Genomic DNA, 57,671 nt, shown 5'->3' on the forward strand with positions numbered 1-57,671 from the left:
GTCGATTGACCGCCGGCCGACCATTTATCTCCCTGTGAAGACTTTGCGGAACCGCCTTCGGGCCGTTCCGCTTTTTTTGCGGCGTCAGCGCATGCCATGGGGGCCAGTCAGCGTGTGGTGGCGTCGCTGACGTTTTGTGCGCCAGTGCGCTGTGCCAGCACCCAATCAGGATGCTGCCCCGTCAGCAGCAGAAACATCGCAAACACCGGCCCTTGCATGTTGCGCTCGTCGCTCATGCTCTCCAGCGCCTGCCAGGTTCGCGACTGCACACCGCCCCGGCTGCCGGTCTGCAGTGGGTAGCCCATGAGCTCGGCTGCCTGGGCCTGGCTCAGCCCGGCAGCAACGCGTGCGGCCTTGAGCTGCTCGCCTGTGGGTACAGGCATGGAAAGCGGGGTGGGAGAGACAGGTGGGTAGGACATGAAATGCTATTGAAAGGTGAGCTATCAACGCTTGATGGATAAGCGCCAGAGGCAAATTCTGCTTGAATTTTTAGCGCTTCTTACCCCCAGCGGGCCGGGCCCATTGTCCAGCGCGTTGGGTGTCAGCGGAGGTTCTGCTGGTGCAACGGGCCGAACGCGCGCACAAAGCAGGGGATGGCGCCGGGCCCGACGACACCTTGCCGCGCTCTCCCTTGTCCAACCTGGTGACCTGCAAGACATTGCGGAACTGCGCGAGTGCGAGGGCTGGGGAAGTTGACAGTGGAGGGCGCTCGCCATCCCTCGGCCCCAGAGCCGACGATGAATATCAAAGCGAAGGGCCGTGACGACGTTTTCTCTGCAGAAAAATCACAAGCGCCACGATCAGCAGTTGCAATGCGATCACAAGCACAGGCCCGCCGACTGGGATCGGCACCGCAGGCTGTGCAGCCGACGCAACCAACAGGGTCTGGACGGCATCGGCCAACGGTGCGCCTCCATCCGTTTGCAGGTCGCCCACGGCCAGGCGCAACGGGAAGCTCCCAGCGTCGGCCACCACGTCGACCGCGACGATGCAGCCTCCGGGAGCGACGGTCGTTCCTGCCGGCAGACCGACGGTGCTGCCGCCTGCGATAGCGCTCACGCTGACGCCTGGCTGGCCATTCGCGTTGGTGCAAGTCGTCACAGCGTTGACCGGCGTTGCCAGGCGGACGCCCGCCGGCAGTGCCATGGCCAGCGACGCGATGCGCAGCACACCTGCGTTGGCGTTGCCCACGGTGAGGGTGAGCCGGCTTGGGCCGGCACCGCTCACGATGGACGACGGATTCAGGCTGAGGGAGGTGGTCGGACCCTGCGTTGGCGCCGAGCTGAGCAAAGCGAAGGCGTCACTGGCCGGCGGGCCGCCGTTGGTCACAACATCGGCCACGGCCAGTCGCGTTGGGTAGCTTCCTGCGGGTGCTGAAACGTCAATCGACACGTCACAGCCCCCGGGAGGAATGCGCGTACCGGCAAGCAGGCCCACGTTGTTGCCACCGGCTGTGGCCTGGGGGGCGGCTTGGCCGGTGCCGGCGTTGTTGGTGCAGGTCGAGGAGGCATTCGGCGTGGCGGCTGCGACGAGCCCGGCGGGCAAGGTGAGGAGCATGGCCGACACCGTGAGACGGTAGGCGTTGGGGTTGCCCAGTACGAGGGTCAGCCGACTGCTGCCGCCAACGGCGGGCAACTGGGTCGGGTTGAACGACAGGGCCGTGGTGGGGGGGAGCGGCGTCGGCCCGACAATCAAGGCTGCATCACCGACGGCCAAGCCCGCACTGGTCAACACGTCGGCTGCACGTAGCACCAGTTCGTAGCTCCCGGGTGATATGGCCAGGTCCACGTCGATGGTGCAGCCGCCCACGGGGATACGGCTGTCGGCAGGCAGCGACAGGCTGTTGCCACCCGCCGACGCAGTCAGCGCGGCGGGCGCACCTCCTGCAGCATCCGTGCAGGTCGTGGAGGCGTTGGCGGGGTTGGCCACCACCACTCCCGCAGGCAGATTCATCAGCGCAGTCTGCAACGCGAGGCTGGAGGCATTCGTGTTGCCCAGTGTGACGGTAAGCCGTGTGGTGCCACCGCCTCCTCCGGGCAAGTCCGGCGTGACAGACAGCGACAGCGTAGGCCGGTCGGGTGGCGCGGCGTCGCACGAGCCGCCAGCCTGCGCCGCCGCATAGTGCGCCTGCGCTAACAACGTCTGCTGCGCAGGGTACTCGACCATGAGATTGACGTCCGAACCCAGCATGATGCAAGCACCGGTGCCACCAAAGGACATGGTGCGCGGCAGCAGCACCTCTTCGTTGGCGGCTCCGATCTGGCTGGCCGTCGTTCCCTGCCCATAGATAACATAGCCTATGGGAGCGCCGGAGAAGTAGGTGAAAAACGCCGCGGTGATCTGAGGCAAGCTGGCAAAAGACCCGCGGAAATTGCTCTCGGGATTCAGGTTGACTTGAGAAATGCCTGCGCCACTTCCAGGCGTCAATGCAAACAGGCCGCCCGAAGCCTCGTTCGTGATGTCGATCGAGGCTTGCAGGGCTTCCACGCCACAACAGGCGTCGGCCAAAATCCAGAAGGCGGGCGAGAGCCGCTTGCGTATGGCCTCACGAATCACGGGCCAGTGGATGGGACGCACGGCAGGAAAGCCGCCGCCCCCGAACACCGTTCCGATCACGACCATGTCGTAGCCGGTCAATTCCGCTTCCGTGATGGGTGTCCCCCCTTCGAGCGTGCTGGTGTCGATGTCCACCACATCGCCCGGCGCCGAGAAGGCCGTTGGAATCGAACTGGTGCACAGCTGCTCGAAGCTGGAATTGGCTTGGTCAGCCACCAGGCACTTGATGCGTGCGGCATGTGCGTCAGTGGGGGCTGCGCTGACGAACAGAAACAGCAGGGCCGTCAGGAATAGGTACGTTGTGTTGCGCATTGAGCAGTGAGCCGTGCCTGGAATCTCACCCGACTCCACCCGCACAGACTGTGCGAGCAATGGTACTGCCATGCGCTTTTGATGCACCAATCCAACAATTCCGCCCACTTAGCCGTGTTCCCTGTCCAAGTCATGCGCTTATGCGTCCCCTGCTCAGGAGAAAAATCCAGGTAGAGCGTGGGCACATAGTTCGGCGGAGGGGATCGGAATTGCGCGTTGATGCCTCACCCTCAATTCATACTGACTCTCATAAGCTGCTACGCCTGGTTTGTCGCCACCTCGTGCGCCAGGGCCTGCGCAAAGTACGACTCCGGCTGAATGTTGGTGTAGTTGGGAATGTCCGCCGACAGCTCGGCCATGGTCTGCTTGGCGGCGATCTGCGCCTGCTTCAGGTCGCTGAAGAACGCATTGGTCAGCGCCACCACCTGGCCGGGGCGGGGCTCGCCCGGGTAGAGCACGCGGTCGCTTTCCAGCCGCGCCAGGCCCAGCGGCTGCAGCGCAGCGCGGGCGATGCGCATGTGCTCTGTGTGGTAGTAGTCGTGGTTGAAATGTGCGCCTTCGCGCCAACGGTAGAGGGCGGTGACCTTGATCATGGTGGGCTCCTGAAAGAGGGTGCCGGGCCACCATGGCCCGGGCGTGGCGCAACGGTAAGCGGCATGGGGGCCGGGCCACAGCCGCCTGGGCGACAGCGTGTCACGCAGGCGCAAACCCTGGCCGCTGGCTCAGTCCTCGTCCGTCTCGCCCAGAAACCCGCCGCTTTGGTGACCCCACAGCCGCGCGTACACACCGCCCTGGGCAAGCAGTTGTGCGTGCGTGCCTTCTTCCACGATGCGACCTGCGTCCATCACGATGAGGCGGTCCATGGCAGCGATGGTGGAGAGGCGGTGGGCAATGGCAATCACCGTCTTTCCCTGCATCAGGCCGTCCAGGCTTTGCTGGATGGCGGCTTCCACCTCCGAATCCAGCGCGCTGGTCGCTTCGTCCAGCAGCAGGATGGGCGCGTCTTTCAGCATCACCCGCGCAATGGCCACGCGCTGGCGCTGGCCGCCCGAGAGCTTCACGCCGCGCTCACCCACGTGCGCGTCGTAGCCGGTGCGGCCCTGCAAGTCGGTGAGGGTGGCGATGAAATCTGACGCCTCGGCCCGTTCTGCGGCCTTGTGCATGTCGGCATCGCTGGCGTCGGGGCGGCCATACAGGATGTTGTCGCGCATGGAGCGGTGCAGCAGCGAGGTGTCTTGCGTGACCATGCCGATGGCGCGGCGAAGGCTGTCTTGCGTGACGTTGGCAATGTCCTGTCCGTCGATGAAGATGCGGCCTGACTTCACGTCATGAAAGCGCAGCAGCAGGTTGACCAGCGTGGACTTGCCCGCGCCGGAGCGACCGATGAGGCCGATCTTTTCGCCGGGACGGATCGTGAGATTGAGGCGGTCAATGACCGGGCGGGCATCGGGCCCGCTGCCGTAGGCAAATGTCATGTCCTCAAAGCGCACTTCGCCCTGGGTCACGACCAGGGGTTTGGCATCGGGCGCGTCCACCACGGCGCGGGGTTTGGTCAGCGTGTTGATGCCGTCCTGGATGGTGCCCACGCTCTCGAACAACGTGGTCATCTCCCACATCACCCAGTGGGCGTGGCCGGATACACGCAGCGTCATGGCGGTGACGGCGGCCACGGCACCGGCACCCACCTCACCCGCCGACCACAGCCACAGGGCGGTGCCGCAGGCGCCCAGAATCATCGCGACCACGAGGAGCTGGTTGACGATCTCGAACATGCTCACCAGCCGCATCTGCGCGTAGCCGGTGAGCTTGAACGCGTCCATGGCGGCGCGCGCAAACTCCGACTCGCGCCGTGTGTGCGAGAACAGCTTGACGGTGGCGATGTTGGTGTACGCATCGGTGATGCGCCCGGTCATCACCGAGCGCGCATCGGCCTGCTGCTTGCCTACCTGTCCCAGGCGCGGCACAAAGTACCAGCAGGCCAGGCCGTAGGCGACCATCCACGCCGCAAAGGGCACCAGCAGGCGCGCATCGAATCCGGCCAGCAGCACCAGAATGGTCACCAGGTAGATGCCCATGCCGATGACTACGTCGGTGGTGGTGAAGATCATGTCGCGCACGGCCAGCGCGGTCTGCATGATCTTGGTGGTGATGCGGCCCGCAAACTCGTCGGCATAGAAGGCCATGCTCTGGCCCAGCATCAGGCGGTGAAAGTTCCAGCGCAGCCGCAGCGGAAAATTGATGGCCAGCACCTGATGCTTGATGCTGGTCTGCCAGGCCACCAGCGCCACGGACGCCAGCAGCAGCACGGTGATGCCGATCAGCGCCGTCCGACGCTCGGCCCACAGACTGCCGGGGGATGTGGTGGAGATCCAGTCCACCACGTGGCCCAGCACGGCAAACAGCAGGGCTTCATAGATGGCAATGGCGGCAGACAAGCCTGCCATGGCAGCCACGTAGCCGCGAAGGCCTCGGGTGCAGTCCCAGACAAAGGCCATGAAGGCCATTGGGGGCAGGTGGGGGTCGGCGGGAGGATACGGGGGCAGGCGGCTTTCGAAATACTTGAACACTTAGCGGAACTCCTCTACCCAGCGATGGTAGAGGAGGCCTGCCGCCCGGGGGCGCGGCCACGGGCTTGCCCGCAACTGAAGTAGGGCGGTGGATTCAGCGGATGGCTGAGATCAGTCTTTTGGAGTTCACACCAGCAGAGTGATAGCGACGATGGCCACGCCCAGCCCCAGGTTCACGCTCACCAGGGTGCGGATGCTGGCCAGCGCCTTTGCGCCCGCAGACCAGTCGGACGCGGCCACTGCGCGCTGCAGGCGCTTGAACAGTGCAAACCGGATGTGGCCGAACAACGCCATCATCACGAGGCCGAGAGCGGCCATGATGGTCCAGTCCAGCGGCATGGCGAAGCTACCGCCCGCCTGCACGGTCTGCTTGGCCACACGGCCCACCATCCAGAGTCCGCTGCCCAGCACCACCACCACGGCCACACTCACGGCCGCAAAAAAACGCTGCAGCACGTCGTGCATGAGCCGCACGCGCAGCGGTGGTTCCAGTTGCTGCGCCGCCGGGCGCAGGAAGAAATGGGCAAACACCATGCCGCCAATCCACACGATGATGGACAGGACATGGGCCAGTTGGAGGGCGTTGTAGAGCATGGGGCAGGGGGGTAAAGGGGTAAGCGAAAAAACAAACGGTTGGGGCACGCGCCGTGCGATTGTGCGGGGTTGCGCCGCCGCTGCGCGCTTGCCCCTGTGGCACAGCGGCCTACTTGGAGCGGCCTGGCGTTTTTGCCGCGTGTTGCCGCGCTCTATCCGCGCGTTGTCGTACAGGCGTACTGCCTGCAAAACAGCGGCTGGCCAGAACCCTTTCGCTCGGTTTTCAGCCGCTCTCACCGTGACGCGGAAGCGCGCTCAGCCCGGCCCTGGCGCGGTTGAAAGCACCGCAGCGGCCACCCGCACCTGGCTGCCGCCCCTTTTTTTGGCCGCGTACATGGCTTCGTCGGCATGGCCCAGCAGGTGGTGTTCTTCATTGCCATGCTCTGGGTAGATGGCGACGCCGATGCTGGGCCGCACGGGAAGGGCGATGCCTTCCAGGTCGAACGGCGGCCCGAAGGCGGCCAGGATCTTGTCGGCCGCGGCGGCTGCGTGCTCGCGGGCGTGGCCGCCTTCGAGCAGCACGACAAATTCGTCGCCCCCCAGCCGTGCCACGGTGTCCGAAGCGCGCACGCACTCCAGCAGGCGCTGCGCCACACGCTGCAGCAGCAGGTCGCCCATGGCATGGCCGAGGGTGTCGTTCACGTCCTTGAAGCGGTCCAGGTCGATGAACAGCAGCGACAGCAGCGTCTGGTCGCGGCGTGCGCGGGCCAGCGCGGTCTTGAGCCGGTCCAGAAACAGCTGCCGGTTAGGCAGGTGAGTGAGGTGGTCGTACTGCGCCATGTGCTGCAGCCGCTCGTGCATCTGCTGGCGTTCGATGGCTGCGGCCACCTGGGTGGACACGTATTGCAGCAGTTCGCGGTCCTTGGCGGTGTAGCGGGCCTGTTCGGTATAGGCCTGCAGTACCAGCGCTCCCATGGGCCCGGTGGCGGATTGCAGCGGCACACCCAGCCAGCAGCGTGGCGCTGGGGGGCTTGCTGCGGCTGGCCCCTCACCGGCCACGCCGCGGCACGCAGGTGGGATGTGCAGCACGGCATGGGCGTGGCGCAAGACCTGTGCACACAGTTCATCGTCGTCCAGCGCCCGCACCCCGGGAGCGCTGTGGTGTTCATTCACGTGGTAGGGGTAGCTCAACGTGCCCGCAACCGGGTCGTACAGCACCACGGCAAAGTTGGTGGCGTCCAGCAGGGTGCCAATGATCTTGTGGATGCGCTCGAACAGCGTGTGCAGGGTCCTGGCCGTGTGGGCGGCCTCCGAGATGGCATAGGTGGCCGCCTGCAGCGATTCCGTGAACTTGCGTTCGGTGATGTCGTGCGCCACCGCTAAGCGCACGTTGCGTTCGGGCACCCAGCGCGCCGTCCAGCGCACGTGGGCCACACTGCCATCCTTTCGGATATAGCGGTTTTCAAACTGCAGTTGCAGTTCTCCGTCCATAACCCTTTGCGCCTGCTGGGCCGTGGCGGCAAGATCTTCGGGGTGCACCAGGTCCAGCATGCGCCGGCCCACCACCTCCTGCGGCGTGTAGCCAAAGATGCGCTCGAATGCCGGGCTCACAAACACGATCGTGCTGTCGGGCTCCACGATGCACACCGCGTCCAGCAGGAGATCCACCACATTGAGGGATGAAAAACTGTGCATTGGGGGCGCTACTGTCAGTGTGTGAAAAGCATGGATACGGAGAGGAAGGACGATTCCATTGTGCGCCCACAGGCCCCCGCGTGACTCGAAAGTCACAAAAAATGCTCATCATTTCATAGCTGTTGGCGCTGGGCAGTGTTGCGCTGGAGGCACTTTTTTCACAAATATTGCGCGGTAACCAGATGTTGGGGCCACAGACGGTGGATTGACGCTATCCTGCGTTTTCTTTCCGGGCCGGGTTGCCGGCTGTCCCACGCAAAGGCGCCATTTCTGTCTCCCCAAGCTGTTCCATCGCTGGCCGGCCTGTCGCACACAGGTCGTTACAGACATTCGCTGTCTGGCATGGCCGTGGCCTTGCTGGGTTTGCTGCTGAGCTGGGGCATCGCGCGGCAGCAGGCCGAGTCGGTGGCACAGGTCGAGCACGCACGCTTTGTACAAGAGGCGCGGGCGTTTGCGGACACCCTGGCCCAGCGCATCGCCGCCCATACCGAAGTGGTGCTGGGCCTGCGGGGGTTGTTCACGGCCAACCCGCAGCTGTCGCGCCTGGACTTCGAGCGCGCCGCCAGCGAGATCGAGGTGGGCCAGCGCTATCCGGGCGTGCGCAACCTGTCCTTCACCCGATGGGTGCCAGGACCGGACAAGGCGGCATACGAGGCCCGCGTACGGGCCGACACCTCGTTGTCGCCCGAGGGGTTTCCCACCTTTGCCATCCACCCGCCGGGCGAGCGGCCTGAATACTTTGTGGCTGAGTACCTCTGGCCCATGCACGGCAATGAGGGTGTGCTGGGCCTGGACATCAGCGCCCAGCCCACCAACCTGGCGGCCATGCAGTACAGCCGCGACAGCGGGCAAACGGTGGTGTCCGCCCCGTTCGACCTGCTGCAGGAAGAATCGCACCGCGCAGGCGTGGTGATCCGCGTGCCGGTGTTCGATCCCACGGCCGGCACGGCGGAGCAGCGGTTTGTGGGCGCAGTCGCATCCACCCTCCGCGTGTATGACTTGGTGCAGGGGCTGGCGGGCCTGGGGTACCTCAACGGCATCACCGTGTCCATGACCGACCACGGGCCGGTGCGTCCGGGAACGGGCGACACCGCCGTGCGGTCCCTATTGGAGCCTACCGGGACCGCGTTGCCGGACGCCGAGCCCTACGTGCGCGACCTGGAGGTGCACGACCGGCGCTGGCGGCTGACATTCCATCCCACGCGCTCGTTCCTGTCACCCTCCGAGGCGCGCCTGCCGCTGATGGCCGGGATGGTGGGCGCCCTGATCTCACTGCTCTTGGGCACCACGGTGGGCCTGTTGGTGCGCCAGCGCACGCTGGCCCTGGCCCGTGCCCAGCGGTCAGACGACGCCCGGCGCGAGAGCGAAGAGCGCTTCGGCGCGCTGTTCAACCAGGCCACCATGGGCGTGGCGCAGCTGGACGCGCACACCGGCCGCTTTCTGCGCGTCAACCAGCGATATGCCGACATCGTGGGCTACACGCCTGAAGAGATGCTGGGCCTGGCCGCACAGACGATCACCCACCCGGCCGACCTGGCGAACGAGGCACCTCAGCTACAGGCGCTGCGGCGCGGAGACACACCCGAGTACCGCCTGGAAAAACGCTACCTGCACAAGGACGGGTACCCGGTCTGGGTGGACGTGACCGTCTCGCAGATGTGGGCGGCCGGCAATGCACCCGACCACCACATGGCCGTGGTGCAGGACATCACCTCGCGCAAGCGCATGGAAGAAAACCTGCGCGCCAACGAGCAGCGCCTGCGCAGCATCCTGGAGCGCCTGCCCATGGGCCTGTGCGTGGTGCAGGACGACGGCACGATCAGCTTCCGCAACGAGCGCTACGTGCAGATCTGCGGCTACACACAAGAGGCCGTGCCGGACGCAAACACCTGGTGGGAGCGCGCCTACCCAGACGCCATCGAGCGCACGGCTATCCGCCAGCGGCTTGCCGTGGCCAAGAGCCAGGGCGTGATCCCGGCGGATGAGTACACCATTCTTTGCGCCGACGGCAAGCGCAAGCCGGTGGAGATATCCGGAATCGTGATCGAAGGCGGGCGCCTCATCACCATGCAGGACCTGAGCCAGCGCAAGGCGGCCGAGGAAGAGATCAACTCGCTGGCCTACTACGACCCGCTGACCCGACTGCCCAACCGGCGCCTGCTGCTGGACCGCCTGCAGCAGGCCTTGGCCACCAGTGCCCGGCACCAGCGCAGCGGCGCGCTGATGATGCTGGACCTGGACAACTTCAAGACCCTCAACGAAACCCGCGGCCACGACCGCGGCGACACCCTGCTGCAGCACGTGTCGCACCGCCTTCGCAGCTGCGTTCACGAAGACGACACCGTGGCCCGCCTGGGCGGCGATGAGTTTGTGGTGGTGCTGGAGGACCTGGGCGACAGCCCTGAGGACGCCGCTGCGCGCAGCGAGGAAGTCGGCCAGCGCATCCTGGCCGTGCTGCGCGAGCCCTACGAGCTGGACGGCGGCGAGCACCACAGCTCCATCAGCATGGGCATCACCATCTTCAGCGACATGCGCGAGACGGTGGACGAGCTGCTCAAGCGCGCCGACCTGGCTCTGTACCAGGCCAAGGACGCAGGGCGCGACACGCTGCGCTTTTACGACCCCCGCATGCAGGCCGCCGTCACCGCGCGGGCCGAATTGGAGCTGGACATGCGCGTGGGCCTGGCCCAGGGCCAGTTCGAGCTGTACTACCAACCACAGATCGACCACGGCCGCATCACGGGGGCCGAAGCGCTGCTGCGCTGGCGCCACCCGGTCAATGGCTTCATCTCGCCCGCGCACTTCATCCCGCTGGCCGAGGACACCGGCCTCATCCTGCCACTGGGCGAATGGGTGCTGCAGGCCGCGTGCCAGCGCCTGGCCACCTGGGCGCGCCAGCCCGACCTGGCCGGGCTGAGCTTGGCCGTCAACGTCAGCCCGCGCCAGTTTCACCAGACCGGGTTTGTGGCGCAGGTGCTGGCCGCGCTGGCCAGTTCGGGCGCCGATGGACGCCAGCTCAAGCTGGAGATGACCGAAAGCCTGCTGCTGCAGGACGTGGAAGACACCGTCGACAAGATGGGCCAGCTCAAGGCCTATGGCGTGGGCTTTTCGCTGGACGACTTTGGCACGGGGTATTCGTCACTGTCCTACCTCAAGCGCCTGCCGCTTGACCAGCTCAAGATCGACCAGAGCTTTGTGCGCGACGTACTGACAGACCCCAACGACGCCGCAATTGCCCGCACCGTGGTGGCCCTGGGTACCAGTCTGGGCCTGCGCGTGATCGCCGAGGGCGTGGAAACCGAGGCGCAGCGAGATTTTCTGGCCCGCCACCAGTGCCACGCCTGGCAGGGTTACCTGCTGAGCCCGCCCGTGCCCGTCACCGACTTTGAGGCACTGGTGCGCCGCAACCACGCCGCAGCGCCCGGGGTCTGAGCAGGCCGGTGGCAAGGTGTAGCAAAAATGATAGCTGTCAGCGCTCTCTGGATAAGCGCTAGAGCCCATTTTTAGCCAAAATCTGCCGCCTGTGTCCCGCACCGTCCTGCGCAAGCCGCCCCTTGCCGGGCGGGGGTAGGCCACACGGTATCATTCCGCCCTTGCGCGGGGCCGGCGCCCGTCCGGCGCTGCCAGTCCGCTGACAATCCTCTAGCCACACCCCTCATCCGTGCGCCTTACCTCGATCAAGCTCTCCGGCTTCAAGTCGTTCGCTGAACCCACCAACTTCATGCTGCCCGGGCAACTGGTCGGCGTGGTGGGGCCGAATGGCTGCGGCAAGTCCAACATCATGGATGCGGTGCGCTGGGTGCTGGGCGAGAGCAAGGCCAGCGAGCTGCGCGGCGAGAGCATGCAGGACGTGATCTTCAGCGGCACCACCACCCGCAAGCAGGCCAGCCGCGCCAGTGTGGAGCTGGTGTTCGACAACTCCGACCACCGCGCGGGCGGCCAGTGGGGCCAGTTTGGCGAAATCGCGGTGCGCCGCGTGCTTACCCGCGATGGCACCAGCAGCTACTTTCTGAACAACCAGCCCGTGCGGCGCAGGGACGTGCAGGACGTGTTCCTGGGCACGGGCCTCGGGCCCCGCGCCTACGCCATCATCGGCCAGGGCACCATCAGCCGCATCATTGAAAGCCGCCCCGAGGAACTGCGCCTGTTCCTCGAAGAGGCCGCCGGTGTCTCCAAGTACAAGGAGCGCCGCCGCGAGACAGAAAACCGCCTGTCGGACACGCGCGAAAACCTCACGCGGGTCGAAGACATCCTGCGCGAGTTGAACGCCAACCTCGAAAAGCTCGAAAAGCAGGCCGAGGTGGCTGCCAAGTACAACACCCTGCATGCAGACGCGACGCTCAAGCAGCACCAGCTGTGGTTTTTGAAGCGGGCCGAGGCGGAAGAGCAGCAGAACAAGGTGCGCCTCGATGGCCTGCAGGCCGTGAACGACCTCGAATCGCGCATGGCCGATCTGCGCGCCGTGGAGTCGGACCTCGAAACCATCCGCCAGGCCCACTATGCTGCGGGCGACCAGGTCAATCAGGCCCAGGGCAAGCTCTATGAAGCGACAGCCGAAGTGGGCAAGCTCGAAGCCGAGATCCGCTACGTGGTCGAAGGCCGCCAGCGCGTGGAGCAACGCCTGGTGCAGCTGGCCGAGCAGATCGCGCAGTGGCAAGCCCGCAAGGAAGATGCCGATGTGGAGCTGGAAAACCTGGCCGGCGCCGGCGTGGACGCCGAAGAGCGCGCCGAACTGCTCGCCGCGCAGGTCGAAGAGCAGGCCATGCAGCTGCCCGACCTGGAAGAAGCCTTGCGCCAGGCCCAGGCCCGCACGGCCGAGCAGCGCAGCAGCGTCGTGCAGGTGCAACAGCAGATTGGCGTGCTGGCCGCCGAGCAACGCAGCTTTGACGAGCAAAGCCGCCAGCTCGACGCCCGCTTTGAACGCCTGCGCACTGACCGCAACGCGCTGGCCGCGCCCGACGAAGCCCGCCTGAACAACCTGCGCGAGCAGCTCGAAGAAGCGCAGGAGATTGCCGAAACCACCGAGGCACGGTTGTACGAGCTGCAGGAGTCCGTGCCCCAGCTGGACGAAGACCGCCGCGCCCGCCAGCAGGCAGTGAACGCCGAAAGTGCGCGCCAGGCCGAGCTGTCGGCCCGCATGGAGGCCCTGAAGGCCCTGCAGGAAAAGGTCAAGACCGACGGTAAGCTGCGTCCCTGGCTTGCCAAACACGGCCTCGATGGCCTGCAAGGTCTGTGGAGCCGCATCCACATCGAAAAGGGCTGGGAAAACGCGCTCGAAGCCGCTCTGCGCGAGCGTCTGGCCGCGCTGGAAGTCGGGCGCCTGGACATGGTGCGCGGTTTTCTGGGCTCCGGCGGCAACGATGCACCGCCTGCGCGGCTGGCCTTCTACAGCGCCCCGGCTGCGGGCCACCCCGAAACATCGTCGCCCCACGCCCGCCTGTCGGACCTGCTGCGCCTGAACGACGCGGGCCTGCGGGCGGTGTTGGTGGACTGGTTGCAAGGCTGCTACACCGCGCCCACGCTGGACGACGCACTGGCCCGCCGCAGCGCGCTGCAGCCTGGCGAGGTGGTGTTTGTGCCCACGGGCCATGCCGTCAGCGCCCACAGCGTGAGCTTTTATGCGCAGGACTCCGAGCAGTCCGGCATGTTGGCCCGCGCGCAAGAGATCGAACACCTTGAAAAGGAACTGCGCGCGCAGGCACTGATCGCCGAAGAATCACGCACCGCCCTGGTCCGTGCAGAAGCGGCCTATGCCGACGCCTCGCAACGCCTGGTCTCCGCACGCCGTGAAGCCACCGAAACCCAGAGCCGTGCCCATGAGCTGCAGGTCGAGACCTTGCGCCTCACGCAGTTGGCCGAACAAACCCGCGCGCGCAGCCAGCAGATCGATGGCGACCTGGCCGAGGTGGAGGCCCAGCTGGCCGACCTGCAGGAGCGCCGCGTGGCCGCCGAGGCACGCTTTGAAGAGCTGGACATGCAACTGGCCGACAGCCAGGAGCGCGAGGCCCAGCTGGGCGACAAAGTCATCGAGGCGGAGCGCAAGCTGGCCGCCTGTCGCGAGCAGCAGCGCACGCTGGAGCGCCAGGCGCAGGAGGCCACGTTCTCGCAGCGCAGCCTGGAAGCGCGCCGCGCCGAACTCAACCGCTCCATCGAAACCGCCACGCAGCAGGCCAAGGCCCTGGCCGACGAAGAGCAGCGTGCGCGCGATGAACTCGCCCGCCTGTCCGACGCCGCCGCCCAGGGCGGCCTGCAAGCCGCGCTCGAATTGAAGATGGAACGCGAAAAGGCCCTGGGCGCCCAGCGCAGCGAATACGACGACCTGACCACCAAGCTGCGCGCGAGTGACGAACGCCGCATGCAGCTGGAGCGTGCCCTGGACCCGCTGCGCCAGCGCATCACCGAATTCCAGCTCAAGGAGCAGGCCGCGCGCCTGGGCCTGGAGCAGTACACGACCTTGCTGGCCGACGCCCAGGCCGACCTGGAGGCCGTGGCACAGTCCATCACCGAAGGCAATGTGCGCATGGGCGGCCTGCAAGGCGAAATCGACCGCCTGCACCGCGAGATCGCCGCCTTGGGCGCGGTCAACTTGGCCGCGCTGGATGAACTGAAGCTGGCCAGCGAACGCAAGGTGTTCCTCGATGCGCAGACTGCCGACCTCACCGAGGCCATGAACACGCTGGAAGACGCGATCCGCAAGATCGACGGCGAAACGCGCCAGCTGCTCTCGGGCACCTTCGACACCGTGAACGCGCACTTTGGCCGCATGTTCCCCGAGCTGTTCGGCGGCGGCCAGGCCAAGCTCATCATCACCGGCGACGAAATCCTGGACTCTGGCGTGCAGGTGATGGCGCAGCCGCCCGGCAAGAAGAACCAGACCATCCACCTGTTGTCAGGCGGCGAAAAGGCGCTCACGGCCATCGCGCTGGTGTTCGCCATCTTCCAGCTCAACCCCGCGCCGTTCTGCCTGCTGGACGAGGTGGACGCGCCGCTGGACGACGCCAACACCGAACGCTACGCCAAGCTTGTGTCCAGCATGAGCAAGGGCACCCAGTTTTTGTTCATCAGCCACAACAAGATCGCGATGGAAATGGCCGAGCAACTGATCGGCGTAACCATGCAGGAGCAGGGCGTGTCGCGCATCGTGGCCGTCGATATGGAATCGGCCCTCTCGATGGTGGACGCTTGAACCCATTCATTCCAACATGAGCACATTGCAACTGAGTCTGGCCATCATCGGTGGCCTGGTGCTGGCCCTGATCGTGGCCTACAACACCTGGACCTCGCGCCGCAACGCGCCCAAGCGCGCCTTGCCGCCGGAGCACGAGCCCGTGGCCGACGGCGCCCAGCGGCGCGAACCCGGTTTTGACGCCGGTGCCGCAGCCCTTGCGCCGGGCGAATTCCAGGGATTGGACCGGGGCCCCGAGCCCTCGGCGCATGCCGTGGACGCTAGCGATGCGCTGCAGCTGCCGGTGCCCGCGTCGTCGCTGGAGCGCCGCCCTGGACTGGACCCGCTCATCGACGTGATTGCGCCGCTGCAGGCCGAGCAGTTGGTGTCCGGCGACGCCGCCCTGGCCGCCTTGCCGCCCACACGCCGCGCTGGCAGCAAGCCCTTTGCCATCGAAGGCCTGAACGAGGCCACCCAGCAGTGGGAAACCCCGGCCCCCGGCCAGCGCTACCAGTCGTTCCAGGCGGGTGTGCAACTGGCCAACCGCATGGGCGCGCTCAACGAGATCGAGTTCTCGGAGTTCGTGGTCAAGGCCCAGGCCTTTGCAGACGCCATCAACGCCGCTGCGGACTTCCCCGACATGCTGCAGGAAGTGGCCCGTGCGCGCGAGCTGGACCAGTTTGCCAGCGACCACGACGCGCAGCTCATGTTCATGCTGCGCGCCCGCCAGGCCGCGTGGAGCCCGGGTTATGTGCAGCAGAACGCCGCACGCCTGGGCTTCGTGCCCGGCGCCATGCCCGGCCGCCTTGTGCTGCCCGCCAGTACCCCGGGCTTGCCTCCGCTGCTCACGCTGGGCTTTGACACCCAGGCCGCGTTGGCCGACGACCCCGAGCAATCCGCCATCCGCGACATCACGCTGAGCCTGGATGTCGCCCAGGTGCACCGCACCGAACAACCCTTCGCCCGCCTGCGCGACGTGGCCGCCGCCCTGTGCCAGGCCATGGACGGCGTGCTGTGCGACCAGAACGGCACCCCGCTGCCCGCCATGGCGATGGATCCGATTGCAGCCGACCTGGAGCTGCTGTATGACCAGCTCGACGGGCGGGATCTGTCAGCGGGGTCTGTACTGGCCCGGCGCCTCTTTAGTTGAGCGTTGGCGCAGTCATGACTGATAGTTTGGACCTTTTTTCGGCTGCAACGCCCGTGGATAAAGCGCAAGCAGCTACAAAAATTGAAGCGCTTCGTGCCCGGCTCAATACCTGGGCGCACCAGTACTACGTGCTGGACCAGCCCACCGTGCCCGACGCCGAATACGACCGCGTATTCCGCGAACTCCAAGGGCTGGAGCACGAGCACCCCGACCTCATCACCCCCGATTCACCCACGCAGCGCGTGATTGGCGCGGTGATGGAGGGCCTGGCGCCGGTGCGTCACACGGTGCCCATGCTCAGCATCCACACCGAGACCGACACCGAGGCCACAGGCGCCCAGGCGTTCGATGCGCGCGTGCGGCGCGAGCTGGGCCTCGCTGAGTCGGACCCTGCCATCGAATACGTGGCTGAGCCCAAGTTCGACGGCTTGGCCATGAGCCTGCGCTACGAAAACGGTCGTCTGGTGCAGGCTGCCACGCGCGGGGATGGCGAGGTGGGCGAAGACGTGACGCACAACATCCGCACCATCCGCCAGATCCCGCTGACCTTGCCCAAGGATGTTCCGGCCTTGCTGGAGGTGCGTGGCGAGGTCTACATGCGCCGCTCGGACTTCAACGCGCTGAACGAGCGCCAGCGCGAGCAGGGCGGCAAGACCTTTGTGAACCCCCGCAATGCCGCCGCCGGCGCAGTGCGCCAGCTTGACTCCAACATCACCGCCCAGCGGCCCCTGAGCTTTTTTGCCTACGGCCTGGGCGCCGTCACGCCGCCTGCCGAGGGCGGGCCGCATTTCCGCACGCATTTGGAGATGCTGCTGACCCTCAAATCATGGGGTTTTCCGGTTGCAGAGCAGGTCCAGCTTGCGCTGGGTGCTGCGGAATTGGTAGCATTTCACCAACAGGTGGGTGCCAGCCGCGATGCACTGCCGTATGACATCGACGGCGTCGTGTACAAGGTCAACCGGCTTGATCTTCAGCGCGATCTGGGCTTCAAGACGCGCGAACCGCGCTGGGCCGTGGCCCACAAGTACCCCGCGCAGGAGATGGCCACCCGGGTGGAAGGCATCGACGTGCAAGTGGGCCGCACCGGCAAGCTGACGCCCGTGGCGCGGCTGGCGCCGGTGTTTGTGGGCGGCGTCACGGTCACCAACGCCACGTTGCACAACCTGTTCGAAATCCGCAAGAAGGGCGTGCGCGTGGGCGACCAGGTCATCGTGCGCCGTGCTGGCGATGTGATTCCTGAAGTGGTTGGCGTGATGGCCACGGGTCCGCGCCCGGCGTACGTCAAGAACTTCCGGATGCCCACGCAGTGCCCCATCTGCGGCAGCGACGTGGTGCGTGAAAAGGGCGAGGCCAACCACCGCTGCACGGGCGGCCTGTTCTGCGCTGCGCAGCGCAAGGAAGCCATCCTGCACTTTGCCGCGCGCCGCGCCATGGACATCGAGGGGCTGGGCGACAAGTTGGTCGACCAATTGGTCGAGTCCAACGTGATCCGCACGCTGCCAGATCTGTACCGGCTGGGCCTTTCGTCCCTGGTTGCGCTGGAGCGCATGGCCGAGAAATCCGCGCAGAACGTGCTCGCCGCGCTGGAAAAATCCAAGGACACCACGCTTGCGCGTTTCCTGTTCGGCCTGGGCATCCGCCATGTGGGCGAATCCACGGCCAAGGACCTGGCCAAGCATTTCGGCACGCTGGATGCGCTGATGGGCTCGTCTCTAGAGACGGCGGCCAGCGTGGAGCAGTTGCTGGAAGTGCCCGATGTAGGCCCCATCGTCGCGCAGAGCGTGCACACCTTCTTCCAGCAGCCCCATAACCGCGAAGTGGTGGAGCAGCTCATTGCCTGTGGCGTGAAGTGGCCCGAGCAAGCCCGCGGCGAGAAAGCACCGCAGGTGCTGGCGGGCATGACCATTGTGCTGACGGGCACGCTGCCCACCCTCAGCCGCGACGCGGCCAAGGACATGCTGGAAGCAGCCGGCGCCAAGGTGTCGGGCTCGGTCAGCAAGAAGACCAGCTACGTGGTGGCCGGCGAAGAGGCCGGCAGCAAGCTGGCCAAGGCCCAGGAGCTGGGCGTACCCGTGCTGGACGAAGCAGGCATGCTGGCATTGCTGGCGGGCCCGAAGGCGGCCTGAAGGCCAAGCCAGCGCCTCGCCCCCTGACACCCCCCACCCGGTTGAATGAACCCGATGCGTACCTTCCTCCTTTCCCTTTGGGCCCGCTGCCAGGCCCTGTTGCGCCGCGTGGCAGGTTGGTTCGCGTGGATTCCCCGGCCGCTGCGCTGGGCCATGTTTTTCACGGTGCTGGCTGTGCCCACCGCGCTGCTGGTCTACGCGCTCACCCTGGTGCCCACCACGCCGTCCATTGGCGACATCCGCAAGGCCAAGAACGAGATGCCCGCGCAGATCATGTCGGTGGACGGCAAGCTGCTGGCCGAATACCGCTGGGCCAACCGCGAATGGGTGGAGCTGAACCAGATTTCCCCCAATGTGATTGACGCGCTGATCGCCACCGAGGACCACCGTTTCTATGACCACTGGGGCATGGACTGGCGGCGCACGTTCTCGTCGGTGGTGCACACGCTGCGCGGCGATCCGCAGGGCGGCTCCACCATCACGCAGCAGCTCGCGCGCAACCTGTTTCCCGAGGAGATCGGCCGCTCGCGCGTGTTTCCGCAGGCGCTCACGCGCAAGCTCAAGGAGGCCATCACGGCGTTCAAGATCGAGGCGTCGTACTCCAAGGACGAGATCCTCGAGACCTATCTCAACACCGTGCCGTTTCTCTACAACGCGTACGGCATCGAGATGGCCGCGCGCACGTATTTCGACAAATCGGCCGGCAAGCTCAATGTGCTGGAGAGCGCCACGCTGATCGGCATGCTCAAGGGCACGGCTTACTACAACCCAGTGCTCAACCCCGAGCGTGCCCAGGCCCGCCGCAACACTGTGCTGTCGCAGATGGTCAAGCGCGGCAAGCTTGAAGCCGAGCAGTTCGCCACGCTCAAGACGAGGCCGCTGGGCGTTAACTTTGAGCGCCAGACCGAGGTGATGGGCCCCGCGTCCCACTTTGCGATGCACCTGCGCAAGCAGCTGCTGGACTGGGCCGATAGCCGGGGCTACAACTTGTACGCCGACGGCCTGGTTATCCGCACCACCATCGACTCGCGCCTGCAGGCCATCGCCAATCAGGCCGTGGCACGCCAAGGCAAGCAGCTGCAGGAGGTGGCCGACAAGGCCTGGTCGCAGCCCCGCAACGGTTGGGGCCCGGCCAACGAGCTGGTGCAGACCCTGGTGCGCGAAAGCGCTGAATACCGCGCGGCAGTGGAAAAGGGCGAGGCGCCCGATGCCGCGCTCCAATCCCTGCTGGAGAACACCGCCTTCATGCAGAAACTGCGGGCCGAAAAAACGCGCGTGCAGGCCGGCTTTCTGGCGCAGGACCCGGTTACCGGCCATGTGCTGGCCTGGGTGGGCAGCCGCGACTTTGCGCAGGACCCGTTCGACCACGTGCAGGCCGCGCGCCGCCAGCCGGGGTCCACCTTCAAGCCCTTTGTGTACGGCGCAGCGTTCGCCCAGGGCGCGTCGCCCGAAGACACGCTCATGGATTCGGCCGTCGAGATCCCCCTGGGCGGCGGACGCGTGTGGCGTCCCACGGATGGCGGCCCGCCCAGCGACGAGCCGATGTCGCTGGCCGAAGGGCTGGCCCGGTCCAAGAACACCATCACCGCGCAGGTGATGCACCAGGTGGGCCCGGCACGCGTGGCCGAGGTCGCGCGCGCCCTGGGCGTGCGCGAGAGCAAGCTGGAAGAAGTGCCGTCTCTCGCACTGGGCACCAGCCCGGTCACGCTCAAGGAGATGGTGTCGGCCTACAGCAGCATCGTCACGCTGGGCCGCTATGTGGAGCCCGTCATGCTCACTCGCATCGAAGACCGCAACGGCAAGGTGCTGCAGACCTTTGCAGAGCCTGTGCCCGAGCAGGTGTTCGACGCGCGCGCCGCGCAGATCCTGCGCAACACCATGCGCGGCGCCGTGGACTACGGCACGGCCACGGCCATCCGCAGCCGCTACGGCGTGCAGGCCGATGTGGCGGGCAAGACAGGCACCACGCAGGACAACACGGACGGCTGGTTCATTCTGATGCAAAGCCGCGTGGTGGCCGGGGCGTGGGCGGGTTTCAACGACGGCCGCATCACCCTGCGCAGCGACTATTGGGGCCAGGGCGCGCGCAGCGCATTGCCCATGGTGGGCGAGTTCATGCAGCAGGCCATCCGCGGCAAGCTGGTGGATGCGAATGTGCGGTTTGTGGATGAGTTCGACACCCGCCCGCCCCCGCCACCCGACAGCTCGCTGGACACCATGCGCGACTGGATCCGGGGCCTGTTCCGTGGCGACCCCCAGCAGCAGCAACAGCAACCCATAGGACCCGGGGGCGGCGTGCCCCGCAATTCGGGCCCACCCGTGCCTGCGGAAGAGCGGGTAGGGGGCTGAGAGAGAGGGCACGCTCCGGTCGATGCCGGTGACGGCGCCAGTGACGCTACTCGATATCGATCACATGCAGGCCAAAGGCCCCGGCTTTGCGGTCCGCAAAGTAGGCCACGAGCGTTTCCCTCACGGTGCGGAAGGCGATCTCGTCCCACGGCACTTCGTCTTCTGAAAAAAGGCGTGCCTCGATGGTCTCGTACCCGGGGTTGAACTGGTCACTGAGCAGCGTGGCGCGGTAGAACAGATGCACCTGACCCACACGCGGCACGTTCAGCAGGCTGAACAGGGGGCCGATCTCGATCTGCGCGCCGGCTTCTTCATCCGTCTCGCGTGCGGCGCCCTGGGCAGTGGTTTCGTTTAGCTCCATAAATCCGGCCGGCAGCGTCCACTTGCCCCATCGCGGTTCAATGTTGCGCTTGCACAGCAGCACCCGGCCATCAGGCATGGCGGGCACGGTGCCCACCACATTCAGCGGGTTTTCATAATGCACCGTGTGGCAGGCGGTGCACACCGCGCGGTGCTTGGTGTCGCCGTCGTCGGGCAGCCGGTAGACCACGGCGGTGCCACAGGCGCGGCAGTGTTTGATGGGGCTGCGAAAAGTCATGCCGAGAATTTTGAATGAAATACGGCTCCAGCGCTTATAGGGAAAGCGCTGGTAGCTATCAAATAGTGAGTATGAAGGCGCCGTGGGGCAGCCTTACACCACGTTCAGCCGCAGCGTGCCCAGGCCTTGCACTCCGCCTTCCAGAACGTCGCCACGCACCACGGCGCCCACGCCTTCGGGGGTGCCGGTGTAGATCAGGTCGCCGGGCTGCAGCTCCCACGCCGCCGACAGGTGCTCGATGGTTTCGGCAATGTTCCAGATCAGTTGCGTCAGGGTGCTGCGCTGGCGGTCGGCACCGTTCACCTGCAGCCAGATGGGTGCGTTGGCCACGTCCCCCGCCTGCGCGGCCGGGGTGATGGGGCCGATGGGGGCGCTCGCATCAAAGCCCTTGCCGATGCACCAGGGGCGGCCCTGCTTTTTCATGTCGTTCTGCAGGTCGCGGCGCGTCATATCCAGGCCCACGGCGTAGCCAAAGATGTGGCCGAGCGCATCAGCGGCGGGGATGTTCTTGCCGCCCTTGCCGATGGCCACCACCAGCTCGATCTCGTGGTGCAGGTTGGCCGTGAGGCTGGGGTAAGGCAGCTGGCCGGTTTCACCCGCGTTGACCACCACAATGGCGTCGGCCGGCTTCATGAAGAAGAAGGGCGGCTCGCGGCCGGTAAAGCCCATTTCCTTGGCGTGTTCTTCGTAGTTGCGGCCCACGCAGTAGATGCGGTGCACGGGGAAACGCTCGCTGCGGCCCACCACGGGCACGCTGGCCACGGGGGCCGGGGGGAACACATAGCTCAGGGTCATGTCTGCGGGTCTTTCTGATCTGGGAACGGGCCTGCGCGCTGCACCGGGCCAGAGACCGCGGTGCGGGGGGGCGTGCAGGCCGTTTCGCGCTGGAACTCGGCGGTGCGTTGGGGCCCTGAAGGGGCACCCTGCGGCAGTGTGCCACGCCTGCGGCCCGCCTGCTGCGGGGCGCTACACTCGCGCCCATGGCACAGAGCTTCGATTTCCACAACACGCCAGGCCACCTGGTGCGCCGCGCCCATCAACGCACCGTGGCGCTTTTCATGGAAGAAACCGCGGGGTTTGACGTGACGCCGGTGCAGTTCGCCATCCTGCACGAGTTGCTGGCCCGCCCGGGCGAAGACCAGGTCACGCTGGCATCCCGCGTGGCGTTTGATGCCGCCACCTCGGGCTCGGTCATCGGGCGGCTGGAAAAGCGCGGCTGGATCCGCCGCGAACCCGACACCCGCGACCGCCGCCGCAAGCTGCTGTGGATCACGCCCGAAGGCGAGGTGGCCGCCCTGCAGATGCGCGACGCCGCCCAGCGTGTGCAAGAGCGGCTTACCGCGCCGCTGAATGCGCAGGAGCGGGAAGACCTCATGTCCATTCTCACCAAGGTGGTCTACCACCACAAGGACCCGGCCGGCACCTCCGGGGCCTGACGCCGGGGCTGCCTCCGCTCTGGCGCCGGTGCAGCACCGGTGTGGCATCCGCCACCGCGCGCTGCGCGCCATCCGTTTTGTTGATTGAACCCAGGGAGATTCGCCCCATGCAGCTCTACAGCTACTTCCGGTCTTCGGCCTCGTTCCGCGTGCGCATTGCGCTGGCCGTGAAGGGCCTGGACTTCGACTATGTCCCGGTGCACCTCGTCAAAGGCGAACACAAGGCGCCAGCCTATGCCGACCGCATTGGCGATTCGCTGGTGCCCACGCTGGTCACTGACGGCGGCTCGGCGCTCGCGCAGTCCCTGGCCATCATGGAATATCTGGACGAGACGCACCCCACGCCCCCCTTGCTGCCCTCCACGACCCTGGCCAGGGCGCGTGTCCGTGCGCTGGCGCAAACGGTGGCCTGCGACGTGCACCCCATCGCCAACCTGCGCGTGCTCAAGTACCTGGTGCATGAGCTCAAGGTGGACGAAGCCGCCAAGAACGCGTGGTACCACCACTGGGTGCGCAACGGGCTGGAGGTGCTGGAGCGCCAGTTGGCCTTGCTGGCGCAGGAGCGCATGGCCCAGGGCCTGGCGCCATCGATGCTGTGCTGGGGGGACACCCCCACGCTGGCCGACTGCTGCCTGGTTCCGCAGATCTTCAACGCAAAGCGCTTCAACGTGAGCCTGGAGGGACTGCCGCTCACCATGGCGGCGTTCGACGCCTGCATGGCATTGCCCGCCTTCCAGGCCGCGCAGCCTTCGGCCTGCCCAGACTTCGAGGCCTGAACGGGATGCCGCACCGCGACTGGTGGGTACCCGACTGGCCTGCGCCGCGGGGTGTACACGCGCTGTGCACAACGCGCCAGGGCGGGCACAGCGCGGCGCCCTACGACAGCCTCAATCTGGGCAGCCACGTGGGTGACGACGCTGCGGGCGTGGTGGCCAACCGCCAGGTGCTGCAAACGGTCCTGCAGGCCCGCACCCCCGGCGCCCGCGCCACCTTTCTGAGCCAGGTGCACGGGACGGATGTGGTCGAACTGGACCGGTCTACCCCCGACGGCACCGAGGCCGATGCCTGCGTTACCACCACCCCTGGCGCCGTCTGCACCATCATGGTGGCCGACTGCCTGCCCGTGCTGCTGGCTCACCGCTCGGGAGCTGTGGTGGCGGCGGCGCACGCAGGCTGGCGGGGGCTGGCAGGCCAGGACGGGCGGGGCGTTCTGGAAGCGGTTTTCAAGCGTTTTAGTGCTCTGGCGCTTGATGGACAAGCGCTGGCAGCTATCAATAATGAAGCATCAAGCGACACGCTTGCCTGGCTCGGCCCCTGCATCGGCCCTGAGGCCTTTGAAGTGGGGGCCGAAGTGCGGGCCGCGTTTTGCGACGCCGACCCCGGCGCGCATACCTGCTTTTTGCCCTGCCACCAAACGCCTGGCAAATACCTGTGCGACCTGGCCGGCCTGGCTCGCCGGCGACTTGAGGCCCTGGGTATCACGCAGATTTTCGGCAACGACAGCACGGCGTCCTGGTGCACCGTGACCAATGCCTCAACCTTCTTTTCGCACCGGCGCGACAGCGTCGCCCTCGGCGGCAGCGGGCGCTTTGCCGCCTGCATCTGGCGCGATTGATACGGCCCCGGGCTCGTGGGCCGTTTCCGCTTCCTTGACTTCTCGCACAGCGGCCTGTTCGGCGTCATAGGCGGCTTGTTCGGCGGCCTCGCGCGCCTTGATAGCGCGCTTGCGCGACGGCGTGCCGAGGATGTAGACCAGGATGCTCATGGGCAGCAGCCCATACAGCGCAAATGTGATGATGGCCCCCAGCACCGAACCCTGCGGACTGGTGGCTTCGGCCACGGCCATCATCAGGGTCACATAGGTCCACGCAATTACGATCAGGTACATTGGTTTGTGTTCAAGTGTTTGGGGCAAGCCGTTGCCTTGGCGGGTATGGTGGGCAACAATGACCATCAAGCGTAGGCCCTGCCGCTGCGAGCGATCAACCACAAGGAAAGAGCATGAATTCTGAGTCACCCTGGGCCCAAAGCGCTCAGCAGTTCCAGCAGATTTTCGGGCAAAGCTGGTCGCAGGCACTGCAATCATTCCAGTCCATGGACCTCGGGGCCGCCATGCCCGCAGCACCCGCACTGCAACTGTCGCCCACCAAGCTCAAGGCGCTGCAAGAGCAATACCTCAGCGAAGCCAAGGAACTGTGGGCCCAGGGCCTGCAGGGCACGCCCGAAGTCAAGGACAAGCGCTTTTCCGGCGAAGGCTGGGCCAGCAACCCGGTGGCGGCGTTCTCGGCAGCGGCCTATCTGCTCAACGCCCGCACTTTGATGGGCCTGGCCGACGCGGTGGAAGCCGATGAAAAAACCAAGGCCCGCATCCGCTTTGGCGTGGAGCAGTGGATGGCTGCCATGGCCCCCAGCAACTTCCTGGCCTTCAACGCCGAAGCGCAAAAGAAGGCCATCGAGACCAAGGGCGAGAGCATCGCCAAAGGCATGCAGAACCTGCTGCACGACATCTCGCAGGGGCATGTCTCTATGACGGACGAGAGCCTGTTCGAGGTGGGCCGCAACGTGGCCACCACTGAAGGCGCCGTGGTCTACGAGAACGAGCTGTTCCAGCTGCTTGAATACAAACCGCTCACGGCCAAGGTGTACGAGCGGCCCTTCCTGCTGGTGCCACCCTGCATCAACAAGTTCTACATCCTGGACCTGCAGCCCGAGAATTCGCTCATCCGCTACGCGGTGGAGCAGGGCCACCGCACCTTCGTCGTGAGCTGGCGCAACCCCGACGAGAGCCTGTCGCACAAGACCTGGGACGACTACGTTGAAGACGGCGCGATGGTCGCCATCGATGTGGTGCAAAAAATCACCGGCGCCGAGCAGATCAATGCCCTGGGCTTCTGCGTGGGCGGCACCATCCTTAGCAATGCGCTCGCCGTACTGGCCGCACGCGGCGACGAGCCCGTGGCCAGCGCCACCTTCCTCACTACGCTGATCGACTTTACGGACACGGGCATTCTCGACGTCTTCATCGACGAGGCCTTTGTCAAATTCCGCGAGATGCAGATGGGCAAGGGCGGGCTGATGAAAGGGCAGGATCTGGCATCGACGTTCAGCTTCTTGCGCCCCAACGACCTGGTGTGGAACTACGTGGTGGGCAACTACTTGAAAGGCGAGACGCCCCCGCCGTTTGACCTGCTGTACTGGAACAGCGACAGCACCAACCTGCCGGGTCCGTTCTACGCTTGGTACCTGCGCAATTTCTACCTCGAGAATAACCTCGTGAAGCCCGGCAAGCTCACCGTGTGCGGTGAAAAGCTGGACCTGAACGAACTCAAGCTGCCTGTCTATATTTATGGCTCGCGGGAGGACCACATCGTGCCAGCCACGGCGGCCTATGCCTCCACCCAGGTGCTGCCAGGCAAAAAGCGCTTTGTGATGGGCGCATCAGGCCATATCGCCGGTGTGATCAACCCGCCCGCCAAGGGCAAGCGCAGCCACTGGATGCGTACCGACGGCAAATTTCCACCCACGCTGGACCAGTGGCTCGAAGGCGCCACGGAGCACCCTGGCAGCTGGTGGACTGACTGGTCGGGCTGGCTCAAGGGACACGCCGGCAAGCAGATTGCTGCGCCCAAGGGCTATGGCAAAGGCGCCAAGTTCAAGGCCATCGAGCCCGCACCGGGCCGCTATGTCAAGCAGAAGGCATAGAGGCATAAAAAACGTGTGATACGCAAAAGTCCTGACTTAGGGCACTGCGAAAATTACCCTTACCGAACACCCTCAACTACAAGGACATTCCATGGAAGACATCGTCATCGTTTCGGCCGCCCGCACCGCTGTGGGCAAGTTTGGTGGCGCATTGGCCAAGACGCCCGCGAGTGATCTGGGCGCCATCGTGATCCGTGAAGCCATTGCCCGCGCGGGCCTGTCTTCCGACCAGATCGGCGAAGTCATCATGGGCCAGGTGCTGACTGCTGGCGTAGGCCAGAACCCGGCGCGCCAGGCGTCGATGAAGGCCGGTGTGGCCAAGGAAACCCCGGCGCTCACCATCAACGCGGTCTGCGGCTCGGGCCTCAAGGCCGTGATGCTGGCCGCGCAGGCCGTGGCCTGGGGCGACAGCGAGATCGTGGTGGCCGGCGGCCAGGAGAACATGAGCCTGGCGCCCCATGTACTCAATGGTTCGCGCGACGGCCAGCGCATGGGGGACTGGAAGATGGTCGATTCCATGATCGTGGACGGCCTGTGGGACGTGTACAACCAGTACCACATGGGCATCACCGCCGAGAACGTGGCCAAGCAATACGGCATCACCCGCGACATGCAGGACGCCCTGGCCCTGGCCAGCCAGCAAAAGGCCGCGGCCGCGCAGGATGCGGGCAAGTTCGCCGATGAAATCGTCGGCGTGAGCCTGCCGCAGAAGAAGGGCGACCCCATCCTCTTCAACACCGACGAGTACCTGAACCGCAAGACCAATGCCGAGGCGCTGGCGGGCCTGCGCCCCGCGTTTGACAAGGCTGGCAGCGTGACAGCTGGCAATGCATCGGGCCTGAACGATGGCGCTGCCGCCGTGGTGGTGATGAGCGCCAAGAAGGCGGCCGCCCTGGGCCTCAAGCCCCTGGCCCGCATCGCTGCCTTTGGCACCAGCGGCCTGGATCCTGCCACCATGGGTATGGGCCCTGTGCCCGCGTCGCGCAAGGCCCTGCAGCGTGCGGGCTGGAACGCTGCCGACGTGGATCTGTTTGAGCTCAATGAAGCCTTTGCGGCACAAGCCTGCGCCGTGAACAAGGAACTGGGCATCGACCCCGCCAAGGTCAACGTCAATGGAGGCGCCATCGCCATTGGACACCCCATTGGCGCGTCTGGCTGCCGTATTCTGGCGACGCTGCTGCATGAAATGCAGCGCCGCGACGCCAAGAAAGGCCTGGCCGCGCTGTGTATCGGCGGCGGCATGGGCGTGTCACTGGCGGTGGAACGCTGACGGAGGGCGCGGGCGGCGTATGCCGCCCGGTGTCAGCAACAACAAAGGCCGCGTTTGTGTGGCCTTTGTTTTTCGCGGCGTAGTCTGCCTGGTCAAGGGCGTATTCCAGCAAGACTCGATGGATTCATATGACGAGCACAGTTTTTCCCATCCCCTTCGAAGCAGCCAGCTGCGCGTCCTGCAGGGACAAGGCACAGTTGCCGTTTGATTTCACGATGGCCTTCCAGCCCATCATGGATCTGGAGCTGGAACGCCCGTTTGGCTACGAAGCGCTGGTGCGCGGCGTTGACGGTCAGTCGGCCGCCACGGTGTTGTCATGGGTGGATGATGCCCACCGCTACCGCTTTGACCAGGCCTGTCGCGTCAAAGCCATCGAGCTTGCCTCGCGGCTGGGCCTGACGGACTTGCCGGGTTGCCGTCTCAGCATCAACTTTCTGCCCAACGCGGTGTACCGCCCTGAAACCTGCATCCGCGCCACCATGGAGGCCGCAGCCACATTCGGGTTTCCGCATGACCGCCTCATGTTCGAGGTCACGGAAGGCGAGCAGCTTGCGAGCGCCGAGCACCTCCAGTCCATTTTTGATGTCTACCGCCGCCAGGGCCTGATCACGGCCATTGACGATTTCGGCGCAGGTTATGCTGGACTGAACCTCTTGGCGCGGTTCCAGCCGCATGTGCTGAAGATCGACATGGAGCTCATCCGCAACATCAACCTGGACCCGGTCCGCCAGGCCATCGTGTGCGGCATCGTGCTGGTGTGCCAGCGCCTGTCCATCGACATCGTTGCGGAGGGCATAGAAACCGGGGAAGAGTCAGCCTTCCTCAAATCGGTGGGCGTGCGCTATCAACAGGGTTATTTGTTCGCCCGGCCGGGATGGGAGACCCTGCCGCTGTCGTCGGTGGGCCGCTAAGCACCTGTCCCGGTGGTGTCGTGCACCAAAAATGTGACGAATTGCTATGACGTTCGTGCGTCATGCGTATGACGCGAAGGGTTACGTCAAAAAGCAAACGGGTTCAGTGTTTACCTTCACCGCACACCCGGATTTCTTGGGTAGAGTGGGCGGTGAGCACATCACCCAAAAAAGGAGAAATCACATGAGCCAGAAAGTTGCGTACGTAACCGGCGGCATGGGCGGCATCGGCACCGCCATCTGCCAGCGCCTGCACAAAGAGGGCTTCAAGGTCATCGCCGGTTGCGGCCCCACGCGTGACCATGCCAAGTGGCTGGCAGAACAGAAGGCCCTGGGCTTCACCTTCTACGCGTCGGTGGGCAATGTGGGCGACTGGGATTCGACGGTCGAGGCCTTCAGCAAGACCAAGGCCGAGCACGGCACCATCGACGTGCTGGTGAACAACGCCGGCATCACCCGCGACCGCATGTTCCTCAAGATGTCGCGCGAAGACTGGGATGCGGTCATTGAAACCAACCTCAACAGCATGTTCAACGTGACCAAGCAGGTGGTCGCCGACATGGTGGAAAAAGGCTGGGGCCGCATCATCAACATCAGCTCCGTGAACGGCGAGAAGGGCCAGGCTGGTCAGACCAACTACTCGGCGGCCAAGGCGGGCATGCATGGCTTTTCGATGGCCCTGGCGCAGGAGCTGGCCACCAAGGGCGTGACGGTGAATACCGTGAGCCCAGGCTACATCGGCACCGATATGGTCAAGGCCATCCGGCCGGACGTGCTGGAAAAGATTGTGGCCACCGTGCCTGTGAAGCGCCTGGGCGAGCCCAGCGAAATCGCATCCATCATTGCCTGGCTGGCGTCAGAAGAGGGCGGCTATGCCACCGGCGCCGACTTCTCGGTGAACGGTGGCCTGCACATGGGCTGACTTGGGACCCCGTCGAAGGCAACAAAAAACCCCGCAATGCGGGGTTTTTTGTTGAGAGGGGCAATAAGGGGAAGGGGCTGCCGCGCTGGCTGCCACACCTTCAAAAACGGGCCGGGGCGCGCTTGCGATCGCGTTCGTCTTCGGGCCAGGCGGACAAGATTGCGGTGGTGTTCATATTGGAAAAACTCCTGAGATGTACCCACAACGCGGCCCGCAGACGGCCGGTTGACAGCGTTCTGCAAAAAAATGCAACCGCCAGAACCCTATTTTTGCCCTCAGAAATTGCTATTTAATTGATAGCTTCCTGCGCTTGATGGATATGCGAAAAAACGCAATTTTGCCTGTGAAATTTACAGGGTTTTACACTTTCAGCTCATCGTGGCCGCTGAAATTTCTTCGAGCTCGGAAGAAATTTCGAGCCAGCGTTCTTCCAGTTTGGCGGTTTCGTCGTTGCACGATTTCAGGCGTTTGCCGCAGTTTGCGATCTCTGCTGGTGGCAGGGGCTGATTCAACCGGGCTTCCAGTTCCTCGCGCTCGGCAGCGAGGGTGGCCAGCCGCTTGTCGATCTGCTCCAGTTCGTTCTTGAGCGGGCGGGTTTTTTCTGCCAGGGCCTGGCGCGACTGGGCTGCCTGCTTGCGCAACTCTCGCTGATCGCCCTGCGCTGCTTCAGGCACTGGGGCCGTGGGAGCTGGTGTCGACGCCACCACCATCGCAACAGCCTTGCTGGCGGCCAGGTCGCCCAGCTCGGCCTGCCGGGCTTCCTCGCGCAGGCGGCGGGACTCCTCCAGCAAATAGCGCTGGTAGTCGTCTAAGTCGCCGTCGAACGGCCCCACCACGCCGCGGCCCACCATCCAGAAGTCCTCACAGACCGACCGCAGCAATGCGCGGTCGTGGCTGACCAGCATGACGGTGCCGTCGAAATCGTTGAGCGCCATGGCCAAGGCCTCGCGCGTGGCCAGGTCCAGGTGATTGGTGGGCTCGTCCAGCAGCAGCAGGTTGGGGCGCTGCCAGACGATCATGGCCAACACAAGGCGGGCTTTTTCGCCGCCGCTCATGGTGCCCACGGCCTGCTTGACCATGTCGCCCGTGAAATTGAAGCTGCCCAGGTAACTGCGCAGGTCCTGCTCGCGGCTGGGCTGCTTGGCATCGGCGCCCAACTCTTTGGCCAGGCGGATCATGTGCTCCAGCGGGTTTTCGTTGGGGCGCAACACATCCAGTTCCTGCTGGGCAAAATAGCCAATGTTCAGCCCCTTGCCTTCGGTGATGCTGCCAGAGAGCGCCTTCATGGTGCGCGCAATGGTCTTGACCAGCGTGGACTTGCCCTGGCCGTTGGCGCCCAGGATGCCGATGCGCTGGCCCGCCAGCACCGAGCGGTTGACGCCGCTAAGGATGGTGGTGGGCACGCCCTCGTCGTCCACATAGCCGAACGAGGCGTCGCTGATGGCGAGCATCGGATTGGGCAGGTTGGCGGGCTCCTTGAACTCGAAGGTGAATTCGGCCTCGGCCAGCACAGGCCCGATCTTCTCCATGCGTTCGAGTTGCTTTACGCGGCTTTGCGCCTGCTTGGCCTTGCTGGCCTTGGCCTTGAAGCGGTCGATGAACTTCTGCAGGTGCGCCATCTTCTCTTGCTGCTTGGCAAAGCTGGCCTGTTGCAGTTCGAGCTGCTGGGCGCGCAGTTCTTCAAACTTGCTGTAGTTGCCGCCATAGCGGTTCAACTCGCCTTGCTGGATCTGCAGGGTGACGTTGGTGATGGCGTCCAGGAACTCGCGGTCGTGGCTGATCACGATCATGGTGCCGGCGTAGCGCTTGAGCCAAGCTTCCAGCCAGACCAGGGCGTCCAGGTCCAAGTGGTTGGTTGGTTCGTCCAGCAGCAGCAGGTCGCTGGGGCACATCAGCGCACGGGCGAGTTGCAGGCGCATGCGCCAGCCGCCCGAAAAGCTGTTGACCGGGTTGTCCAGCTCGCTCACGCGAAAGCCCAGGCCCAGGATCAGCGCCTGGGCACGGGCCACCGCGTCGTGAGCACCGGCGTCATGCAAGTCAGAGTAGGCATGCGCAATTGCCATGCCGTCGTCGCTGGCCTCCGCCTCGGCCAGCTGCTGCTGCACTTCGGCCAGGCGGGTGTCGCCCTCCAGCACAAAGTCCGTGGCCGACTGGTCGGTTTCAGGCATGTTCTGCGCGACCTCAGCCATGCGCCAGCTCGACGGAATGTGGAAATCCCCGCCGTCTTCATGCAACTTGCCGCTGAGCAGCGCAAACAGGCTGGATTTGCCCGCGCCGTTGCGGCCGACCAAGCCCACGTTTTCGCCAGGGTTGATGGTGGTGGAGACGCTGTCGAGCACGACTTTTGTGCCGCGTCGCAGGGTGACGTTCTTGAGGGTGATCATCCGGAATACAGAAAAAAACACACCCGCCGGCCATAGGCTCGCGGCGGGTGGCATACAAAAAATCGAAGGGGCCAGCAGAGTGGCGCAGGCCTCTATTGTGCCGTGGGCGCGTTTTGCGCTGCCAGTGCTTGTCGGGTGACCAGCAAAACCTGGTCCTCGCCAGCGCTGGTCTCCAGCCAGAACACCGGTAGTTCTGGGAAAGCTGCTTCAAAGTGGGCGCGCTCGTTGCCGATCTCCAGAATGATGACGCCGTCTTCGGTCAAACACGGTGGCGCTGCGGCAAACAGCGCGCGCACAAAGTCCATGCCGTCTGCGCCCCCAGCCAGCGCCAGTTCGGGCTCTGCAAGGTATTCACGGGGCAGGGCGGCCATGCTGGCTGAATTCACGTACGGCGGGTTGCACAGGATCAGGTCCCAGGGGCCGTCGACGGCCGCCAGGCCGTCGGACTGCACGAGGGCGATGCGGTCCTGCAGCCCGTGCTTGTCCACGTTGACGCGCGCCACGGCCAAGGCGTCGAGCGAGATGTCTGCCCCCGTCACCTGCACTTCGGGCCAGGCCATGGCCGCCAGCACGGCCAGGCTGCCGTTGCCGGTGCACAGGTCCAGCACTTGGTGGGTGTTTTCGCTCAGGAACTCGTCCACGCTTCCGTCGGCCAGCAGTTCGGCAATGAAGCTGCGGGGCACGATGGCGCGTTCGTCCACGTAGAAGGGCACGCCTTGCAACCAGGCCTCGCGCGTAAGGTAGGCGGCGGGTTTGCGGGTGGCAATGCGTTCTTCAAAAAGTGTAGCTACCAGCGCTTGCTGGGCGGGAGCTACAGGCTGATTTGTTATTGAATCCAAGTCGCTATCCAGCGGCAGGCCCAGGCGCCACAGCACCAGCCAGGCGGCTTCGTCGTGGGCGTTGGTGGTGCCGTGGCCAAACGCGACGCCGGCTGCCGTTAGGCACTGCGCGCCGGTTTCAACCAGTGCGCCCACGGTGTCGCCGGTGGGGCGTTCAGATGCAAGGGTGGTGCTCATGCCGGTACAGCATCCCCTGCAGCCAATGCCTGCCCATGCAGGTTTTCGAGCGTTCGGCGGTAGATGTTTTTCAGCGGTTCGATGTCCGCGACCACCACGTGCTCGTCGATTTTGTGGATGCTGGCGTTGGGGGGGCCCAGTTCTATGACCTGCGGGCAGATCTGCGCGATGAAGCGGCCGTCGCTGGTGCCTCCGGTGGTGGATAGCTCGGTGGCCAGGCCGGTTTCGGCGGTGATGGCTTGCTGCACAGCGCTGACCAGCTCGCCCGGGGTGGTGAGGAAGGGCTGTCCGCCAAGCGTCCAGCGCAGGTCGTATTCGAGGCCGTGGCGGTCCAGCACGGCGTGCACGCGCTGCTGCAGACCCTCGGCCGTGGATTCGGTCGAGAAACGGAAGTTGAAGTCGATCACGACCTCACCCGGAATCACATTGGTGGCACCGGTGCCGCCATGCACGTTGCTGATCTGCCAACTGGTGGGCGGGAAGAAGGCGTTGCCCTGGTCCCACACCGTGGCGGCCAGTTCGGCCAGCGCGGGCACGGCCTGGTGAATAGGGTTGCGTGCCAGTTGCGGGTAGGCGATGTGGCCCTGAATGCCGCGCACGCTGAGCTTGCCGCTCAGGGTGCCGCGGCGGCCGTTCTTGATCATGTCGCCAGTCTTTTGGACGGAGGTGGGTTCGCCCACGATGCAGTAGTCCAGCGGTTCGCCGCGCGCCTTGAGCTGTTCGACCACCACTTTCGTGCCGTCCACCGAGGGTCCTTCCTCGTCGCTGGTCAGCAAGAGGGCCAGGTGGACCATGGGGTCCGGTGTAGCAGCAAGGAATTCCTCCACCGCCACCACAAAGGCGGCGATCGAGGTTTTCATGTCACTGGCGCCGCGGCCATACAGCTTGCCGTCTTTGTGCGTCGGCACAAACGGGTCGCTGCTCCACTGCGCCAGCGGGCCCGTGGGAACCACATCGGTATGGCCCGCAAAAACTACAGTTTTGATAGCTGCTTGCGCTTTATCAGCAAGCGTTGCAGGCCTTTTTGCCCACAAATTGCTCACCCGGAAATCCGCCGGGCCGCTGTCCAGCCGCTCGCACACAAACCCGAGAGGCGCCAGCCGAGCAGCCAGCAGATCCAGGCAGCCGGCATCCTCGGGGGTAATCGAGGGCAAGGAAATGAGCTGTTCAGCCAGGTGCAGGGTGCGGGACATGGAGATTAGGGGGGCAGGAGAGTGAGATTTGCAATCGGCCGTGATCATCGGGCGAGGCGTCAGCAAAGGCGCGGCCCAGGCGAGAGACGCCTAGCGAGGGCGTCTCCCCCAATGGGGATGGCGCCGCAGGTGACTAATGGGGAGACATTTCAAGCCGCAGGTTTCACGTCCAGCACGATTTCGGTGAACGAGGGTGCGTCATCCGGCGCGTCGCGCGCTTCCTTCTGGGCCTTGGCGGCGTTGGCGGCCAGGGAAAAGTCGTTCTGCAGGCGCCACATGAGGTTGGTGGGCGAATCCGCGTAGGCCAGGCCTTCCTTGCGGTCGATCTTCTCGTCCATGATCAGCTTGGCAAGGGCCTCTTCAAAGGTCTGCGAGCCTTCGGCCATGGATTTTTCCATGGCCTCCTTCACACCCGAGAAGTCGCCTTTTTCGATCAGGTCGGACACCAGCTTGGTGTTGAGCATCACCTCCACCGCAGGGGCGCGGCGCCCGTCCACAGTGCGCACAAGGCGCTGCGAGATGATCGCCTTCATGGCCGAAGCCAGGTCGCCCAGCAGGGTGGGGCGCACCTCCACGGGGTAGAACGACAGAATACGGTTGAGCGCGTGGTAACTGTTGTTGCCGTGCAGCGTGGCCAGGCACAAGTGGCCCGACTGCGCGTAGGCAATGGCGGCCGACATGGTTTCGCGGTCGCGGATTTCGCCGATCAGGATCACGTCGGGCGCCTGGCGCAGCGCGTTCTTGAGCGCGGTCTGCAGCGACTGCGTGTCGCTGCCGATCTCGCGCTGGTTGACGATGGATTTCTTGTTCTTGAACTGGTACTCGACCGGGTCCTCAATGGTGAGGATGTGCCCCGTCAGCGCCTCGTTGCGCGTGTCGATCATGGACGCGAGCGAGGTGCTCTTGCCCGAGCCAGTGGCGCCCACCATCAGGATGAGGCCGCGCTTTTCCATGATCAGCTCGCGCATCACGGGCGGTAAACCCAGCGAGTCGAACTCGGGGATCTGCTGCGAGATAAAGCGGATCACCACCGCGTAGCTGCCGCGCTGGCGCATGGCGCTCACACGAAAACGCCCCACGCCATTGAGCGGCACCCCCATGTTCAACTCGCCGGTTTCTTCCAGCTCTTCAATGCGGTCCGGGGGAACCACTTCAGAGAGCAGGTTGCGCGGTGCGTCTGGCGGCAGGATCTGGTTGTTGATCGGCACGCACTCGCCGTTGATCTTGATCAGCGCCGGGGCGTTGGCCGACAGGTAGACGTCTGATGCCTTCTTTTCGCTCATCAGGCGAAGAATCCGCTCCATCGTGCTCATGGTGTTTCCCTCTCGTTGTCTATCTGATCTCTGTGGTGTGCGGTCCGCCAAGCGCGGTGGCTGTCTTTAGTCGCGCAGCAGGTCGTTGATGCTGGTCTTGGAGCGCGTCTGCGCATCCACCTGCTTGACGATGATGGCGGCGTACATGCTGTAGGGCGCGCCATTGGCAGCCGTCTTGGGCAGGTTTCCACTCACCACCACCGAGCCCGAAGGCACGCGGCCGTAGCTGATCTCGCCGGTGGCACGGTTGAAGATGGGGGTACTCTGGCCGATGTACACACCCATGCCCAGCACGGAGTTCTCTTCGACCACCACGCCTTCGACGACCTCGGAGCGGGCGCCGATAAAGCAGTTGTCTTCAATGATGGTGGGGCCGGCCTGCAGCGGCTCCAGCACACCGCCAATGCCCACGCCGCCCGACAGGTGCACGTTGGCGCCGATCTGTGCGCACGAACCCACGGTGGCCCAGGTGTCGACCATGGTGCCTTCGCCCACATAGGCGCCGATGTTCACGTACGAGGGCATCAGGATCGCACCCTTGGCGATGAAGCTGCCGCGGCGGGCGACAGCCGGGGGCACAACGCGCACGCCGGTGGCCTTCATCTCGTCTTCGGACAGGTGGGCGAACTTGGTCTGCACCTTGTCGTAAAAGCCCAGGTCGCCGGCCTTGACGACTTCGTTGTCCTTGAGGCGGAAGGACAGGAGCACGGCCTTCTTGATCCACTGGTGTACGGTCCACTGACCCACGCCTTCGCGGGTGGCCACACGCAGCTTGCCATTGTTCAGCTCGGCAATCACGTGCTCGACCGCGTCCTGGATCTCTTTAGGGGCTGCAGCGGGCGAGAGGCTGGCGCGGTTGTCCCAGGCGTTGTCGATGATGGTTTGGAGTTGTTGGGTCATGTTGCTTGCGGTGGTCTGTCTTACTGAGGGGCGGTACGGGATTGAATGAATTGCACGATGCGCAGTGCGGCCTCCACGCACTCTTCGGCTTCGGCCACCAGGGCCATGCGAACGCGCTGGGCACCGGGGTTGCTGCCCTGGGCCTCGCGGGCCAGGTAGCTGCCGGGCAGCACCGTGACATTGTATTGAGCCAAAAGGGCCCGCGCGAACTCGGCGTCGGTCATGCCCAGGGCATCGGGCACCTTCGCCCACAGGTAGAAGCCGGCGTCGGGCAGGGCGACTTCCATCACGCCGGCCAGCAAAGGCGTGACCTGGGCGAACTTCTTGCGGTACAGCGTGCGGTTTTCCACCACATGCTTTTCGTCGCCCCAGGCCGCGATGCTGGCGGCCTGCACGATGGGACTCATGGCGCTGCCGTGGTAGGTGCGGTACAGCAAAAACGCCTTGATGAGCGCAGCATCTCCCGCCACAAAGCCGCTGCGCATGCCGGGCACGTTGCTGCGCTTGGACAGGCTGGTGAAGGAGATCAGGTTGCGGTAGTCGCTGCGACCCAGCTTGTCGGCCGCCTGCAGGCCACCGAGCGGCGGCTCGTCACGGAAGTAGATCTCGCTGTAGCACTCGTCCGAGGCGATCACGAAGCCGTAGCGGTCGCTCAGCTCGAAGAGCTTTTTCCACTCGCCGAGCGGCATCACGGCGCCCGTGGGATTGCCGGGCGAGCACACAAACAGCAATTGCGTGCGTTGCCAGACGCTGTCGGGCACGGCATCCCAGTTCACGGCAAAGTTGCGGGCCGGGTCGCTGGCGGCGTAATAGGGCTGGGCCCCAGCCAGCAGGGCCGCGCCTTCGTAGATTTGATAGAACGGGTTGGGGCAGACCACCAGGGGCTGTCCGTGCGAAGGGTCGATCACTGTCTGGGCGAACGCAAAAAGCGCCTCGCGCGATCCGTTGACCGGCAGCACCTGGGTGCCGGGGTCCAGCGTGAGCGCATAGCGCTTGTTCAGCCACTGCGTAAACGCCTCCCGTAACCGTGGCTCCCCTGCTGTTGCGGGGTAGGCGGCCAGGCCCCCAAGGTTGTTACTAAGTGCATCCTTGATGAATTGGGGTGTAGGATGGCGCGGCTCGCCCATGCCAAGACTGATGGGGCTGTACGCCGCAGGTGGCGTCACCCCGGCAAAAAGCTGTCGCAACCGCTCGAAGGGGTAGGGCTGCAGGTGGGAAAGCAGGGGGTTCATGGGGCAACATTATGGGCGACGGCGATGCTGCAGCCCGTGGGGTACCGGTGGCGACGCCAAGACCTATCGCAAACCCTCGCTGCGCGGTTTTGTCAGTGGAACGTAAGAGCGCGTCCCTAGCGTCGCAGGCGGTCTGCAAGAACGACAAGGGAGACAAAACATGGCTGGATTCATAGGGCTTCGCCCGGGCGTTTGGTGGATGCGCCGATGGCACCTGCCCGGCAAGCTGCTCACGCTGGGCCTCGTGATGGCGCTGGCATTGGCGCTGGCGGTGCTGGCCGCGCCTTGGTGGGCGGTGGGCTTGGGTGCGCTGCTGGCGATGTATGCGCTGGTCGCCCTCTATGCCAGCCTGTCGGTCGACCTGGCTGGGCTTGCGAGCACCATGGATCTCACCACGGGCGGCGACCTGCGCGCCCATGCGGGCACGTACGGGTCTGACGAGGTGGGCGCATTGGCGCGGTCGCTCGACCGCATGGTGCTCACGCTGTCGTCCATGGTGGCTGACATTCGCAGCAATGCAGCGCTGGTGGCGCATGCGGGCCAAAGTTTGGCAGACGGCAACCGGTCGCTTGCCGACCGCACCGAGCAGCAGGCGGCCAACCTGGAGCAGACCGCGGCCAGCGTGGAGCAGTTGTCATCCGCAGTGCAGAACAACGCCCAGACCGCGCAGAGCGCCGATGTGCGCGCCGCAGCGGTGCGCAAGGCGGCCGATGCCGGGTCCGAGGCCATGGCACGCGCCGTGCAGTCGGTGGAGGCCATCCAGCAAAGCGCGCGGCGCATGACCGAAATCATCGGCGTCATTGACAGCATTGCCTTCCAGACCAACATCCTGGCGCTGAATGCAGCTGTGGAGGCCGCGCGGGCCGGCGAGCAGGGCCGTGGCTTTGCTGTGGTGGCGGCGGAGGTGCGCACCCTTGCCAAACGCTCGGGCGACGCCGCGCGCGAAATCCGCGAGCTGATCGGCGCCTCCGTCACCCAGGTGGAGACCAGTGCCGGGCTGATCCGGTCGGCGGGTGAGGGCATCGCCGACATGGCGGGCGGTATCCGCAGCGTGGCGGCGAGCATGAGCGAGATCTCGGGATCCAGCGCCGAACAGAGCACCGGCCTGCGCGAGGTCAGCGCCGCCGTGCAACAACTGGACCAGATCACCCAGCACAACGCGCAGATGGTGGGTCACGCGGTGCACCAGGCCGAGGCGCTGGAGCTGCGTGCGTCGACCCTGTCACGCGCGGTGGCGGCCTTCCGCTTGCAGCAGGGCACGGCCGAAGAAGCGGTTGCGCTGGTCAACAAGGCCATGGCGCTGCACAAGACGAGCTCACGCGACCAGTTCCTGCGCAGCATCACCGACAAGAACCAGCCCTACCACGACCGGGACATGTACGTGTTCGTACTGGACACCAGCGGCACGTACCTGGCGTTTGGCGGCAACCCCGCCAAGGTGGGAACCCGCGTGCAGGACATTCCCGGAATTGCGGGCGACCAGCTGGTGCGCGACATCGTCGCCCAGGCAGACCATGCACCGGGATGGGTGGAATACGACATCACCAACCCCGCCACCGGCGCCGTGCAGACCAAGATGTCGTATGTCAGCCGCGCGGGCGACGGGTATGTGGGTTGCGGGGTGTACAAGTCCCTGGCGGCGCGGTAGCGCCGCCTTTCACCTCGTCCGTGCATCGGGTCGCGGCACCCGAACGCACCTCGCCAAACATCAACCCGGCTTGGGAGCCTGCGTACGACGTTGGCGCGCCCGGTCCATGGCGGCCGCGATGGCGGCCTTGCGCGCAGCCGCGGCATCATCAAGTCCGCCCGTCATGCCGTCTTCAGTGCGGGTAGCGTCAGAGGGCGCAGCGCCCTTTACGTCGGCGTCGGCGTCGGCCTCGGCCACATCCTCCAGCGGCAGACGCTGCTGGTGCAGCCGGTAGCGCTTGCGCGCCTGTTCAGCCAGCGGTGCGGACCAAGCAGCCCAGCCAGTGGCGCTGCCCGTGGTGTTTTCCAGTTGGATGCAGTCCACCGGACACACGGGAACGCACAGCTCGCAGCCTGTGCAATACGGCTCGATCACCGTGTGCATGCGCTTGTTCGATCCCACGATGGCGTCGGTGGGGCAGGCCTTGATGCAGAGCGTGCAGCCAATGCACCAGGCCTCGTCGATAAATGCGACGGTGCGGGGCGCTTCCACGCCATGCGCTTCGCTCAGGGACAGCGCTGGCTGGCCGGTGATGGCGGCCAGGCGGCGCACACCTTCGGCCCCTCCGGGCGGACACTGATTGATGGGCGCTTCCCCGGTGGCGATGGCTTGCGCATACGCAGCGCAGTCCGGGTATCCGCAGCGCGTGCACTGCGTCTGGGGCAGGGCAGCGTCGATCAGCGCCGCAAGGTCTGCTACAGCGGCGGGCGTGCGGGCGGCCGGGGCGGCGCTCAACCTTTACGGGCCGCAGTGCGGCGGGGGCGCGCTGTGACCGGTGTTGCAGCGACGGCGGCTTCGGCAGCATCGGTCTCGGCAGCCGCCGTGGAGGCGGTCCTGACCCAGCGCGTGGCCACGGGGCTGGTGGCCACAGCAGCCGCTGTGGCTGCCTTGGCACGGGATTTGACGGGGGCCGATTTGGTGCTGGACGGCGCCTTGCGGGGCGGGGCCGGGTCTTCAAACGTCTCGGTCACGGGCGTCGCAGCGTTCTTTTGGGGCTTTTCGTGTTCAAGGATGAACGCGCGCACTTGCGGGTACACGATCTCGCGCCAGCGGCGGCCGCTGAAGATACCGTAGTGGCCGGCTCCTTTGGCCTCCAGGTGGCGCTGCTCCTTGCGCACGATTCCGCTGCACAGGTCATGGGCGGCTTCTGTCTGGCCCGAGCCGGAAATGTCATCCAGCTCGCCTTCCACGGTGAACAGGGCGGTGGTCTTGATGTCTTGCGGGCGCACGCGCTCGATCTTGCCGTCGGGGGAGCGCACGTCCCAGGTGCCGTTGACCAGCTTGTAGTCCTGGAACACGGTCTGGATGGTTTCAAGATAGTAGTCCGCGTCCATGTCCAGCACGGCGTTGTACTCGTCGTAGAACTTGCGGTGCGCCTCGGCGCTGGCGTCGTCGCCCTTGATGAGGTCCTTGAAATAGTCGTAGTGGCTGCTGGCGTGCCGGTCAGGGTTCATGGCCACGAAGCCGGTGTACTGTAGGAAGCCCGGGTACACGCGCCGTCCAGCGCCCGGGAAGTTCTCGGGCACGCGGTAGATCACATTGTTCTCAAACCACTCGTAGCTGCGGTTGGTGGCTAGGTTGTTGACGGCCGTGGGGGACTTGCGGGCGTCGATGGGGCCACCCATCATCGTCATGGTCAGCGGCGTGGTCTCGCCGCGGCTGGCCATCAGCGACACGGCGGCCAAAACGGGCACCGTAGGCTGGCACACGCTGATCACGTGGCAGTTGCCGTACAGGCCCTGCAGGTGGCGAATGAACTCCTGCACATAGTTCACGTAGTCGTCCAGGTGGAACTCGCCGTCTGCCAGCGGCACCAGGCGAGCGTTCTTCCAGTCGGTGATGTAAACCTTGTGGTCCTTCAGCATGGTGCGTACCGTGTCGCGCAGCAAGGTGGCGTAATGGCCCGAGAGCGGCGCCACGATCAGCACCACAGGCTGGGCCTTGAGCTTGGCCAGCGTGGCCGTGTCGTCCGAGAAGCGCTTGAAACGGCGCAACTCGCAAAACGGCTTGTCCACCTCCACATGCTCGTGCACCGCCACGCCCACGCCGTCCACGTCCACCGTGTGGATGTCAAAGGTCGGCTTTTCATAGTCCTTGCCCAGGCGATAGAGCAACTCGTAGCCCGCCGACATGCGCTGTGCAAAGGGGGTTTCGCTGAAAGGCGAGAGAGGGTTGCTGAACAGTTTGGCGGCGGCTTGCGCAAAGTCAGTGAAGGGCTCCATCAGGGAGCGCTGGGTTTCGTAAATGTGGTACAGCATGGGGCGAAACTCCGTTATGTTGCAGTGCAATATAGCAGCAGTTGATAACCAGTGCATGGAGGAAAACCACCAATCCCAAGTCACCTTCGCGACATGGAAACAGAGATTTGTTGAAATCAAAAATGATAGCTGCCAGCGCTTTATTGGCAAGCGCTAGCGCCGATTTTTGCCCCAATTTACTGCGCCAGCGCGTGCGGGTGCTCCTGTAGCCACGCTTCGAACGATTCCCGCGCCGAGTTGCGCAAGGCGGGGCGGAAGACGGTCTTGTTGCTCAGGTACAGGCAATGGCGGATCACCGTGTAAGGGTTGAACGTGGCCTGCGGGTTGTGTTCTTCAAAGTGCTGCTTGTAGCGCTTTACGGTCCCCACCGTCTCGCGCATGAGAGTGTTAAAGCGTGCCCGCGTCAGGCCGGGCGACCACAGCTGGATGTCGTCCACAAAGCTGTCCACCTTGGACGGCTCGAACTCGAAGTCCTTGAAGAAGTGCGTGGCGATCTTGAGGAAGGTGAATGCGTTGAGCTCGCTGCTGGGCGGTGCGCCGCGGGGCACAGTCAGGGCGTCGGCAGTCGCATCGACGGCCGGTTCAGCGGTTTCATCCGGGGCTTCCAGCAGTTCAGCGGCCGTGGCGTCGCGGATCTGGCGAAACTCGCGGTCGGCCAGCTCAAACAGCGCCGCCAGCACGTTGATGCGGCGCTTGAGCTGGCCCGGAATCGACTTCTTGTACTTGATCTTGTGGTCCAGCACGCTCCAGGAGTCCTGGATGATGGTGCGTACTTGCAGCTCGAATGGCAGGGTGGAGTAGGGGGCGTGCTCTGGCAGATCGCGGTCGGCGGCGCTGAGCTTGAGGTCCAGGTGCAGGCCTTTGTAGCCGAACGAGGCCTCGGTGCTCTCCACGGCGGTCACCTTGTCGGTCACGTCGATCACTGCAAACCGTGCGCGCAGCACCTGCGCAACCTTTTCCAGCTCGTCTTCGTACAGGCATACCACGCGCACCCCCACCAGGTCGGTGATGTAAGTCTGGATGTCGTAGGGCGTGTTGCTTTCTTCCAGGGTGGGGCGGTACTTGCGCACAAACTTGCGGATGCACTCGTCGGCATCTTTCACTCGGCCTTCGACCTTGGCCACATCCACGCCTCCCGCGCTCGCCACCGCAGCGCCAACCAGCGCTGTAAGCGCGGTGCAGGCCTGCTGCAGAACCGCCTTCTGGTCAGCGTAATAGGTGCGGAAGCGGGCTTCTTCCAGGTCAAAATCTAGCGATGGCATGCGGAGGGAGGCAAACAGGGAAGGGACGAATCACGCGGATTCAAGGAACCCGCGCAGCAAGTATGTGCGCAAACGCCACTTGGTGGTGCCAGACAGCAGCCCATAATGGTGCACACCATTGCGTCCTTGCATGCCTGAGCCCACACCTCCCATTGCCAACGACGGCCCGACCGCTGCTGCCAGCCACCGCTGGATGCCCGTGGTACTGCCGCCCTTGGTGGGACTGGTCATACTGGGTCTCACCTACCTGTACTGGCAGGCTGAAGAGACCAATTCCCAGACCAAACGGCAGCAGAACTTTGAAGTTGCGGCCGATCAGATCGCCTACAACCTGAAGGACCGCATGGCCACCTACGAGGTGGTGCTGCGTGGCGTGAAGGGCTATTTCGAGGGCTCCGAGAGCATCAGCCGCGAAGAGTTCCAGTCGTACGTGGAGGCCTTGGAACTGCAGGAGACCCGGCCCGGCCTGCAAGGCGTGTCGCTGATCCTGCAGCTCACCGAGCCGCAGCTTGAGCTCCACATTGCCGACATGCGGCGGCGCGGCTTTCCGCAGTACACCGTGCGCCCGGCGGGCGCACGGCCGGTGTATGCACCCATCACCCACATCGAACCCCTGCGCGGCGACAACCTGCGCGCGCTGGGCTTTGACGTGCAGACCATTCCCGAGGCGCGCGATGCGCTGGAGCAGGCGCGCGACAGCGGCACTCTTGCGCTGACGGCCCCCTTGCCTTTGCTTCAGGACCAGGCGCCAAACACCTTGCCGGGCGTGGTGATGTACCTGCCCATGTATGCGCCGCAGGCAGACATCAGCAGCACGGCGGCGCGGCGTGCGAGTTTGCTGGGCTGGGTTTCTGCGCCATTCCGGGCGGGAGACATCATCACCGGCATGGCGCGCGAGCTGTCGCCCGACATCGGCGTGGCCCTGTACGACGGCCCTGCCGGCCCAGACGGAACACGGCTGTATGGCCCCCTGGTGCAGGCCCTGCCACAGGCGGGTGAACAGACGCCAGGCCTGCAGACGCAGCGCACGCTGGACATCGGCGGGCGAACCTGGACGCTGCACATGCGCCCGTTGGCCAGCTTTGCGCTGCGCCACCAGGACGACAGCCACCACGCCGTGGCAGTCATGGGGGCTGCGCTGAGCCTGATGCTGGCCTGGCTCACTTGGCTGCTTGCCACCGGGCGCGAGCGCGCTGTGGCCCTGGCGCACCATATGACAGCCGAGCTGCGTGCCACGCGCGACGACCTGGAAAGCACGCTGAGCGCCATCCCGGACCTGCTGTTCGAGCTCGGGCTGGACGGACGCATCCACCACTTCCGCTCCGCACGGTCCGAACTGCTGGCCGTTCCGCCCGAGATGTTTTTGGGCCGGCTGCTGTCGGACGTAGTGCCGCCCGAGGCCGCTGCTGGCTGCCATGCGGCGCTGGATGCGGCCCACCGCACCGGTTATTCGGCCGGGCACCAGTACATGCTCGAACTGGATGGCGTGGCGCACTGGTTCGAATTGTCCATCGCCCGCAAGGAAAGCGCCGCGCCGGGCGGAGAGCCGCGCTTCATTGCGCTGTCGCGCGACATCACCGAGCGCAAGCAGGCCGAGGCGCGCACGCACCAGCTCGCGTATTTCGACGCGCTGACCGGCCTGCCCAACCGCCGCATGCTGCTGGACCGGCTGGAACACGCACTGGTGAATGCCCAAAAAACCGCCCAGGTGGGCGCCGTGCTGTACCTGGACCTGGACGACTTCAAGCAGATCAATGATGCGCGCGGCCACACGGTCGGCGACGCCCTGCTGGTACAGGTGGCCCAGCGCCTGCAGCGCCACGTGCGCCCGGGGGACACCGTGGCCCGCATTGGCGGCGACGAGTTTGTGTTGCTGGTGCACAACCTGGCCGCGGATGTGGACACCGCCGGCCGCGCCGCGCTGCTGGTGGCCGAAGACCTGCGCGCGCTGCTGGAGGCGCCCTACGCCATCGACACCCACCTGTACAGCGCCACCGGCAGCATCGGCATCACCCTGTTCCCCAAGAGCGGAGAGGGGGTGGAAGACCTGCTGCGCGAGGCAGACACCGCCATGTACCGTGCCAAGGACTTGGGCCGCAACCGCATCCGCTTTTACGAAGCCGCCATGCAGGCCGACGTGCAAGAGCGCCTGGCGCTGGAGCAAGACCTGAAAAAGGCCCACGCCGAAGGCCAGCTGGCGGCCTTTGTGCAAAACCAGGTGGACGCCGCCGGCAAGGTGGTGGGCGGTGAACTGCTGATGCGCTGGAACCACCCGGTGCGCGGCAACGTGCCGCCCGGCCGCTTCATCCCCATTGCAGAGGCCTCGGGTCTCATCCTGCGCATGGGCGACTGGATGATCCAGCAAGCCTGCGAAACCCTGGCCCGCCTGCAGGCGGCCGGACAAGAACTTTCGCTGTCGGTGAACGTGAGCGAGCGGCAGTTCCGCCAGGACGATTTTGTCGACCGCGTGCGCCATGTGCTGGCCCACACCGGCGCCCACCCCGGCAACTTGATCCTTGAGGTGACCGAGAGCCTGTTGATTGAAAACCTGGATGACACCATTGCCCGCATGACCGAAATCGTGGGCCTGGGCGTGCGCTTTTCCATCGACGACTTCGGCACCGGCTATTCCAGCCTGGCCTACCTCAAGCGCCTGCCGCTGTTCGAGCTGAAGATCGACAAGAGCTTCGTGCACGACACTCCCGACGACCCCAGCGACACCGCGATCGTGCAGTCCATCCTGGCGGTTGCCAGCCACCTCCACCTGCGTGTGGTGGCCGAAGGGGTGGAGACGCGCGCCCAGGCCGACTTTTTGGTTGCCAACCAGTGCGAATGCCTGCAGGGCTATCTGTTTGGGCGGCCGGAGCCGCTGGCGGTGTGGGTGGAGCGGCGGTTGGGGACGCCGCAATAGACCCGAAGCCGCCCTATAACGCAGCGGCCGTTTCGGCTTCGGCTGAGGCCTGGCTGTACGACTGCCGCGCCAGCGCATGTACCTCGCGAGCGGGCCGGTCCTTGAGCAGATGGTTGCTCCACACTTGGCGCCAGATGCGGGCACCGGGCAGGCTGTGGCGCAGGCCCAGCATGTGGCGGGCAATGTGGGGCCAGGGAGTGCCGTACTGGGCGGCCTCGCGCTCCATGTATTCGACCATCGCCAGCTCCACCTCCTCGCGGGTCAGGGGGCAAGGCACGCCACCTTGTTCACCGTAGTAGAGCTGGTCCCAGCGGGCCAGCCACCAGGGGTTGTGGTACGCCTCGCGGCCGATCATCACGCCGTCCAGGTGCGTGAGCTGCTCCTGCACCACGGCATCGGTAGTGATGCCACCGTTGATGGCAATGGTGAACTGCGGGAACTCGGCCTTCAGACGATGCACCACCTCGTAGCGCAACGGCGGAATATCGCGGTTTTCCTTAGGGCTCAGACCTTGCAACCAGGCGTTGCGCGCATGCACGATGAAGACGGTGCAGCCGGCCTCGGCCACGGTGCCGATGAAGTCGCGCACAAAACCGTAGTCCTCCACCTTGTCGATGCCGATGCGGTGCTTGACGGTGACTGGCACGCTGACCACGTCCTTCATGGCCTTCACGCAGTCGGCCACCAGCTGGGGCGCTTTCATCAGGCTGGCACCAAAGGCGCCGCGCTGCACGCGGTCGCTGGGGCAGCCGCAGTTCAGGTTGATTTCGTCGTAGCCCCATTCCTCCCCCAGCTTGGCGGCCTGGGCCAGTTTGTCGGGCTCGTTGCCGCCCAGCTGCAGGGCCACGGGGTGCTCTTCGGCGTTGTAGCGCAGGTGGCGCTCGGTGCCGCCGTACAGGATGCCGCCCGCATTCACCATTTCGGTGTACAGCAGGGTATGGCGCGTCAACAGCCTGTGAAAGTAACGGCAGTGGCGGTCTGTCCAGTCCATCATGGGGGCGACGGACATGCGCCAGGGGCTCAGTGTGGGGTCCACGGGAGATCTACGAAGCGGGGAGTTGGGAGGAGGGCGCGGGGAGGGCTGCACAGCCAGCAGCCGGCGCGAGGCCGTGATTATCCCACTGCCAGCGCGCAGCGGGTAGGCACAGGGTTTTTGATGAAATGGGGCTCTAGCGCTTGTGTATCAAGCGCTGACAGCTATCAATTCAGAAGTGGCGGCGGCGTGTTCGCCAACGCCGTGCGGAGTTGATTGAGCGCTCAGCCGCCCAATGGCGCCGCATCGCGCAGGCCATACCTGCGTATGACGGCGGCGCGTTGCTGCGGGTCGATGTTGATGTGCTCGGCGTCGCGGCCGGTCTGGGCCAGCAGGCGCGGGTCCATCACGCGGCGCCACAGCGGCGGCACATAGGCCAGGGTGAACATGCCAAAGTAGCCGATGGGCAACTGCGGCACGTGCTCAAAGTGGCGCAGCGACTGGTAGCGCCGCAGCGGGTGCGCGTGGTGGTCCGAGTGCCTTTGCAGATGGAACAGCGCCCAGTTGGAGAACACGTGGTTGCTGTTCCACGAATGGTGCGGCTGGCAGGGCTCGTAGCGTCCGTTGGCATCCTGCGCGCGCAGCAAGCCGTAGTGCTCGACATAGTTGGCCGAAGTGAGCTGGAAGTTGGCCCAGAACGAGGCCGCCACCAGAAACGGCAGCACCACCGCGCCCAGCCACAGGGCCAATGCGGCCCACAGCAGCACAGTGATCAGTGCGGGTTGCAGGATTTCGTTGTGCCACGAGATCAGTGGCAACCGCTCGCGGGCCAGCCGGTCTTTTTCCAGCGCCCAGGCGCGGCGCAAGGCGCCGGGCATCTCGCGCAGCACAAAGCGGTAAATCGACTCGCCCATGCGCGACGAAGCCGGGTCGGCCGGCGTGGCCACATCGCGGTGATGGCCCCGGTTGTGTTCGATGAAGAAGTGCCCGTATGCCGTGGGGGCCAGCACCAGCTTGGCCAGCCAGCGTTCGAGTTCGGAGTTCTTGTGGCCCAGTTCATGCCCCAGGTTGATGCAGAAGCCGCCCACCGTGCCCGTGGTCAGCACCATGGCCAGCACGCCATGCCAGGGCAGGGGCTGTGCGGCCACAAACCAGGTGCTGAAGATGAAGGCCACCCACAGCACCGGCACCAGCAGGTAGGTGATGCGGCGGTAGTAGCGGTCGCGCTCCAGCTCGGGCACGGCGGATTCGGGTGGGTTGCTTTGGTCAGTGCCCAGCAGCCAGTCCAGCAATGGCGCCACCAAGTAGAAAAACGCCACGGGTGTCCACAGCGCCAGCGGATCGCCGGTCCACAGCATCAGCGCAGGCCCTACAGCCACGGTGCAGGGCACCACCAGCGACAACAACCACGCATACCGCTTGCGGTCGCGGTAGCGGGTTTCGGTGTAGCGGTGGGCGCGCAGCATGTTCGGGTCGTGGGTGGGTGTTACGGATTCTGGGCAACCGGGTGGCAAAAGCCAGTTTTTTTTGACCACCAGCGGGGCTGGTTCAAGGTTGTTGACAATCTCACCCAGGGCCACGCTCAGCGACGCAATGCAGCGCTGTTTTTGTTTGCCCTGGCTCAACAGGGGCCTTGGCCACATAGGCGATACTTCGCGCGCTTCTGATGCGCCCCCAAGCGCTGCCTGCTCTCTCCCTCCCCATGCACCACACTATTTTTGACACGCCGGTTGTCAATACGCTTCTGCGCGCTTTTTCCCGATTCACCTTGCGCATTACCGGCTGGAAAGTCGAGGGTGCCTTGCCCCCCCAGGCCACCAAAAGCGTGCTGATTGCCGCGCCCCACACCAGCAATTGGGACCTGCCGTACACGCTGATGCTGGCGTTCTCGCTGCGCCTGCGGGTGTACTGGATGGGCAAAAGCAGCCTGTTCAAGGCGCCGTTTGGCGGGGTGATGCGCTGGCTGGGGGGCATCCCGGTGGACCGCAGCCAAGCCAACAACCTGGTCGCCACCTCGGCCAAGGCCATGCGCGACGCAGACGGCCCCATGCAACTCATCGTGCCGCCCGAGGGCACACGCGGCAAGACGCGGCACTGGAAGACGGGCTTTTACTACATCGCCCAACAGGCGGGTGTGCCCATCGTGCTCGCGTTTGTGGACTATGGCCGTAAGGTCGGCGGCCTGGGGCCGGTGTTTGAGCCCACGGGTGATGTGGACGGCGACATGGCGCGCATCAAGGCGTTTTATGCGCCGATCCAGGGCAAGAACCCGAAGCAGTTCGAGGCCTGATGCTGGCGATCGAAATTTGAATGAAATTGGCCTCTAGCGCTTATCCATCAAGCGCTGGCAGCTATAAAAAGTGGAGTGACTGCGCTAAAGGGAGGCGTATTCACGCTCACACACTGCGGCGGTCGATCTTGCGGCTGAGCACGATGCTGGTCTGCGTTTGGTGCACACCGTCGAGCTGGCCCACTTTGTCGAGCAGGGCGTCGAGCTGCTCGTGGCTGGTGCAGCGCAAGAACACCAGGTAGTCAAACGGCCCGCTCACGGCGGATACCTCTTCGACCTCGGGCATGGCCTCCAGCGCGCGCAGCACGGCGGGCGCTGCCTTCGGCAACACGCTGATGCTGCACCAGGCCCGCACCGTGGTGGCATCGTGCCGTGTCCCCAGCCGCACGCCGTAGCCCGCCACCACGCCCGAACGCTCCAGCCGCGCAATGCGCGCCACCACGGTGGTGCGCGCCAGCCCCAGTTTGCGGGCGAGCTGGGCCGTGCCTTCGCGCGCATTGGCCTGCAGCAGGCTCAGCAACTGACGGTCGGAGGTGTCCAGCGAGGGCGGGGCGGTGGGGGTTGTAGGCTCGGAAGTCATAGTGGCCATGATATTCGCCGTTATGACGCTTCATGAGCCATTTTTCGACGATCTGGTAGCTACACATTGACAGTGCCCTTGCCTAGGATCAAGGCATCTTTCAGTACCGCTGCGGCCCTGCCTACAGCACAGACCAGGAGCATTGCCATGACCTCTACGACCTCCACCCGCCACGCCATCACCATCCTGGGTGCGGGTCATATTGGCTTTGCCATGGCGCTCTTGTTGCAGCAGGCTGGCGGCTACGACGTCTTGGTAGCCGACCGCGATGCCAGCCGCCTGGCCGATGTGGCGGCGCTGGGCATCTCCACCCGTTTGACCGTGGACGACGCCAGTCTGCAAGCCGCCATCGACGGCCGCTTTGCCGTGCTCAACGCATTGCCATTCCACCGCGCTGTGCCCGTAGCGACGTTGTGCGCCAGCGCAGGCGTGCATTACTTTGACCTGACCGAAGACGTGGCCAGCACCCAGGCCATCCGCGCCCTGGCTGCCAACGCCCGCAGCGTGCTCATGCCCCAGTGCGGCTTGGCCCCGGGCTTCATTGGCATCGTGGGCAATGACTTGGCGCGCCGTTTTGACACCCTGCACACGCTTCGCATGCGTGTGGGCGCGCTGCCGCGCTACCCGCAGGGCGCCCTGCGCTACAACCTGACGTGGAGCACCGAAGGCCTCATCAACGAGTACTGCAACCCCTGCGAAGCCATTGTGGACGGCGTGCGCACCACGGTGCCTGCGCTCGACGGCCTGGAAACCTTTGCGCTGGACGGTGTGGAATATGAGGCCTTCAACACCTCGGGCGGGCTGGGCACGCTGACGGAAACGCTGGCGGGCAAGGCGCGGCAAGTGGACTACCAGTCCATCCGCTACCCGGGCCACAACGCCATCCTGAAACTGCTGCTGAATGACCTGCGCCTGCGTGATCGGCGCGATCTGCTCCAGGACATTCTGGAGACCGCCATCCCCACCACCGACCAGGACGTGATCGTGATTTTTGCCACTGCGTCGGGCCTCAAGGGCGGGCGTCTGGTGCAGGACTCATACTCCGCGCGCATAGTGGGCAAGCAGGTGGCGGGGCACACGCTGAGCGCCATCCAGCTCACCACGGCTGCAGGCATCTGCACGGCGCTGGATCTGGTGGCCCACGGCCAGTTGCCGCAGCAGGGGTTTGTGGGGCAGGAGGCCGTCGCGCTGAAAGATTTCTTGGCGAATCGCTTTGGCGAGGCATACGCCCAAGAGCGGGCGCTGACCCTGTGACTCAGCGGCCTCCCGGCTTTTGGTACATGCCTTCAACAGCCTCGGCAAAGTGTGCCATCAGGTTGTTGCGTTTTAGCTTGAGCGTGGGCGTCATGAAGGTGTTTTCAATCGTCCACGGCTCCAGCGTAAGGTGCACCGCACGGGGTACGGCATAGCGTGCAAAGCTGGCCGTGTTCTTCTCGATGCGGGCCAGCACGGCGCGGTGCACGCTGGGGTGGTTCAGGCTGCCTTCGTCCTGTGGACTTAGTCCCAGGTCGCCCGCAAGGCGCTGCCATTCGTCGCGCTTGAGCACGGCCACGCAGGCGATGAAGGGGCGGTTTTCGCCCACCACAAAGGCCTGCTCCAGCAGCGGGTCGGCCAGCAGGGCAAGTTCCAGGTCGCCGGGTGGCACCTTTTCGCCGGTGGAGGTGACGATGATTTCCTTGATGCGGCCCTTTATGTAGATGCGGCCGTTCACGATCTCGGCCTGGTCGCCCGTGCCCAGCCAGCCGTCGGGGCTGATGATCTTGGCCGTATCTTCCGGCCGCTTCCAGTAGCCCTTCATCACGATGGGGCCACGCACCTGCAGCTCGCGGTTGTCGCCGATGCGCACCTCCACGCCCGGCAATGCCTTGCCAACGCAGGCGGGGTCGTTGTCGTCCAGCGAGTTCACCGACACCACGGGGGCAGTCTCCGTCATGCCGTAACCCTGGATGAGCGGCAGGCCCAAGCCCAGAAAACACTTGGCAATGGTGGGCGACAGCGGGGCGCCGCCACTCACCGCCACCCGTACGCGGCCGCCAAACTGGGCCAGCAGCGGCTTGGCGACCAGGGCCTGCAGCAGCGGCCAGGGCAGGGCGGTCATCCAGCCTGCGGCGCGGCCGTCTTCGGCCGCTGGGGCGGGCAGGCCTTGCGCAGCGCAAAACCGGGCCCAGCCCTTGTTCTGCGCAGCTTCGTAAAGCTGCATCTTCCAGGGCGTGGGCGAGAGTTTTTCGATCAGCTTGGCGTGGATGCGCTCGTAAATGCGGGGCACAGACACCAGAACGGTGGGACGCACCGTCTTGAGGTCCTCGGCCAATTGCGCCACCGAGCGCGCATAGGCCACGCAACTCCCCGCCGCAATCGGCAGGTAGTACCCGCCAGTGCGCTCAAAGGTGTGCGAGAGCGGCAGGAACGACAGGAACACGTCGTCCACCGTGGGTGCAATGCGCTCCAGCACGGCCTTCACGTCGCTGATCACGTTGTGGTGGGTGAGCATCACGCCCTTGGGCTTGCCCGTGGTGCCGGAGGTGTAGACGATGGCGGCCAGGTCTTCGGCTTCTGGCGCTTTTGGCACAGGGGCTCTGCCCGCGTGCGCTGCCACGGCCAGCCACTGCACAAGCGATCCAACCGCAGGGCCGTCGCCATAACCCGCTATGGCCTTGAAGCTCGATGTGTCCTCGTCGGTGATCACCACCGCGCGCAAAGCTGGAAACGGTGTGCCCACGGCCTGGATCTTTTCCCACTGCTCTGCGTGGCTCACGATCAGCATCGACGCCTCGCAGTCCGACAGGATGTAAGCGATGCTGCCCGGGTTGTCGATGGCATGCAGCGGAACGGGCACGCAGCCGGTTGCCAGCGTGGCCTGGTCCGCGCACATGGCATTCAGGCCGTTGGGCAGCAGGATGGCGATGCGCGCCGCTGCGGGCAACTGCATGGCCGCGAGGGCCTGGGCCCAGGTTCCTACGCGGTGTGTTGTTTCTGCCCAGGTCAGGCTTGTCCAGGCCTGGGTGTTGGTGTCGAAGGCTCGGTAGGCCTCGGCGTTGGGGGTGCGCGCAGCGCGGTAGGCAAGGAGCTGGGGCAGCGTATGGACGCTGGCGATATCGGTGGGGGAGGGGGTCATGCAGGCTCAGCGGGGAAGGCGTCAGGCGCGGTATGCGCGCGGCCTTGGTGTAAACCCGGGGAATGATAGCGAGCGAACCCGTGGCATCTGGCGCAGCAACATGCTGTTGTGTTGCAAATGGTGCATTCCGATTTGCGGAATGACGAGGTGCTGTGACGCGGCGAAAAAGGCCTGACTGCCCTGCCCAACCGCTGCGCTGAACTGCACGCGGGCGGCGTTGCCGCCAGCTGACTCTCAGGTTGCCGCCTCCAGCCCCTGCGCAAAGTGCGCCTGCATGGCCTTGACCGTGGCCTTGGCGTCGCGCGCCACCATGGCGGCCAGGATGGCGCGGTGCTCGCCCAGCGAATCTTCAATGCGCCCCTGTTTGAACAGCGAGTTGTGGCGGTTGAGCTTCATCACCTTGCGCAGGTCGGCCACCATCTGGCTGCGCCAGCGGTTGTCGGCCATCTCCAGCAGGTGCATGTGAAAGCGTTCGTTGATGGCAAAGAATTTCTCGCGGTCTGCCACGGCGGCTTCCAGTTCGGCGTGCAGGTCCTGCAGGGTCTTTAACTGGGTCTCAGTGGCGCGCTCTGCCACCACGCCTGCGGCGTCGCTCTCCAGCAGGCTGAGCAGGTGGTACACGTCGCGCAGGTCTTTTTCACTCATCTCCGTCACATAGGCGCCACGGCGCACCTTCATCGTGACCAGGCCTTCGGCGGCCAGCACCTTCAGCGCCTCGCGCAGCGGGGTGCGGCTGATGCCGAATTCCTCAGCAATCTTGAGCTCGTCGATCCAGCTGCCAGGCTCCAGCTCGCGGCGGAAGATGCGCTGGCGCAATTGCTCGGCCACTTCTTCATAGAGCGCACGGGGAGTGAGGGTGGAGGCAGACATAGGGCGGATTGTAAGCTACGAAGAATATTTTGAATCAATAATTATGAATGATGTAAACTCGCCGCCACACCACAGCACCCGTGCGGTCACCGCCTGTGCGCCGTGTTGGACGCCCCCATGCCATCTTCGGAGTAGCTTTTGCCATGAGTGACAAACCCACCAACAACGCCCCAGAGTTCGCCGCGTCTTCGCTGGAAGCCTGGGCCAAGGCCGCAGCCAAGTCGGCACCGGGGGGCGATGTCAGCGCCCTCAACTGGGTCACGCCCGATGGCATCACCGTCAAGCCGCTGTACACCGCCGAAGACACGGCCAGCCTGCCGTACGCCAACACACTGCCCGGTTTTGAGCCCTACCTGCGCGGCCCCCAGGCCACCATGTATGCCGTGCGGCCCTGGACGATTCGCCAGTACGCTGGCTTCTCCACTGCTGAAGAATCCAATGCCTTCTACCGCAAGGCCCTGGCCGCAGGCGGGCAGGGCGTGTCGGTGGCGTTCGATCTGGCCACACACCGTGGCTACGACAGCGACCACCCCCGCGTGACGGGCGATGTGGGCAAGGCCGGCGTGGCGATCGACTCGGTCGAGGACATGAAGATCCTGTTCGACCAGATCCCGCTCGACAAGGTCAGCGTATCGATGACCATGAACGGCGCCGTGCTGCCCGTTCTGGCGGGCTATGTGGTGGCGGCGGAAGAGCAGGGCGTCTCGCAAGAAAAGCTCAGCGGAACCATTCAGAACGACATTCTGAAAGAGTTCATGGTGCGCAACACCTACATCTACCCGCCCAAGCCGTCGATGAAGATCATTGGCGACATCATCGAGTACACGGCCAAGAACATGCCGAAGTTCAACTCGATCTCGATCAGCGGCTACCACATGCAGGAAGCCGGGGCCAACCAGGCGCTGGAGCTGGCCTTCACCCTGGCCGACGGCAAGGAATATGTGAAGACCGCCATCGCCAAGGGCATGGACGTGGACGAGTTCGCCGGGCGCCTGAGCTTCTTCTGGGCGATTGGCATGAACTTTTACCTCGAAGTCGCCAAGATGCGCGCCGCGCGCCTGCTGTGGTGCCGCATCATGAAAGCCACGGGCGCCAAAAACCCCAAGAGCCTGATGCTGCGCACGCACTGCCAGACCTCGGGCTGGAGCCTCACCGAACAAGACCCCTATAACAACGTGGTGCGCACCACCATCGAGGCCATGGCGGCCGTGTTTGGCGGCACGCAGAGTCTGCACACCAACAGCTTTGACGAAGCCATTGCGCTGCCCACCGAGTTCAGCGCCCGCATTGCGCGCAACACGCAGCTCATCATTCAGGAAGAGACCCACATCACCAACGTGATCGATCCCTGGGCCGGCAGCTACATGATGGAAAAGCTGACGCAGGACATGGCCGACGCCGCCTGGAAGATCATCGAAGAGGTCGAGGCCATGGGTGGCATGACCCAGGCCGTGGACAGCGGCTGGGCCAAGCTCAAGATCGAAGCCGCCGCCGCCGAGAAGCAGGCGCGCATCGACAGCGGCAAGGACGTGATCGTGGGCGTCAACAAGTACAAGCTGGCGAAGGAAGACCCGGTCGATATCCTGCAGATCGACAACATGAAGGTGCGCGACGGCCAGATCGCTCGCCTGCAAAAGATCCGTGCAACGCGCGATGCTGCCAAGGTGCAGGCTGCGCTGGATGCGCTGACTGCTGCAGCGGAGAGCGGCGAGGGCAACCTGCTCGATTTGTCCATCCAGGCCGTGCGCCTGCGCGCCACGGTGGGCGAGGTGAGCGATGCCCTGGAAAAGGTTTACGGGCGCCACCGCGCCGATACACAAAAGGTGACCGGCGTGTACGCAGCTGCTTATGACTCGGCCGAAGGCTGGGACAAACTCAAGACCGAAATCAATGCCTTTGCCGAAGAACAGGGCCGCCGCCCCCGCGTGATGATCGCCAAGTTGGGCCAGGACGGCCACGACCGGGGCGCCAAGGTGGTCGCCACTGCGTTTGCCGATCTGGGCTTTGACGTGGACATGGGCCCGCTGTTTCAGACGCCCGAAGAATGTGCCCGCCAAGCCATTGAAAACGACGTGCACGCCGTGGGTGTGAGCACGCTGGCCGCAGGCCACAAGACGCTGGTGCCCGCCATCATCCAGTCGCTCAAGGAACAGGGTGCGGACGACATCATCGTGTTTGTGGGCGGCGTCATCCCGGCGCAGGACTATGACTTCCTGTACGAGTCGGGCGTCAAGGGCGTGTATGGCCCCGGCACACCGATTCCGGCCAGCGCGAAGGATGTGCTGGAGCAGATTCGCAAGGCGGTGGCTGTTTGATAAATGGCAGCGGGACGTCGATGCTTATCTGTCTCTCAAATGCAACCAGAGGAGTCGCCATGAAAAAGCCTTTGAGTCCGGCAAATCGCGTGATGTCAGCCATCTGGGAAGGACTCGTGCTCGGCGGAATTGGCGCGGCGCTGATCCAACACGGCCACCGTTTTTGGGGTGTCTGCGTCATCTTGGTCGCCATGATTTTTGCGGTATGGATGTTGGTGCCGTCCAGAAAGCACTGATCCGGCATGAAGTTTTCACTTACCGTGACCGCCGCCAGGGCGGAGGCGTCCGCATGAGCTTGTATACAGGCGTCATTGGCAACTCCGGCCCCATCCAGCGCCGCGCCATGTCCAAAGCCATCACACTGCTCGAATCGACGCGGGCGGACCACCGCGCGCAGGCCGATGAGCTGCTCACACAACTGCTGCCCCACACCGGCAAATCCTTCCGCCTGGGCATCAGCGGTGTACCCGGCGTAGGCAAATCCACCTTCATCGAAGCCTTGGGCCTGTACCTGATCGCCCAAGGCCACCGCGTGGCCGTGCTCACCATCGACCCGTCCAGCACCGTCTCGGGCGGCTCCATCCTGGGCGACAAGACGCGCATGGAACACCTGTCGGTGCACGAAAAGGCCTACATCCGCCCCAGTCCCTCCAGCGGCACGCTGGGCGGCGTGGCCGAGAAGACCCGCGAGGCCATGCTGGTCTGCGAGGCGGCAGGCTACGACGTGGTCATCGTCGAGACCGTGGGCGTGGGCCAGAGCGAGATTGCGGTGGCGGGCATGACGGACATGTTTGTGCTCATGCAGCTGCCCAACGCGGGTGACGACCTGCAGGCCATCAAGAAGGGCGTGATGGAGATTGCCGACCTTGTGGTCATCAACAAGGCCGACATCGACAAGAACGCCGCCACGCGCGCCGAGGCACAGATCACATCGAGCCTGCGCCTCTTGAGCCAGCACGGCAATCCGGAAAACGCGCACCACGACGAAACGCTGTGGCATCCCAAGGTCGTGCAGATCAGCGCGCTGCTTGGGCAGGGCGTGGACAGCTTCTGGGCCGCCGTCGCGCAGTTCCGCCAACTGCAAACCGCCAACGGCCGCCTGGCCGCGCGGCGCGAGAAGCAGGCGCTGGCCTGGATGTGGGAGCGCATCGACGCAGGCCTCAAGCTAGCGTTTCGCCAGCACCCGCAGGTCAAAGAGCTGCTGCCCCAGATGCAGGCCGATGTGGCCGCAGGGCGCATTGCGGCATCCACTGCAGCACGAAATCTGCTCCAAGCGCAATCAAATCATGCGCTAGTAGCTATCAAATAAATAGTAGACACCAACCCATTCACCAAAGGACGACCATGCAAGACATCCTGGATCAACTGGAGAAAAAACGTGCGCTGGCACGCCTGGGCGGCGGGCAAAAGCGCATTGATGCGCAGCACGCCAAGGGCAAGCTCACCGCGCGCGAGCGCATCGAACTGCTGCTGGACGACGGTACGTTCGAGGAATGGGACATGTTCGTCGAGCACCGCTGCACCGACTTTGGCATGGAGGACAACAAGATCCCCGGCGACGGTGTGGTGACGGGCTACGGCATGATCAACGGCCGCCTGGTGTTTGTGTTCAGCCAGGATTTCACGGTGTTTGGCGGTGCGCTGTCTGAAACGCATGCCGAGAAGATCTGCAAGGTGATGGACCAGGCCATGAAGGTGGGCGCTCCGGTCATCGGCCTCAATGACTCGGGCGGTGCCCGCATCCAGGAAGGTGTGGCGTCCCTCGGCGGCTATGCCGACGTGTTCCAGAAGAACGTGCTGGCCAGCGGCGTGATTCCGCAGATCAGCATGATCATGGGCCCGAGCGCCGGTGGCGCCGTGTACTCGCCCGCCATGACGGACTTCATCTTTATGGTGAAAGACAGCTCGTACATGTTCGTCACCGGCCCCGAAGTGGTGAAGACCGTGACGCACGAAGAAGTGACGGCCGAAGAGCTGGGCGGCGCCGTGACGCACACCACCAAGAGCGGTGTGGCCGATATGGCGTTTGAGAACGACGTGGAGGCGCTGATGATGCTGCGCCGCCTGTACAACTACCTG

Annotated in this window: 44 protein-coding genes (2 of these 44 running past the window's edge); 21 read left to right on the top strand and 23 right to left on the bottom strand. The window is 64.9% G+C overall.

Features of this window, described 5'->3' with window-relative positions:
• A protein-coding gene (locus ACK4HJ_RS04745) for a Bug family tripartite tricarboxylate transporter substrate binding protein (protein ID WP_409828184.1) crosses the window boundary here: on the top strand, positions 1-9 show its end. Its footprint begins 987 nt before the window's first position; only the last 9 of its 996 coding nucleotides appear in the window; the start codon falls outside the window, past its left edge; the stop codon is at positions 7-9.
• A gap of 98 nt (positions 10-107) precedes the next feature.
• On the opposite strand, the gene ACK4HJ_RS04750 is transcribed toward ACK4HJ_RS04745, so the two are convergent.
• From ACK4HJ_RS04750 to ACK4HJ_RS04775, 6 genes are all read right to left on the bottom strand, one after another.
• Positions 108-383, bottom strand: coding sequence for a helix-turn-helix domain-containing protein (locus tag ACK4HJ_RS04750; RefSeq protein ID WP_409828185.1), 276 nt, complete (start codon positions 381-383; stop codon positions 108-110).
• A 361-nt stretch (positions 384-744) separates the two neighbouring features.
• Positions 745-2,868, bottom strand: a complete 2,124-nt coding sequence (locus ACK4HJ_RS04755) for a hypothetical protein (RefSeq protein WP_409828186.1) — start codon at positions 2,866-2,868, stop codon at positions 745-747.
• Positions 2,869-3,125: 257 nt separating this feature from the next.
• Positions 3,126-3,461 carry an EthD family reductase gene (locus tag ACK4HJ_RS04760; protein WP_409828188.1) on the bottom strand — a complete coding sequence of 112 codons (336 nt, stop codon included), beginning with the start codon at positions 3,459-3,461 and terminating at the stop codon, positions 3,126-3,128.
• Between the two features lie 129 nt (positions 3,462-3,590).
• Positions 3,591-5,435 (bottom strand): ABC transporter ATP-binding protein, encoded by a 1,845-nt coding sequence (locus ACK4HJ_RS04765; RefSeq protein WP_409828190.1) that lies wholly within the window; start codon positions 5,433-5,435, stop codon positions 3,591-3,593.
• Positions 5,436-5,561: 126 nt separating this feature from the next.
• Entirely contained in the window at positions 5,562-6,029 is a 468-nt protein-coding gene (locus ACK4HJ_RS04770; RefSeq protein ID WP_409828192.1) for a CopD family protein, read from the bottom strand.
• Positions 6,030-6,284: 255 nt separating this feature from the next.
• Positions 6,285-7,664 (bottom strand): diguanylate cyclase domain-containing protein, encoded by a 1,380-nt coding sequence (locus ACK4HJ_RS04775; RefSeq protein ID WP_409828193.1) that lies wholly within the window; start codon positions 7,662-7,664, stop codon positions 6,285-6,287.
• A 342-nt stretch (positions 7,665-8,006) separates the two neighbouring features.
• On the opposite strand from ACK4HJ_RS04775, the gene ACK4HJ_RS04780 reads away from it, so the two are divergent.
• The 5 genes from ACK4HJ_RS04780 (at position 8,007) to ACK4HJ_RS04800 (ending at position 20,454) form a co-directional block, all read left to right on the top strand.
• The gene (locus ACK4HJ_RS04780; protein WP_409828195.1) at positions 8,007-11,096 is read left to right on the top strand and encodes an EAL domain-containing protein; all 3,090 of its coding nucleotides are present in this window, start codon (positions 8,007-8,009) and stop codon (positions 11,094-11,096) included.
• 229 nt (positions 11,097-11,325) lie between these two features.
• On the top strand, positions 11,326-14,850 hold the full coding sequence (gene smc / locus ACK4HJ_RS04785; RefSeq protein WP_409828197.1) for a chromosome segregation protein SMC: 3,525 nt from the start codon (positions 11,326-11,328) through the stop codon (positions 14,848-14,850).
• A gap of 16 nt (positions 14,851-14,866) precedes the next feature.
• Positions 14,867-15,979, top strand: a complete 1,113-nt coding sequence (locus ACK4HJ_RS04790; protein WP_409828199.1) for a cell division protein FtsZ — start codon at positions 14,867-14,869, stop codon at positions 15,977-15,979.
• A 14-nt stretch (positions 15,980-15,993) separates the two neighbouring features.
• Positions 15,994-18,105 carry an NAD-dependent DNA ligase LigA gene (gene ligA / locus ACK4HJ_RS04795; protein ID WP_409828201.1) on the top strand — a complete coding sequence of 704 codons (2,112 nt, stop codon included), beginning with the start codon at positions 15,994-15,996 and terminating at the stop codon, positions 18,103-18,105.
• Between the two features lie 54 nt (positions 18,106-18,159).
• Positions 18,160-20,454 (top strand): penicillin-binding protein 1A, encoded by a 2,295-nt coding sequence (locus ACK4HJ_RS04800; RefSeq protein ID WP_409828203.1) that lies wholly within the window; start codon positions 18,160-18,162, stop codon positions 20,452-20,454.
• A 46-nt stretch (positions 20,455-20,500) separates the two neighbouring features.
• On the opposite strand, the gene ACK4HJ_RS04805 is transcribed toward ACK4HJ_RS04800, so the two are convergent.
• On the bottom strand, positions 20,501-21,052 hold the full coding sequence (locus ACK4HJ_RS04805; protein WP_409828205.1) for an NUDIX hydrolase: 552 nt from the start codon (positions 21,050-21,052) through the stop codon (positions 20,501-20,503).
• Positions 21,053-21,145: 93 nt separating this feature from the next.
• Positions 21,146-21,841 carry a fumarylacetoacetate hydrolase family protein gene (locus ACK4HJ_RS04810; RefSeq protein ID WP_409828682.1) on the bottom strand — a complete coding sequence of 232 codons (696 nt, stop codon included), beginning with the start codon at positions 21,839-21,841 and terminating at the stop codon, positions 21,146-21,148.
• Between the two features lie 191 nt (positions 21,842-22,032).
• On the opposite strand from ACK4HJ_RS04810, the gene ACK4HJ_RS04815 reads away from it, so the two are divergent.
• The 3 genes from ACK4HJ_RS04815 (at position 22,033) to pgeF (ending at position 24,103) form a co-directional block, all read left to right on the top strand.
• A complete protein-coding gene (locus ACK4HJ_RS04815) occupies positions 22,033-22,488 on the top strand; it encodes a MarR family winged helix-turn-helix transcriptional regulator (RefSeq protein WP_409828207.1) in 456 nt (151 codons plus the stop codon).
• A gap of 107 nt (positions 22,489-22,595) precedes the next feature.
• Entirely contained in the window at positions 22,596-23,264 is a 669-nt protein-coding gene (maiA, locus tag ACK4HJ_RS04820; protein WP_409828209.1) for a maleylacetoacetate isomerase, read from the top strand.
• 5 nt (positions 23,265-23,269) lie between these two features.
• Positions 23,270-24,103 carry a peptidoglycan editing factor PgeF gene (pgeF, locus tag ACK4HJ_RS04825; RefSeq protein ID WP_409828211.1) on the top strand — a complete coding sequence of 278 codons (834 nt, stop codon included), beginning with the start codon at positions 23,270-23,272 and terminating at the stop codon, positions 24,101-24,103.
• On the opposite strand, the gene ACK4HJ_RS04830 is transcribed toward pgeF, so the two are convergent.
• Entirely contained in the window at positions 24,023-24,376 is a 354-nt protein-coding gene (locus ACK4HJ_RS04830) for a hypothetical protein (protein WP_409828213.1), read from the bottom strand. The two genes, pgeF and ACK4HJ_RS04830, sit on opposite strands and share 81 nt — an antisense overlap.
• Positions 24,377-24,489: 113 nt before the next feature.
• Here ACK4HJ_RS04830 and ACK4HJ_RS04835 point away from each other — a divergent pair, with 113 nt between their 5' ends.
• The 4 genes from ACK4HJ_RS04835 (at position 24,490) to phbB (ending at position 29,293) form a co-directional block, all read left to right on the top strand.
• Positions 24,490-26,190 (top strand): PHA/PHB synthase family protein, encoded by a 1,701-nt coding sequence (locus ACK4HJ_RS04835; RefSeq protein WP_409828215.1) that lies wholly within the window; start codon positions 24,490-24,492, stop codon positions 26,188-26,190.
• Between the two features lie 91 nt (positions 26,191-26,281).
• A complete protein-coding gene (locus ACK4HJ_RS04840) occupies positions 26,282-27,460 on the top strand; it encodes an acetyl-CoA C-acetyltransferase (RefSeq protein ID WP_409828217.1) in 1,179 nt (392 codons plus the stop codon).
• A gap of 128 nt (positions 27,461-27,588) precedes the next feature.
• On the top strand, positions 27,589-28,371 hold the full coding sequence (locus tag ACK4HJ_RS04845; protein ID WP_409828219.1) for an EAL domain-containing protein: 783 nt from the start codon (positions 27,589-27,591) through the stop codon (positions 28,369-28,371).
• Between the two features lie 184 nt (positions 28,372-28,555).
• On the top strand, positions 28,556-29,293 hold the full coding sequence (gene phbB / locus ACK4HJ_RS04850) for an acetoacetyl-CoA reductase (protein ID WP_409828221.1): 738 nt from the start codon (positions 28,556-28,558) through the stop codon (positions 29,291-29,293).
• Positions 29,294-29,661: 368 nt separating this feature from the next.
• Here the strand turns inward: phbB and ACK4HJ_RS04855 are convergent, their stop codons facing one another.
• The 6 genes from ACK4HJ_RS04855 to dapC form a co-directional block, all read right to left on the bottom strand.
• A complete protein-coding gene (locus ACK4HJ_RS04855) occupies positions 29,662-31,677 on the bottom strand; it encodes an ATP-binding cassette domain-containing protein (protein ID WP_409828223.1) in 2,016 nt (671 codons plus the stop codon).
• A gap of 92 nt (positions 31,678-31,769) precedes the next feature.
• Positions 31,770-32,693, bottom strand: coding sequence for a 50S ribosomal protein L3 N(5)-glutamine methyltransferase (gene prmB / locus ACK4HJ_RS04860; RefSeq protein WP_409828225.1), 924 nt, complete (start codon positions 32,691-32,693; stop codon positions 31,770-31,772).
• The gene (gene dapE, locus ACK4HJ_RS04865; protein WP_409828227.1) at positions 32,690-33,886 is read right to left on the bottom strand and encodes a succinyl-diaminopimelate desuccinylase; all 1,197 of its coding nucleotides are present in this window, start codon (positions 33,884-33,886) and stop codon (positions 32,690-32,692) included. The genes prmB and dapE overlap by 4 nt, the downstream gene beginning before the upstream one ends.
• 149 nt (positions 33,887-34,035) lie before the next feature.
• Positions 34,036-35,199, bottom strand: a complete 1,164-nt coding sequence (locus ACK4HJ_RS04870; RefSeq protein ID WP_409828228.1) for a PilT/PilU family type 4a pilus ATPase — start codon at positions 35,197-35,199, stop codon at positions 34,036-34,038.
• Positions 35,200-35,265: 66 nt separating this feature from the next.
• Entirely contained in the window at positions 35,266-36,099 is an 834-nt protein-coding gene (gene dapD / locus ACK4HJ_RS04875) for a 2,3,4,5-tetrahydropyridine-2,6-dicarboxylate N-succinyltransferase (RefSeq protein ID WP_409828229.1), read from the bottom strand.
• Positions 36,100-36,119: 20 nt separating this feature from the next.
• The gene (gene dapC / locus ACK4HJ_RS04880; protein ID WP_409828231.1) at positions 36,120-37,331 is read right to left on the bottom strand and encodes a succinyldiaminopimelate transaminase; all 1,212 of its coding nucleotides are present in this window, start codon (positions 37,329-37,331) and stop codon (positions 36,120-36,122) included.
• 160 nt (positions 37,332-37,491) lie between these two features.
• On the opposite strand from dapC, the gene ACK4HJ_RS04885 reads away from it, so the two are divergent.
• Entirely contained in the window at positions 37,492-38,979 is a 1,488-nt protein-coding gene (locus ACK4HJ_RS04885; protein ID WP_409828233.1) for a methyl-accepting chemotaxis protein, read from the top strand.
• Between the two features lie 60 nt (positions 38,980-39,039).
• On the opposite strand, the gene rsxB is transcribed toward ACK4HJ_RS04885, so the two are convergent.
• The 3 genes from rsxB to ACK4HJ_RS04900 form a co-directional block, all read right to left on the bottom strand.
• A complete protein-coding gene (gene rsxB, locus ACK4HJ_RS04890; RefSeq protein WP_409828234.1) occupies positions 39,040-39,753 on the bottom strand; it encodes an electron transport complex subunit RsxB in 714 nt (237 codons plus the stop codon).
• Positions 39,750-41,276: a polyhydroxyalkanoate depolymerase gene (locus tag ACK4HJ_RS04895; RefSeq protein ID WP_409828236.1), complete on the bottom strand. Its 1,527-nt coding sequence runs from the start codon at positions 41,274-41,276 to the stop codon at positions 39,750-39,752. Before ACK4HJ_RS04895 ends, rsxB begins: the two co-directional genes overlap by 4 nt.
• A gap of 176 nt (positions 41,277-41,452) precedes the next feature.
• Complete coding sequence (locus ACK4HJ_RS04900; RefSeq protein WP_409828238.1) at positions 41,453-42,538, bottom strand: GTP pyrophosphokinase family protein; 1,086 nt, start codon at positions 42,536-42,538, stop codon at positions 41,453-41,455.
• Positions 42,539-42,668: 130 nt separating this feature from the next.
• Here ACK4HJ_RS04900 and ACK4HJ_RS04905 point away from each other — a divergent pair, with 130 nt between their 5' ends.
• Positions 42,669-45,449, top strand: a complete 2,781-nt coding sequence (locus tag ACK4HJ_RS04905; RefSeq protein ID WP_409828240.1) for an EAL domain-containing protein — start codon at positions 42,669-42,671, stop codon at positions 45,447-45,449.
• A 13-nt stretch (positions 45,450-45,462) separates the two neighbouring features.
• Here ACK4HJ_RS04905 and dusA read toward each other — a convergent pair whose 3' ends face one another.
• Positions 45,463-46,485, bottom strand: a complete 1,023-nt coding sequence (gene dusA, locus ACK4HJ_RS04910; protein WP_409828242.1) for a tRNA dihydrouridine(20/20a) synthase DusA — start codon at positions 46,483-46,485, stop codon at positions 45,463-45,465.
• A 221-nt stretch (positions 46,486-46,706) separates the two neighbouring features.
• Positions 46,707-47,888 (bottom strand): alkane 1-monooxygenase, encoded by a 1,182-nt coding sequence (locus ACK4HJ_RS04915; RefSeq protein WP_409828244.1) that lies wholly within the window; start codon positions 47,886-47,888, stop codon positions 46,707-46,709.
• A 236-nt stretch (positions 47,889-48,124) separates the two neighbouring features.
• On the opposite strand from ACK4HJ_RS04915, the gene ACK4HJ_RS04920 reads away from it, so the two are divergent.
• Positions 48,125-48,712: a lysophospholipid acyltransferase family protein gene (locus tag ACK4HJ_RS04920; RefSeq protein WP_409828245.1), complete on the top strand. Its 588-nt coding sequence runs from the start codon at positions 48,125-48,127 to the stop codon at positions 48,710-48,712.
• Positions 48,713-48,818: 106 nt separating this feature from the next.
• On the opposite strand, the gene ACK4HJ_RS04925 is transcribed toward ACK4HJ_RS04920, so the two are convergent.
• Positions 48,819-49,292, bottom strand: a complete 474-nt coding sequence (locus ACK4HJ_RS04925; RefSeq protein WP_409828247.1) for an Lrp/AsnC family transcriptional regulator — start codon at positions 49,290-49,292, stop codon at positions 48,819-48,821.
• A 147-nt stretch (positions 49,293-49,439) separates the two neighbouring features.
• On the opposite strand from ACK4HJ_RS04925, the gene ACK4HJ_RS04930 reads away from it, so the two are divergent.
• Entirely contained in the window at positions 49,440-50,546 is a 1,107-nt protein-coding gene (locus ACK4HJ_RS04930) for a saccharopine dehydrogenase family protein (protein WP_409828249.1), read from the top strand.
• Position 50,547: 1 nt separating this feature from the next.
• Here ACK4HJ_RS04930 and ACK4HJ_RS04935 read toward each other — a convergent pair whose 3' ends face one another.
• Positions 50,548-52,407, bottom strand: a complete 1,860-nt coding sequence (locus tag ACK4HJ_RS04935; RefSeq protein WP_409828251.1) for an AMP-dependent synthetase/ligase — start codon at positions 52,405-52,407, stop codon at positions 50,548-50,550.
• Positions 52,408-52,641: 234 nt separating this feature from the next.
• The gene (locus tag ACK4HJ_RS04940) at positions 52,642-53,277 is read right to left on the bottom strand and encodes a GntR family transcriptional regulator (RefSeq protein ID WP_409828253.1); all 636 of its coding nucleotides are present in this window, start codon (positions 53,275-53,277) and stop codon (positions 52,642-52,644) included.
• Positions 53,278-53,420: 143 nt separating this feature from the next.
• On the opposite strand from ACK4HJ_RS04940, the gene scpA reads away from it, so the two are divergent.
• The 4 genes in view from scpA to ACK4HJ_RS04960 are tightly spaced (at most 59 nt apart) and all read left to right on the top strand, a layout consistent with a single transcriptional unit that may run on beyond the window.
• The gene (scpA, locus tag ACK4HJ_RS04945) at positions 53,421-55,592 is read left to right on the top strand and encodes a methylmalonyl-CoA mutase (protein ID WP_409828255.1); all 2,172 of its coding nucleotides are present in this window, start codon (positions 53,421-53,423) and stop codon (positions 55,590-55,592) included.
• Between the two features lie 59 nt (positions 55,593-55,651).
• Positions 55,652-55,828, top strand: coding sequence for a hypothetical protein (locus tag ACK4HJ_RS04950; protein ID WP_409828257.1), 177 nt, complete (start codon positions 55,652-55,654; stop codon positions 55,826-55,828).
• Positions 55,829-55,881: 53 nt separating this feature from the next.
• Complete coding sequence (gene meaB / locus ACK4HJ_RS04955; RefSeq protein ID WP_409828258.1) at positions 55,882-56,901, top strand: methylmalonyl Co-A mutase-associated GTPase MeaB; 1,020 nt, start codon at positions 55,882-55,884, stop codon at positions 56,899-56,901.
• A gap of 35 nt (positions 56,902-56,936) precedes the next feature.
• Positions 56,937-57,671 carry the 5' end (the start) of an acyl-CoA carboxylase subunit beta gene (locus tag ACK4HJ_RS04960; RefSeq protein WP_409828260.1) on the top strand. Its footprint extends 798 nt past the window's final position, so only the first 735 of its 1,533 coding nucleotides appear in the window; it begins with the start codon at positions 56,937-56,939; its stop codon lies off the right edge, out of view.

The sequence above is a fragment of the Acidovorax sp. genome (assembly GCF_046294525.1).
Classification (GTDB): domain Bacteria; phylum Pseudomonadota; class Gammaproteobacteria; order Burkholderiales; family Burkholderiaceae_C; genus Acidovorax.

Bases quoted from the DNA above. Each gene is read 5' to 3' on its own strand.
- ACK4HJ_RS04845 (WP_409828219.1), top strand. From the start codon at position 27,589: ATGACGAGCACAGTTTTTCCCATCCCCTTCGAAGCAGCCAGCTGCGCG.
- dapE (WP_409828227.1), bottom strand. From the start codon at position 33,886: ATGTCCCGCACCCTGCACCTGGCTGAACAGCTCATTTCCTTGCCCTCG.
- ACK4HJ_RS04935 (WP_409828251.1), bottom strand. From the start codon at position 52,407: ATGACCCCCTCCCCCACCGATATCGCCAGCGTCCATACGCTGCCCCAG.
- ACK4HJ_RS04750 (WP_409828185.1), bottom strand. From the start codon at position 383: ATGCCTGTACCCACAGGCGAGCAGCTCAAGGCCGCACGCGTTGCTGCC.
- ACK4HJ_RS04840 (WP_409828217.1), top strand. From the start codon at position 26,282: ATGGAAGACATCGTCATCGTTTCGGCCGCCCGCACCGCTGTGGGCAAG.
- maiA (WP_409828209.1), top strand. From the start codon at position 22,596: ATGCAGCTCTACAGCTACTTCCGGTCTTCGGCCTCGTTCCGCGTGCGC.
- ACK4HJ_RS04855 (WP_409828223.1), bottom strand. From the start codon at position 31,677: ATGATCACCCTCAAGAACGTCACCCTGCGACGCGGCACAAAAGTCGTG.
- ACK4HJ_RS04915 (WP_409828244.1), bottom strand. From the start codon at position 47,888: ATGCTGCGCGCCCACCGCTACACCGAAACCCGCTACCGCGACCGCAAG.
- ACK4HJ_RS04900 (WP_409828238.1), bottom strand. From the start codon at position 42,538: ATGCCATCGCTAGATTTTGACCTGGAAGAAGCCCGCTTCCGCACCTAT.
- ACK4HJ_RS04760 (WP_409828188.1), bottom strand. From the start codon at position 3,461: ATGATCAAGGTCACCGCCCTCTACCGTTGGCGCGAAGGCGCACATTTC.
- ACK4HJ_RS04755 (WP_409828186.1), bottom strand. From the start codon at position 2,868: ATGCGCAACACAACGTACCTATTCCTGACGGCCCTGCTGTTTCTGTTC.
- ACK4HJ_RS04930 (WP_409828249.1), top strand. From the start codon at position 49,440: ATGACCTCTACGACCTCCACCCGCCACGCCATCACCATCCTGGGTGCG.
- prmB (WP_409828225.1), bottom strand. From the start codon at position 32,693: ATGAGCACCACCCTTGCATCTGAACGCCCCACCGGCGACACCGTGGGC.
- phbB (WP_409828221.1), top strand. From the start codon at position 28,556: ATGAGCCAGAAAGTTGCGTACGTAACCGGCGGCATGGGCGGCATCGGC.
- ACK4HJ_RS04920 (WP_409828245.1), top strand. From the start codon at position 48,125: ATGCACCACACTATTTTTGACACGCCGGTTGTCAATACGCTTCTGCGC.
- ACK4HJ_RS04895 (WP_409828236.1), bottom strand. From the start codon at position 41,276: ATGCTGTACCACATTTACGAAACCCAGCGCTCCCTGATGGAGCCCTTC.
- ACK4HJ_RS04940 (WP_409828253.1), bottom strand. From the start codon at position 53,277: ATGTCTGCCTCCACCCTCACTCCCCGTGCGCTCTATGAAGAAGTGGCC.
- ACK4HJ_RS04770 (WP_409828192.1), bottom strand. From the start codon at position 6,029: ATGCTCTACAACGCCCTCCAACTGGCCCATGTCCTGTCCATCATCGTG.
- dapC (WP_409828231.1), bottom strand. From the start codon at position 37,331: ATGAACCCCCTGCTTTCCCACCTGCAGCCCTACCCCTTCGAGCGGTTG.
- ACK4HJ_RS04815 (WP_409828207.1), top strand. From the start codon at position 22,033: ATGGCACAGAGCTTCGATTTCCACAACACGCCAGGCCACCTGGTGCGC.
- ACK4HJ_RS04925 (WP_409828247.1), bottom strand. From the start codon at position 49,292: ATGACTTCCGAGCCTACAACCCCCACCGCCCCGCCCTCGCTGGACACC.
- ACK4HJ_RS04905 (WP_409828240.1), top strand. From the start codon at position 42,669: ATGCCTGAGCCCACACCTCCCATTGCCAACGACGGCCCGACCGCTGCT.
- ACK4HJ_RS04775 (WP_409828193.1), bottom strand. From the start codon at position 7,664: ATGCACAGTTTTTCATCCCTCAATGTGGTGGATCTCCTGCTGGACGCG.
- ACK4HJ_RS04870 (WP_409828228.1), bottom strand. From the start codon at position 35,199: ATGAGCACGATGGAGCGGATTCTTCGCCTGATGAGCGAAAAGAAGGCA.
- ACK4HJ_RS04885 (WP_409828233.1), top strand. From the start codon at position 37,492: ATGGCTGGATTCATAGGGCTTCGCCCGGGCGTTTGGTGGATGCGCCGA.
- ACK4HJ_RS04950 (WP_409828257.1), top strand. From the start codon at position 55,652: ATGAAAAAGCCTTTGAGTCCGGCAAATCGCGTGATGTCAGCCATCTGG.
- ACK4HJ_RS04805 (WP_409828205.1), bottom strand. From the start codon at position 21,052: ATGACTTTTCGCAGCCCCATCAAACACTGCCGCGCCTGTGGCACCGCC.
- ACK4HJ_RS04835 (WP_409828215.1), top strand. From the start codon at position 24,490: ATGAATTCTGAGTCACCCTGGGCCCAAAGCGCTCAGCAGTTCCAGCAG.
- ACK4HJ_RS04830 (WP_409828213.1), bottom strand. From the start codon at position 24,376: ATGTACCTGATCGTAATTGCGTGGACCTATGTGACCCTGATGATGGCC.
- scpA (WP_409828255.1), top strand. From the start codon at position 53,421: ATGAGTGACAAACCCACCAACAACGCCCCAGAGTTCGCCGCGTCTTCG.
- ACK4HJ_RS04780 (WP_409828195.1), top strand. From the start codon at position 8,007: ATGGCCGTGGCCTTGCTGGGTTTGCTGCTGAGCTGGGGCATCGCGCGG.
- pgeF (WP_409828211.1), top strand. From the start codon at position 23,270: ATGCCGCACCGCGACTGGTGGGTACCCGACTGGCCTGCGCCGCGGGGT.
- dapD (WP_409828229.1), bottom strand. From the start codon at position 36,099: ATGACCCAACAACTCCAAACCATCATCGACAACGCCTGGGACAACCGC.
- ACK4HJ_RS04800 (WP_409828203.1), top strand. From the start codon at position 18,160: ATGCGTACCTTCCTCCTTTCCCTTTGGGCCCGCTGCCAGGCCCTGTTG.
- ACK4HJ_RS04790 (WP_409828199.1), top strand. From the start codon at position 14,867: ATGAGCACATTGCAACTGAGTCTGGCCATCATCGGTGGCCTGGTGCTG.
- meaB (WP_409828258.1), top strand. From the start codon at position 55,882: ATGAGCTTGTATACAGGCGTCATTGGCAACTCCGGCCCCATCCAGCGC.
- ligA (WP_409828201.1), top strand. From the start codon at position 15,994: ATGACTGATAGTTTGGACCTTTTTTCGGCTGCAACGCCCGTGGATAAA.